This window comes from Cupriavidus sp. USMAA2-4, from assembly GCF_001854305.1.
GTDB classification, from domain to species: domain Bacteria; phylum Pseudomonadota; class Gammaproteobacteria; order Burkholderiales; family Burkholderiaceae; genus Cupriavidus; species Cupriavidus malaysiensis.
This window is the reverse complement of sequence record NZ_CP017748.1, coordinates 4,172,949-4,228,404: the sequence shown is the minus strand read 5'-3', so window position 1 is coordinate 4,228,404 and position 55,456 is coordinate 4,172,949. Positions and strand designations below refer to the sequence as shown.

The following is a 55,456-nucleotide window of genomic DNA, read 5'->3' as shown; positions in this document are numbered from 1 at the left end:
CAGCCCGTGTCCGGGCTCGGGGAGCAGCGCCGCCGCCGCAGCGTGAACGCAATGTACGCCCGGCGCCGCGGCGGCGGAAGATGCGTGCGACGAATGGGCCTGGCGAGGCGCCAACGGCCCGGCAGGATGCGCGAGCGGGCGGCGGTGGCTGCCTGTGCGGCCTGATCGACCGCACAGGCCCCGGCGCCGGCAGGACGCCGGGCTCAGGCGGCCAGCGCCTGCCGCCCCGCCGTCTCGGTCAGCACCGTGCTGACGGTCTCGCGCGACAGGTGGGGGGCGAACATATTGATGAAAGCATGGGCATAGCCGCGCAGGTAGGCACCACGCCGCACCGCCACGCTGGTGGTGTTGGCCTCGAACAGATGGTCGGCCGAGATGCGCACCAGGCCGGCATCCTTGCGCTCGTCGTAGGCCATCGACGCGATGATGCCCACGCCGAGCTCCAGCTCCGCATAGGTCTTGATCACGTCGGCGTCCATCGCTGTCAGGACGATCTCCGGCTGGAGGCCGGCGGCGGCGAAGGCGCCGTCGATCTTGCGGCGTCCGGTGAAACCGGCGTCGTAGGTAATGATGGGGAAGCTGGCGATATCTTCCAGCGTCGGCTCGGGCAGGTGCGTCAGCGGGTGATCCGGCGAAACCACCAGCACGTGCTGCCAGTGGTAGGCCTCGAAGGAGGTCAGCCCGGCTTCGCTGGCCACCGCCTCGGTGGCGATACCGATGTCGGCCTGCCCGGTCAGCAACAGTTCGACGATATGGGCAGGCGAAGCTTCCTGCAACGCCAGCGTCACATGCGGGTAGGCGCGACGGAAGCTCTGCACCACCTTGGGCAAGGCGTAGCGCGCCTGTGTATGGGTGGTGGCCACCGTCAGCCGGCCAGTGTGGCGCCCGGCGAACTCGTCGCCGGCCTGGCGCAGGTTCTCGGCCTCGAGCAGCAGGCGCTCGACGATGCGCACGATCTCGCGGCCCGGCTCGGTCAGGCCGGTCAGCCGCTTGCCGTAGCGCTCGAAGATCTCCACGCCCAGTTCTTCCTCGAGTTCGCGGATCTGGCGCGACACGCCTGGCTGGGAGGTGTAGAGGGCGTTGGCGACCTCGGTCAGGTTGAACTGGCGGCGCACCGCCTCGCGGATCGATCGTAGTTGCTGGAAATTCATTGTGTGGCTCCCTGCTTGGCGGCATGCGCGCCTCGTGCGCGCGCCGCGTTCTTGTCTTGTCCTTCGCCGCGCTGCACGAACACGCGCAACTGGCGCGGGCGTACCGCGAGCAGTTCGCCTTCGCGGAAGCCCGCGTGGCGGAAGCGCTCCAGCGGCAAGGCCGCCTCGATCACGCCCAGCTTGTCTTCGCGCTCCAGTTCGAGCTGCGCCACCGGCCCCAGCGCCAGCGCGCGGCGCAGCGTCACGGCGATGCCTTCGGCACCCGGCGCATAGCGCTCCAGGTCGAGTTCGTGCGGGCGCGCGTAGGCCACGGCTTCGCTGCCGTCCTCGTGGTCGGCTTCGTAGCTGCCGGCCACCACCGGCAGCGAGGCCTCTCCGGTATGCAGCACCCCGCCGCCGGCGCCCAGCTCGAGGCGGCCGTGGAACAGGTTCACGTTGCCGAGGAAGCCGAACACGAACGGTGTGGCCGGATGGTTGTAGACCGCTTCCGGCGTGCCCGCCTGCTCTACCTGGCCGCGGTTCATCAGCACCACCTGGTCAGCCACTTCGAGGGCCTCTTCCTGGTCATGCGTGACGAACACGCTGGTCACGTGCAGTTCATCGTGCAGGCTGCGCAGCCAGCGGCGCAGCTCCTTGCGTACCTTGGCGTCGAGCGCGCCGAACGGCTCGTCCAGCAGCAGCACGCGCGGCTCCACCGCCAGCGCGCGGGCCAGCGCGATACGCTGGCGCTGGCCGCCGGAAAGCTGGGTGGGATAGCGGTCGGCCAGCCAGTCGAGCTGCACCAGTTCCAGCAGCGAGCGCACCTTGTCGCGGATCTGCGCCTCGCCGGGCCGCTCGCCGCGCGGCTTCACGCGCAGGCCGAAGGCCACATTCTCGAACACCGTCATGTGCTTGAACAGCGCGTAGTGCTGGAACACGAAGCCGACGTTGCGCTGGCGCACATGCTGCTGCGAGGCATCGCTGCCCGACAGCAGGACCTGGCCGGCGTCTGCCCGCTCCAATCCGGCGATGATGCGCAGCAGCGTGGTCTTGCCGCAGCCCGACGGTCCCAGCAGCGCCGTCAGCTCGCCCTCGGCGAAATCCAGCGAGACCTTGTCGAGCGCGACGAAATCCCCGAAGCGCTTCTCCACGTTCCTGACCTGAATGCTCATGATGCCTGTCCTTGTTGCCTGTCGTGGGGGCTTGCCCCTGTCCTGCCTCACCTGCCCTGCTTCACGCCGGCGCGCCCTGCGCGCCGGCCTTGCTTTCCCTGGCGGCGCGCATCTCGACCAAGGTCTTGATGCCCAGCGTGACCAGTGCCAGCAGCGTCAGCAGCGAAGCCACCGCGAATGCCGCCGCGAAGTTGTATTCGTTGTAGAGGATCTCCACGTGCAGCGGCATGGTATTGGTCAGCCCGCGGATATGGCCCGACACCACCGAGACCGCGCCGAACTCGCCCATGGCCCGCGCATTGCACAGGATCACGCCGTACAGCAGGCCCCAACGGATATTGGGCAACGTGATGTGGCGGAAGGTCTGCCAGCCCGAAGCGCCGAGCACGATGGCGGCCTCCTCTTCTTCGCTGCCCTGCGCCTGCATCAGCGGAATCAGTTCGCGCGCGACGAAGGGGAAGGTCACGAAGATGGTCGCCAGCACAATACCCGGCACGGCGAACATGATCTTGATGTCGTGCGCTTCCAGCCACGGGCCCAGCCAGCCCTGCGCGCCGAACAGCAGCACGTAGATCAGGCCGGAGATCACCGGCGACACCGAGAACGGCAGGTCGATCAGCGTGATCAGCAGGCTCTTGCCGCGGAACTCGAACTTGGCGATGGCCCAGGCCGCCGCCACGCCGAACACCAGGTTCAGCGGCACCGCGATGGCGGCCACCGTCAACGTCAACTGGATCGCCGACAGGGCGTCGGGCTCGACCAGTGCCTCCCAATAGGTCTGCACGCCTTTGCGCAGGGCCTCGTAGAAGACCGAGGCCAGCGGCACGAACAGGAACAGGGCCAGGAACAGCACCGCCACCGCGATCAGGGCGCGGCGCACCCAGGGCGCCTCGCCGGTAGCGTCGTGGAAAGTGCCGGCGGGCTGCCTTGCGTTCAGGCGCCCTGCCAACGAGCTCGCTGCGGTTCCGGCCATCTCAGTGCTCCTCCGCCGCAGCGGCGTCATGCGCGGCTGCCCGCACACCCGACTGGTGGCGCCGGGTCCAGGCCTGCAGCAGGTTGATCAACAGCAGCAGCACGAACGAGATCACCAGCATCACCACCGCCACGGCGGTCGCACCGGCATAGTCGTACTGCTCCAGCTTGGAATAGATCATCAGCGGCGCGATCTCGGAGACCATCGGCATGTTGCCGGAGATGAACACCACCGAGCCGTACTCGCCGGTGCCGCGCGCGAAGGCCATGGCGAAGCCGGTCAGCAGGGCCGGCAGGATGGTCGGCAGGATCACGCGCCGGAAGGTCTGCAGCCGGGTCGCGCCCAGGCTGGCGGCGGCCTCCTCCAGTTCCTGCTCCACGTCCTCGAGCACCGGCTGCACCGTGCGTACCACGAAGGGCAGCCCGACGAAGGTCAGTGCCACCACCACGCCCAGCGGCGTGAAGGCAACCTTGATGCCGAGCGGCTCCAGCCAGCGGCCGAGCCATCCGTTACCGGCGAACAGCGCAGTCAGTGCAATGCCGGCCACCGCGGTCGGCAGCGCGAATGGCAGGTCCACCAGGGCATCGATCAGGCGCTTGCCGGGGAAGCGGTAGCGCACCAGCACCCACGCCACCACCAGGCCGAACACGGTGTTGACCACCGCCGCCACCAGCGAGGCACCGAACGAAAGCTGCAGGGAAGCCACCACGCGCGGCGCGCTGACCGTGTTCCAGAAGACCTGCCAGCTCATGGTGAAGGTCTTCAGGAAGGTCGCGGACAATGGGATCAGGACGATCAGCGCGAGATAGAACAGTGTGAAGCCCAGCGACAGTCCGAAGCCCGGCAGCACGGTGAAACGCTGGCTGATGCGCTGGCTGCTGCCGCGCCGCGCGGTGTTCGGCGCATCCGGCCGGGCCGGTGGCGGATTGTCCGCCAGGGAAAGGGAGGAAGGCATCTCGTCTCGTTTGCTGAAGCCCGGTGGGCCGCTTGCGCGGCGCTCCCGGGACGGGGGCTCTCTTCTTTATGCCGCCAACGCATATCGCGCCAGCCTACGAGACAGATTCTGCAGATCGCCCCTTATAAACAGAACGAATATTTGCGCATTTCTTTAATCGATTTAGATATAAGGAACCGTCGGCACGACTTCCACCCCCGATTCCCAGGGCCCGGCCCGCTCCTCGGTCGAAAGCGCGCCCGCCTCCGTCGCGTCGATCCGTTGCAGCAGCGTCGCGAGCAAGCCCAGCCCGGCGGGCCACTCTTCGAGTCCGGATTCGGCATTGATGTGCCCGAGGAGGCCCACGTCGACCAGTTCGCTGCCCCACAGCGTGCCCCAGCTGAAGGCGGTGCGCTGCGGCATCCAGGGGTCGTCGCGGCTGGCGACGAGCAGAGACGGGAAGGGCAGGTGCGAGGTGGGCAGCAAGCCACCGACGCCGAATTTCTCGGGATCGGCTGGCGCCACCAGCAGCGCGCCGGCGATGCCCGAGGGATCGAGCGCGGCCTGCCGCAGCACGGCCAGGCAGCCGAAGCTGTGCGCCACCAGCACCGCGCCGCGCGGCGCCACGCGCTGCGCGCGCATGACGCCCTCGGAGACGCGCTCGGTCCATAGCGCCAGGCTGGGCCGCGACCAGTCGTGCTGTTCGATGCGCTGCCAGCCGGCGAAGCGGCGTTCCCAGCGGCTCTGCCAATGCGCCGGGCCGCTGCCATGCAGGCCCGGAACGGTCAGCACCTGCAGCCCTTTTGGTACATCCAGGCGGGCCTCGTCGACGGCCGCTCGGGCAACCGCCCTGCCCGCCCCCTGCGTGATGATCCGGTTCATGCCAGTTTCCTTTCGGTTTCCGCTTTCGATGTTCAGCGTTGCACCAGGGGCGCGGCCGCGCGCAGGCTGCGCACGGTCACCGCCTCGCCGGTGTAGCTTCCCTGCCCCAGTGCGATACCGGCCGCCTGCAGGCGCTCCACCGACAAGGCGTCCTGCAGCCGCCGCCCCACCAGCGTCACCCCCGCATTGCTGGCGCTGGCATGCAGGCCGGCCAGTTGGCGGTCGGTCCAGGTACGGCGCATGTCCAGCTTGAGCCAGTCAGGCTGAGCATGCGCCATCAGCGCGCCGGCCTCGGCCGGATCGGCGGCCTGCAGGCTGACCGCGAAGCCGTTGCGGCGGTAGTTGCCCACCACGTGCAGCAGCAGCGGCAGGTCCTCGTTGGCGCTCGCCGGCACCTGGATCACGAAGCGATCCAGCGGCAGGCCCAGCGAATACAGCGCGCGCCGGAAAGCCGCGCCATGGTCGTCGGCCACTGCGGCCAGCAGGCGGTTGTGCACGTTGAGCACCAGCCTGCCGCTGCCGTCGGCGGCGAAATAGTTGATCGCATGCACCAGGCGCGACAGCCGGTCGAGCGAGACCAGGGAATCGTCGTCGGCAGCCATGGCGAACAACTTCCAGGCCGCCAGACCGGGATCGTCGCCGCCGGCCTGCGCGCCGGAGTAGGTCCGGATCGAGCCTTCGTGCGCCACCACGGTCCGGTCGGCGAGGTTGACCAGCGGCTCGAAGGCGCTGGTCAGGGAACAGTGGAAAAACTGCCCCTGCACCTGCCCGCGCGCGTCGCGCCAGAGCGTGCGCCCGGACTCGGGCTGGCGCGGCAGGGTGTCGATGTAGCGGGCGAGCGCGCTTGCCAGCGCGCCGGATTCGATCTCGCTTGCCATTGCGGTTTCCTCGCGCAAATCTCCGCCGGGCATGGCGACCGTCGCCGCCGAGTCCGTCGTCTGCGTCACAGCTTCGCCACGGAAACCTCGGTGGCCTTGACCAGCGCGACGACATCGCTGCCGATGGTCAGGCCGAGATCCTTGACCGAGCGCGTGGTGATGACCGAGGTCACGATGCCCGCCGGCGTCTGCACGTCCACCTCGGAGACCACGGGTCCCTCGATGATGGCGGCGACCTTGCCGCGGAACTGGTTGCGAACGTTGATGGCCTGAATGCTCATGATAGAAGCTCCTGCGGTTGAGGGAGTAAAAGTTGAATCCGGGCGGAAGCCCGGCAAGGTTGATCAGGGGAAGCGGCGCTGGCACCACGCCAGGCATGCACCATCCGGCACGCGGCCTAGACCGCCCAGCGCACCGATTCGACGCTGCGCACCAGCGACCAGTCGGCGCTCGCCTCGCACCCGTGCGGCGCCGGCGCATCCTCGGCGCCGCGCTGCGCCTGGCGCATCACGCGGCGCAGCACCGCGTCCTCCAGTTCGGCGAAGGCGGCACTGCCGCGCTGGCGCGGCCGCGCCAGCGCGACGGCATGGTCCAGCGTGATGCGGCCGTCTTCGATCAGCACCACGCGGTCGGCCAGGGCGATCGCCTCCGAAACGTCGTGCGTCACCAGCAGCGCGGTGAAACCGAGCCGCCGCCACAGGGATTCGATCAGGGCCTGCATCTCGATGCGGGTCAGCGCGTCCAGCGCACCCAGCGGCTCGTCCAGCAGCAGCAGGCGCGGGTGGTGCACCAGCGCGCGCGCCAGCGCCACCCGCTGGCGCTGGCCGCCGGACAGGCGCGCCGGCCATTCGCCGGCCCGTTCGGCCAGGCCGACCTGATCCAGCACGCGCGCGGCTTCCCCGCGGCGCTCGCGCGGCAGGCCGAGCGCGACGTTGTCCAGCACGCGCTTCCACGGCAGCAGGCGCGAGTCCTGGAACATCACGCGGATGTCACCCGGGAGCCCGCCGGCCGTTTCGCCTTCCCGGCCATCGAGCGCGATCTCGCCCGCGTCGGCGGCCTCCAGCCCGGCCACCAGGCGCAGCAAGGTACTCTTGCCGCAGCCGCTGCGGCCGACGATCGCGACGAACTCCCCCGGCGCGGCCTGCAGGTCCACGCCATGCAGGACTTCGCGGCCGTCGTAGCGCTTGACGACCTGCTGGATGCGCAGGGCCATACCGCCGGCAGCTGCCAGTTCGCGGGGCCGCTCCTGCGCCGCCCGCTCTTTCGTGCGTGCTTCCATCGTGCGCGCTTCCAGCAGGGCCAGCGCGGCCTGTTCGATCGGATTGCTCTGCATGCTTGCTCCTTGCCTCGTCCTTGCCGGTGCCCGCTCAGGCCGATTGATAGCCTGGATGCCAGCGCAGCCAGAAGCGTTCCAGCCCGCGCGACAGCACATCGGCCAGCTTGCCTAGCAGCGCGTACAGCAGGATGCCGACCAGCACCACGTCGGTCTGCAGGAATTCACGCGCGTTCATCGTCATGTAGCCGATGCCCGACTGCGCGGAAATAGTCTCGGCCACGATCAGGATGACCCACATCAGCCCCAGTGAGAAACGCACGCCCACCAGGATGCTGGGCAGAGCGCCGGGCAGGATCACCTCGCGGTACAGCCGCCAGCCCGACAGGCCGTAGCTGCGCGCCATCTCCACCAGGCCCGCGTCGACTGAGCGGATCCCGTGGTAGGTATTCAGGTAGACGGGGAAAAACACCCCGAGCGAGACCAGGAACAGCTTGGCGGTCTCGTCGATGCCGAACCACAGGATCACCAGCGGGATGAGCGCCAGCGGCGGGATGTTGCGCACCATCTGCAGCGTGCTGTCGAGCAAGGTCGCGGCCGGGCGGAAAGTGCCGGTCAGCAGGCCCAGCGCCAGGCCGAGGCCGCCACCGACGGCGAAACCGGCCAGCGCGCGCCAGGTGCTGACCCAGACGTGTTTCCACAATTCGCCCGACACGGCCAGGCCCCAGGCGGCCTCGGCCACCGCCAGCGGCGCCGGCAGCACGCGGTTGGACAGCCAGCCGGCCTGCGAGGCCGCCTGCCACACCACCACCAGCAGCACCGGCACCACCCAGGGTGCGATGGCCTGTCCGAGGGCACGCACCCGGGCCGTTCGCGGGCCGCGCTGCGACGCCGTCACCAAGGGAGCGGACATGGCGGTCTCCTCAGCTCTGCGCCGCGCGCGGCACGATGCCGGTGGCCATGACTTCGCCGAAGGGGCCCGACAGGACCTGGCCCGGCAGCTTCTCGCGCACCGCGCGCGGCAGCAGCGGGAACACCAGCTCGGCGAAACGGTAGGCCTCTTCCAGGTGCGGGTAGCCTGACAGCACGAAGGTGTCGATGCCCAGCTCGGCATACTCGGCCATGCGCGCCGCCACGGTCTTGGCGTCGCCGACCAGGGCGGTGCCGGCCCCGCCGCGCACCAGGCCTACGCCGGCCCACAGGTTCGGGCTGATCTCCAGCGCCTCGCGCGAACGCTTGGCACCGCCGGCATGCAGCGCGGCCATGCGGCGCTGGCCTTCCGAATCCATCTTGGCGAAGACCGCCTGCGCGCGCGCCACGGCGTCGTCGTCGAGCTTGCTGATCAGGTCGTCGGCCGCCGCCCAGGCCGCCGCCTCGGTCTCGCGCACGATCACGTGCAGGCGGATGCCGAAGCTGACGGTGCGGCCATGGCGCGCGGCGCGCGCGCGCACGTCGGCGATCTTCTCTGCCACCGCCGCGGGGGGCTCGCCCCAGGTCAGGTAGGTCTCCACCTGTTCGCCGGCGAGCTCATGGGCAGCTTCCGAAGAACCTCCGAAGTAGATCGGCGGATGCGGGCGCTGCAAGGGCGGATAGATGACCTTGGCCCCCTTCACCTGCAGGTGCTTGCCGGCGAAGCTGACCTGGCCGCCTTCGTGGCTGGCGGCCAGGACCTCGCGCCAGATGCGCAGGAACTCGCTCGAGGCCTCGTAGCGCTCGGCATGGTCGAGAAAGAGGCCGTCACCCTCCAGTTCGGCGACGTCGCCGCCCGTCACCAGGTTGACCAGCAGGCGTCCACCCGAGATGCGGTCGAAGGTGGCGGCCATGCGGGCGGCCAACGTCGGCGTCATCAGGCCCGGACGCAATGCCACCAGGAAGCGCAGCTTGCGCGTCACCGCGGCCAGCGCCGAGGCGGCCACCCAGGGATCCTCGCAGGAGCGCCCGGTGGGAATCAGCACGCCGTCGTATCCCAGCGAATCCGCCGCCACGGCGACCTGCTTGAGATAGTCGAAATCCACCATGCGCGCGCCCTGCGAGGTGCCGAGGTAGCGGCTGTCGCCGTGGGTGGGGATGAACCAGAAAACCTGCATGTCCTTGCCTCGTTTGTCTTCGCTAAGTCTTCGCTAAGCCGTCGTTGCGGGCGCCATCAGCGCGGCACCTGGCGCCAGCTGGCGTCAGCGACCTGGATCGCCTTGGGAATCAGCTTGAGTCCGTGGAACACATCGGCGATACGCTGCTGCTCGGCCAGCACCTCGGGCGTGACCGGCTTCGCGCCATAGGCGAAGCGCGCCACGGCCAGGTCCACCACCGCGGGTTCGAGACCGAGTTCGGTGGTCAGCACCGAAGACGCGGCCTTGGGGTTCTTTTCCGCCCAGGCGCCGAGGGCGGCCAGTTCGTCCAGGATCAGCTTGACCACATCGGGCCGCGCTTGCGCATAGGCCCGCGATGCCAGGTAGAACTGGTGGTTGCTGACCACGTTGCGGCCGTCGGCGAGCACGCGGGCATTGAGCTGGACCTGCGCGGCGGCCAGGAACGGATCCCAGATCACCCAGGCATCGACCGCGCCGCGCTCGAACGCGGCGCGCGCATCGGCCGGCGCCAGGTAGACCGGCTGGATTTCGCTGTAGGGCACGCCCGCCTTCTCCAGCAGGCGCACCAGCAGGTAGTGGACGTTGGAACCCTTGTTCAGCGCCACGCGCTTGCCGCGCAGGTCGGCCACCCGCTGGATGGCGGAATTGCGCGAGACCACGATGGCCTCCGCGGCCGGGGCCGGCGGCTCGTTGCCGATATAGGCAAGCTGGGCGCCGGCCGCCTGGGCGAAGATGGGCGGCGCCTCGCCCACGGTGCCGAAGTCGATCGAGCCGACGTTGAGGCCCTCTAGCAACTGCGGACCGGCCGGGAACTCCGTCCACTTGACGCCGATGCCGAGCGGCGCGAGGCGTTGCTCCAGCGTGCCGCGGGCCTTCAGCAGCGTCAGGGTGCCGTACTTCTGGTAGCCGATGCGGAGCTGCTTGGGATTGATGGACTGCGCGCCGGCCGGCGTGGCGAGCAGTGCGTAGAAAAGGCCGACCGCCGCCACCAGCGCGACCTGAAGCAGTCTGCGGGCACGGTTCGGCAGGGTCGGCAGGGAATTCTGGCTGGCGTTCATCGGTAGCGCTTCCTGGTTCGGTCTGCAGCATTCCATCGTCGGCACGGCCGCATGGCGCAACAGGCGCGCACGACCGCCCTCCTGCAGCCCGCCGCGCGGGCCGCATGCCTGCGGCGGGACCGGGGCTCGCTACGCGCGTGGCGCACCGGCCCTTGCCTGCCGTCCTTCAGTTCAAGCGGGACATCGTTCGCGGGGGGCGACCGCCTGCCTCGCCTTCGTTACGCGGGCCGGGGCTCCGTTCGCACGCCTCAGCCCCCCGGGGTTCAGCGCTTGCCTGGCTGGTAGATCTGGTCGAACGAGCCGCCGTCGGCAAAGTGGGCCTTCTGCGCCTTCTGCCAGCCGCCGAACACTTCGTCGATGGTGAACAGCTTCACTTTGGGAAAGTTGGCCGCGTACTTGGCCGCCACCTTCTCCGAAATCGGGCGGTAGTAGTTCTTGGCGGCGATCTCCTGGCCCTCTTCGCTGTAGAGGAACTGCAGGTAGGCTTCGGCCACCTTGCGCGTGCCCTTCTTGTCGACCACCTTGTCGACCACCGCCACGGGCGGCTCGGCCAGGATGGAGACCGACGGCGCGACGATGTCGAACTTGTCCGGACCGAGCTCCTTGACGGCGAGGATCGCTTCGTTCTCCCAGGCAATCAGCACATCGCCCAGGCCACGCTCGACGAAGGTGGTGGTGGCGCCGCGCGCTCCCGAGTCCAGCACCGGCACATGCTTGAGCAGCTCGCCCACGAATTCCTTCGCCTTCTGTTCATTGCCGCCCGGCTGGCGCAGTGCATAGCCCCAGGCTGCCAGGTAGTTCCAGCGCGCCCCGCCGGAGGTCTTCGGGTTCGGCGTGATCACCTGCACGCCCGGCTTGACCAGGTCGCCCCAGTCCTTGATGCCCTTCGGGTTGCCCTTGCGCACCAGGAACACGATGGTCGAGGTGTAGGGCGAGGCATTGTGCGGCAGGCGCTTCTGCCAGTCCGGCTTGAGCAGGCCCTTCTCCGCGATCGCATCGATGTCGTAGCCCAGCGCCAGCGTCACCACGTCCGCATCGAGGCCGTCGATCACCGAGCGCGCCTGCTTGCCCGAGCCACCGTGCGACTGGCGGATGGTCACGGCGTCGCCGCCCTTGGCCTTCCACTCCTTGGCAAAGGCCGCGTTCACGTCGACATACAGCTCACGGGTCGGATCGTAGGAAACGTTCAGCAGGTTGGTGTTGGCCGAGGCGCCTTGCGCCGCGCCGAGCAGTGCGACTGCCGCGAGTCCGATGGCCAGCTTGCGAATCATCTTGTCTTGCTCCCTTCTTCGTGTCGTGAAGCGCCCATCGGCGCCGGCTTTATGGCCTTCCGCGCTGGGAAAGCTTGCTTGTGTCAGGGGAGAAGACTACCGAGCGGCCTATCTGAACGGAACGAATGGTTTCGCCGATCCTTGCGCGCTTTGCGCATAAGATCCGGCCGCTATATGCACATGCCGCACAACGGCAGCGGACCGGCCGGGAGCACGGTGACAGCCGCCGCCACGATGGCGCGGCCCAAAGAAAAAACCCGCCCGCCTTGCGGCGCGCGGGTCAAGTTTCCTGGCGGAAACGGGTAGACAAGTCATGAAGAGCGCCCCCGCATCTCCATGACCGAACTCATGATAGCGAGGGCGTCCCGCGCGTGGCTTGACGCACGTCAAAGGCCATGCACGCTGGTACGAGTGGCGCCGGCAGCATGCCCGATAGACGCGCGCAGGAGCGGCCCTCGTGCCGTTCGTGACACGCGGCGGCTCGGCATGGCCGCGCTCGACCTGCACTTGGACACGTCCGGTTGAGGATGTAAAGGAGCCGTTACAAAGCCGGCCAACTGTAATGTAGGCCTGGGGCTAGAGTAGAGTCATCGACGTCCCCGGAGAAGAAAATCATGAAGCGCCCCTTGCTGGTCGTCGCGGCCTGCGGTGCCCTGGCCCTGGTCGCCGCGCAGTCCGCACTGGCTCGCGTCGACGTCGACTTGAACATCGGTGTCCCGGCCCCGGTCTATGCCCCGCCGCCGGTCTATGTGGCGCCCCCCGCGCCGGTCTATGCACCGCCCCCGGTGGTCTATCCGGCCTATCCGGCGGCACCGGTGATGGTTGCGCCGCCGGGCATCGTGATCGGCTGGCACGGCGACCGCTACTGGGACGGCCGCCGCTGGTGGGGCCGCGAGGAATGGCGTGGGCGTGGCCACGATGAGTGGCGCGGGCGTGGGCACGAGGAGTGGCGCGAACGTGGCCATGAGGAGTGGCGCGAACATCACCGATGAACGTGCGGTGAACGTGACCGCGCTTGACCCAGTGCTCGGGGCATGGTCCCCATCCACCCTCTCATTTCACCGCGTCGCAAACAAAAACCGCCCCGGATGGGGCGGTCTTCATGGCAGCGCATCGGCCGCCCGGCGAGCGGCCGATGCCGCTCAGTGGACGTTGCGGCCGAAGGTGAACTCGCCGTCGCGGTAGTCCACCGGTACCACATCCTTGGCGGCGAACCTGCCCTCGAGGATGGCACGCGCGACCGGGTTCTCGATCTGCTGCTGGATCGCCCGCTTGAGCGGCCGCGCCCCGAACACCGGATCGTAGCCCGCCGTGGCGATCTTGCGCAGCGCCTCGTCGGTGACCTCCAGCGTCATGTCCATGCGGGCCAGGCGAGCCTGCAGGCGTTGCAGCTGGATGCGCGCGATCGACTCGATATTGCGCTGGTCGAGCGCGTGGAACACCACCACTTCATCGATGCGGTTGAGGAACTCGGGGCGGAAATGTGTGCGCACTTCCTGCCATACCGCGCCCTTCACCGCCTCCTGCGGCTCGCCAGCCATCGACTGGATCAACTGCGAACCCAGGTTCGACGTCATTACGATCACGGTGTTCTTGAAGTCCACCGTGCGGCCCTGGCCATCGGTCAGGCGGCCGTCGTCGAGCACCTGCAGCAGCACGTTGAAAACGTCCGGGTGGGCCTTCTCGACTTCATCCAGCAGTACCACGCTGTAAGGCTTGCGGCGCACCGCCTCGGTCAGGTAGCCGCCTTCCTCATAGCCGACATAGCCCGGAGGCGCACCGATCAGGCGGCTCACGCTGTGCTTCTCCATGAACTCGCTCATGTCGATGCGGATCAGGTGCTCCTCGGAGTCGAACAGGAACTCGGCCAGCGCTTTGCACAGCTCGGTCTTGCCCACGCCGGTCGGCCCCAGGAACAGGAAGGAACCGTAGGGCTTGTTCTCGTCCGAGATGCCGGCGCGCGAACGGCGGATGGCGTCGGACACCAGCCGCACGGCCTCGTCCTGCCCAACCACGCGCTGGTGCAGCCTGTCCTCCATCTTGAGCAGTTTCTCGCGCTCGCCCTGCATCATCTTCGACACCGGGATGCCGGTCGCACGGCTCACCACCTCGGCGATCTCCTCGGCGCCCACCTGCGTGCGCAGCAGCTTGTTGGGCTGCTTCTGCTCGCTGGCCTCGGCCGCCGTCGCCGCCTTCAGCTTGCCTTCCAATTCGGGCAGCCTGCCATATTGCAGCTCCGCCACCTTGTCGAGCTTGCCTTCCCGCTGCAGCTTGGCGATCTCGAGCTTGATCTTGTCGATCTCTTCCTTCAGCGCGGCGGCCCCTTGGGCTGCGCCCTTCTCGGCCTTCCAGATCTCATCGAGGTCCGCATACTCCTTCTGCAGGCGCTCGATCTCCTGCTCGATCAGTTCCAGGCGCTTCTGCGAAGCCTCGTCGGTCTCCTTCTTGACCGCCTCGCGCTCGATCTTCAGCTGGATCAGCCGGCGGTCGAGCTTGTCCATCGCCTCCGGCTTGGAGTCGATCTCCATCTTGATGCGCGCCGCCGCCTCGTCGATCAGGTCAATGGCCTTGTCCGGCAGGAAGCGGTCGGTGATATAGCGGTGCGACAGCTCCGCCGCTGCGACGATGGCCGGGTCGGTGATCTCGACGCCGTGGTGCAGCTCGTACTTCTCCTGCAACCCGCGCAGGATGGCGATGGTGGCTTCCACCGTGGGCTCGTCCACCAGCACCTTCTGGAAACGGCGCTCGAGCGCGGCATCCTTCTCGATGTACTTGCGGTACTCGTCGAGCGTGGTGGCACCGATGCAGTGCAGCTCGCCGCGCGCCAGCGCGGGCTTGAGCATATTGCCCGCATCGATCGCGCCCTCGGCCTTGCCGGCGCCCACCATGGTGTGGATCTCGTCGATGAAGACGATGGTCTGTCCTTCGTCCTTGGCCACGTCGTTGAGCACCGCCTTCAGGCGCTCCTCGAACTCGCCGCGGTACTTGGCGCCAGCCAGCAGGCCGGCCATGTCGAGCACCAGCACGCGCTTGTTCTTCAGGCTCTCGGGCACCTCGCCATTGACGATGCGCTGGGCCAGGCCCTCTACGATGGCGGTCTTGCCCACGCCCGGCTCGCCGATCAGCACCGGGTTGTTCTTGGTGCGGCGCTGCAGGATCTGGATGGCGCGGCGGATCTCGTCGTCACGGCCGATCACGGGATCGAGCTTGCCGAGGCGCGCGCGCTCAGTCAGGTCGATGGTGTACTTCTTGAGCGCCTCGCGCTGGGTCTCGGCATCGGCACTGTTGACGTTGTCACCGCCCCGCACGGCCTGGATGGCTGCCTCCAGCGACTTGCGGCTGAGGCCGTTCTCGCGCGCGATGCGGCCCGCCTCCCCCTTGTCGTCGGACAGGGCCAGCAGGAACAATTCGCTGGCGATGAACTGGTCGCCGCGCTTGATCGCTTCCTTCTCGGTGGCATTGAGCAGCGCGCCCAGGTCGCGCCCGACCTGCACCTCGCTGCTGCCCTGCACCTGCGGCAAACGCTTGATGGCAGCATCCAGAGCCGGCTGCAGGCCGTTCACGTTGACGCCGGCGCGGGCCAGCAGGCTGCGCGCCCCGCCGTCCTGCTGCGTCAGCAGCGCGCGCAGCACGTGCTGCGGCTCGATGTATTGATTGTCGTGTCCGATCGCCAGGCTCTGTGCATCAGCCAGCGCTTCCTGGAACCGGGTCGTCAGTTTGTCCAAACGCATGTGGAATCCCTCTCTCGGTGTGTGTCCTGATGAGGAGGAGGCGATGGTCCCGATGCCGGCGCTTGCCACGCCAGGCAACCATCGTGGAGCGCTTCCCGCGCCCGTTTCCCCATGTCGGACAGCCAATGTCTAACGGGAAGATAGGGCTTGCGCGAGACATTTCAAGGCTGCCGTGCATGACTTCTGATGCGCATCAAAAAGCACATGATGGAGTGCTTCAGACTGCTCCGCGCGCGCCCTTGTTTTCCAGGTTGCGCACCAGCACCAGGGCCTCGCCCTGCAGCACCACACGCCCGTCGCCGCCCGACACCACCGTGGCCAGATTGACCAGCTCCTTGTCGGCGCGCAGCCGCGTAACCCGCACCGAAGCGGTCAGCGGCTCGCCCAGGCGCGCGGCCGAGCACAGCCGCAGCGACTGCTTCATCCAACCGGTGCCCCGGCCGGGCAGGCGGGTCCCGAGCAGGTCGGAGAACATGCCGGCCAGCAATGGCAGCGGCACGATGGCGCCATCGAAGCCGCGGCTGCGGGCGAATACCGGATCGGTGTAGAAGGGATTGCTGTCGTCGGTCAGCGACACGTACTCGTCGGTATCGTCGACACCGAAGGTACGTGCGGCAGACGCCTCCTGCCCGATCGATAGATGATAGAGCGAGGCGTCGACCGCCGGCACGCGCGCCATGCCATCCTGGTCGAGTGGCGCCGGCCGCATCATCGCCAGCAGGTCGGCGGTGGCATCGGCCAGCAGCATTGCCGCGCCGTGCGCCGTGACCTGGTCCTCGGCATTCGTGATGCGCTCGCGGCCGCGCTGCACGCAACGGATCGATGTGTCGAGCGCGATGCGCCCCGGGCCGGGCGCATCCTGCAGCACCAGCGCGGCTGTCACACCATCGCCGACGAAGGTCGGGCGCGGAAACATCAGCGTCTGCGCGATCGGCAGCACAGGACGCGGTATGCTGCGCCGTATCTGCGCGCACAGCAGGGAGAACAGCAGCATCCCGTGCGCAACCGTGGCACCGAAATGCGTTGCGCGCGCGAAGGCCGGGTCGCAGTGGATGGGATTGTCGTCGCGCGACAATACGGCAAAGCGGTCGAAGTCCTCTTGCGCCAGCACGCGCGGACGGGATGCGTTCATGGTCGGGTTCCGGTGGGGGCGACGGAAGGCGCGGCGCCCCGGGGATCGGTTCAGGATGGGTACAGGCCGCGCAGCTTGTGCTTCTCGACCTTGCCCGAGGGCGTGCGCGGCAGTGCGTCGACGAAGCGCACATGGCGTGGAACCTTGAACGCTGCCAGCCGCGCGCGGCAATGCGCGAGCACCGCCGGCTCGTCCAGCGAGGCGCCTGGCTTGCGCACCACCAGCGCCAGGCCGACCTCGCCCCAGCGGGCGTCGGCGGTGCCGATCACGGCGGCTTCGGCCACCTGCGGCAGCTGGAACAGCACGTTCTCGACTTCCGCCGGATAGACGTTCTCGCCGCCGGAGATGAACATGTCCTTGGCACGGTCGACGATGTAGTAGTCGCCCTCGTCATCCATGTAGGCGATGTCCCCCGAATGCAGCCAGCCGTCGCGGATGGCCGCCGCCGTGGCTTCCGGCAGGTTCCAGTAGCCGGGCGTGACGCCCGGCCCCTTGATCAGCAGTTCGCCACGCTCGCCCGGACGCACGTCGCGGCCGTCGGCGTCGACCACGCGCGTCAGCATGGAGCCGACCGGTTTGCCAATGGTGCCGATCTTGCGCCGCGCGGTCTGCTCCTCGCAGACGAACACCGTGGGGCCGGTCTCGGTCATGCCGAAGCCGAAGCAGATCGTCACGCCCTTGGCCAGATAGGCCTCCAGCAGCGGCTGCGGCACCGGCGAACCGCCCGCCGCCGCGCTGCGCAGGCCGGACAGGTCGGCCGCGGCGAAGCCGGGATGCTGGCTGAGGAACAGGTAGACCGACGGCACCGCGAAGAACATGGTGATGCCGGCGCCGTGGCGGGCATCGAGGCGGTCCAGCGTGGCCGCGGCGTCGAACTGGCGCATGATGTGCACCGTGCCACCGGCGTGCAGCACAGGGTTGGCGTACAGGTTCAGCCCGCCGGTATGGAAGAAAGGCAGCACGTTCAGGAACACGTCGTCGCGCGTGATCTTGTTGGCCAGCATGGCGTTGACGGCGTTGAAGTACACCATGCCGTAGGTCTGCTTGACCCCCTTGGGGCGGCCGGTGGTGCCGGAGGTATAGAGCAGGTGCCAGACCTCGTGCTCGTCGCGGCAAGGCATCTCGACGATGCGCCCGGAGGCCGAGGCCAGGGCCGCCTCGTACTCGGTCCAGCCACCCGGCACGTCGGCCGCCTCGTCGTCGGCCAGGTGGAGCACGGCGCGCAGCGGGATCTCACGGGCCAGTTGCGCGGCCACGCCGAGCATGCCGTCGCCGGCCACCAGCAGATCCGGCGCGCAATCGCGCAGGATCGGCAGCAGCTCGGCCGCCGGTGCGCGCCAGTTCAGGCAGACCAGGATCATGCCCGCCTTGGCGCAGCCATACAGCATCTCGAAATAGTCGCTGCTGTTGTGCGCCAGCACGGCCACCCGTGCCCCGGGTGCCAGCCGCAGGCCGTCGGTCAGGTATTCGGCGAAGCGGCTCGCGCGTTCGTCGAACTGGCGATACGTCACGCTGCGGCCGCTCTCCACGTCCACCAGCGCCACTTTGTCCGGATGATGCTGGGCGTTCTTGTGCAGCCAGTCGATCACGTACATTGCCCGGGGTCTCCATGTGTCGATGGACGCCACTCCCGGGTCTTCAGGTGGCGACGTCCCTTCCGGCTCCCTCGCCGCGCAGCCGCCCGACGATGCCTTGCGGGAAATAGTACACGCTCAGGATGAACAGCAGGCCAAGCCAGAGCAGCCAGCGGTCCGGATGCAGCAGGCCGGACAGCAGCGGCACCGCCGCCGTGGCGTCGCTGGCCAGCTTCATCACGTCCTGCAGGTAGGTCTGCGCCACCAGGAACAGCGCCGTGCCCACCACCGCGCCGTACAGCGTGCCCATGCCGCCGATCACCACGATCAGCAGGATGTCGACCATGATCTCGAAGGACAGCGAGGTATCCGGGCCGTTGTAGCGCAGCCAGAGCGCCATCAGCACACCCGCCAGCGCGGCGAAGACGGCCGACAGCACGGTCGACACCGTGCGGAACACCACGGTGCGGTAGCCGATCGCCTCGGCACGGAAGTCGTTCTCGCGGATCGCCTGCAGCACGCGGCCGAACGGCGAGTTGACGATGCGCAGCAGCAGCAGGAACAGCGCCAGCGCCGCGCAGAAAATGAAGTAGTAGGTGAAGAGCTTGCCGTTGAGCGGCACGCCGAACCACTCCGTGTCGCCCAGCGAGAAGCCCGGCGTGAACACCTCCGGCACCTTGAAGCTGATGCCGTCCTCGCCCCCGGTCCAGTCGGACAGTTGCGACACCAGCGTGGCGAAGGCGGTCGCCACCGCCAGCGTGATCATGGCGAAGAAGATGGCACGCACGCGTAGCGAGAACAGCCCGATCACCAGCGCCAGCAGGGCCGCCACCAGCAGCGCGCCGAGCGTGCCGGCGGCCAGCGCGGCCCAGCCGGGCTCCATGCGCGACATGGCGATGGCCACGCCGTAGCCGCCGATGCCGAAGAACATGGTGTGGGCGAAGGACACGATGCCGGTATAGCCGAGCAGCAGGTCGTAGCTGGCCACCAGCACCACGAAGATGCAGATCTTGGCCGCCATGTTGAGGGCGCGCGCGCCCGGGAAGAGGAAGGGTGCGCAGGCGAGCGCCAGCAGCAGCAGGAGCAGCAGCACGGACAGCGCGCGGCTGCGTGGCAGGTCGCCGGAAAGCAGTCGGGTCATGGTCGAGGATCTCCCTGGCTCAGCGCTTGGCCACCGGATACAGGCCCTGCGGACGCCACAGCAGGACCAGCATCATCAGCAGGATGTTGGAAAACAGCGCCACCTTGGGAAAGAGGAAGCCGGTGTAGTTGGCCATCAGCCCCACCAGCAGTGCGCCGACGAAGCAGCCGGTGGTCGAGCCGAGGCCGCCGATGATGATGACGATGAAGATCAGCACGTTGACCTGGGCACCGATGGACGCCGTGATGTTCTGCTGGTACAGCCCCCACAGCACCCCGCCCAGGCCCGCCAGCGCTGCACCGGCGACGAACACGCCGATGAAGAGGCGGCGGATGCGGTAGCCCAGCGACTCCACCATCTCGCGGTTCTCCACGCCTGCGCGGATCAGCAGGCCGATGCGGGTGCGGTTGAGCAGCAGCAGCATGGCGATGAAGATGACCAGGCCGAGCACCACGGCAAGCAGGCGGTACTTCTCGATCGCCGCATCGCCCAGCAGCACGGCGCCGCGCAGGCCGGCCGGCAATTGCAGCGCGATCGTCTCGGGCCCCCAGATCGCCTTGATCAATTGCTCGGCCACGATCATGCCGCCCATGGTGATCAGGATCTGCTTCAGGTGCTGGCCATAGACGGGCCGCACCACCACGCGCTCGAAGAACAGGCCGACCGCGCCGGATGCCAGCATGGCCGCGCCGATCGCCAGTGCGAACGCGCCCAGGTTGAGGGCCAGGTTGTCGGCCTCGACCCACGGCGCCAGCGGCAGAAGCACCGAAGCCGCGACGTAGGCACCCAGCGCGATGAAGGCGCCGTGGCCGAAATTGAGCACGTCCATCAGCCCGAACACCAGGGTCAGGCCGGACGACACCACGAAGATGATCATGCCCATGGCCAGCCCCGCCACGGTCAGCGTCAGCCAGGTCGAGCCGCTGCCCACCAGCGGGTAGGCCAGCAGCATCAGCAAGGGAGCCAGCGCCAGCGGGGTCCAGTCGAGCCGGACCTTGGGCAGGTCGGCCGGCGCGGAGGGAACGCCCGGTGCCTCGGGCAGGGTGCTTGAAGTCGTCATGTCTGCGGATCCTGACACGATGGAATGGTGGGCGGCGGCGCCACCGGCGCGCGCCGCGCTTTCACTGGTGCGCGGCCAGCGAGAGGCCGAGCAGGCGCTGCTGCAGTGCCTCGTCGCCGGCCAGGTCGGCCATGGTGCCGGCATGCACCACCCGGCCGTCGTCCATCACGGCCACGGTGTCGCCCACCGATCGGGCCATGTGGAAATTCTGCTCGACCAGCAGGATGGAGACCGCGGTCTGCTTCAGCTCGCAGAACACCGAGATCATGTTCTGGATGATCGAAGGCGCCAGCCCCTTGGTGGGCTCGTCCACGATCAGCAGCTGGCGCGGCTCGATGATGGCGCGCGCCACCGACAGCATCTGCTTCTGCCCGCCGGACAGCACGCCGGCGCGCTGGTGCCAGAAGATCTTCAGCGCCGGGAACATGCGGAAGACCCAGTCCAGGCGCTGCTCGTCGATGGCGCCGCTGCGGGCGGCCAGGCGCATGTTCTCCGCCACCGTCAGGTCGGAGAACACGCTCATGTTCTCCGGCACGTAGGCGATGCCGGCCTGGGCGATCGCCGGCGTGGCCAGGCGCGTGATGTCGCGGCCGTCGAAATGGACGCTGCCCTGGCCAGCCCGCCACAGGCCCATGATGGTGCGCAGCGTGGTGGTCTTGCCGGCGCCGTTGCGGCCCAGCAGCATGGTCACGCCACCGCGCGGCACGTCGAGGTCGACGCCATGCAGGATATGGTAGGGCCCGATATGGGTGTGGACGCCGCGCAGGCGCAGGATGGGATCGTCAGCCATGGCTGGCCTCCGCGTTGCCGGCGCCCGCTCCGTCCGGCGGCGCCACGCCCAGGTAGGCCTGCTGCACGATGGGCGAGGCGATCACTTCGGCCGGATCGCCATCGGCCATCAAGGTACCGTTGTGCAGCACGATGATGCGGTCCGCCAGCGAACGCACCACATCCATCTTGTGTTCCACCAGCAGCACGGTCTTGCTGCGGTCCTGCTTGATCTCGTGGATCAGGTCCAGGATCACCGGCACCTCGTCCACGCTCATGCCCGCGGTCGGCTCATCGAACATGAACACGCGCGGCTGCAATGCCAGCAGGATGCCCACTTCCAGCTTGCGCTGGTCGCCGTGCGGCAGCGCTGCCACCGGCTGGTGCCGCTTGTCGGCCAGCGCCACGCGCTCCAGGCAGGCCTCCGCCTGCTCGCGCACCTTGCGGTGGTGGCTCCATACGCTGAACAGGTCGAGGCCGAGATGCAGACGCGCCTGCACCGCCAGCCGCACGTTCTCGAACACGGTCAGGTTGGGGAACAGGCTGGTGAGCTGGAAGGCACGCCCGATGCCGCGCCGGGTCTTTTCCGGCACCGGCAACCGCGTCACGTCCTCGCCGCCGAGCAGGATCTGCCCCGCACTGGCCGGAAGCTGGCCGGAGATCAGGTTGAAGTAGGTGGTCTTGCCGGCGCCGTTGGGCCCGACGATGCAGGTCAGCTCGCCGGCGCGGAAGGCGCAGGACACCGCGTTGACGGCGACGTGCCCGCCGAAGCGGATGGTGAGCCCGCGCGTCTCCAGCGCGGGCGCGCCGCCCGCGCCGGCGGCGCGCTGGACGGCCTCGGCGGCCGCGGAAGAAGTGGCGCCCACGGTGGTCAACGCTTGTTGCGGATCGGTACGTTCATTTCCTCGGGCTTGATCTCACGGACCAGCTCGGGAACGCCCCAGGCGAAGGCCGGATCGACCTTGATCTTGAAGTGGTACATCGACTGCATCGCCTGGTGGTCTTCCTTGCGGAAGATCATCTTGCCCTTGGGCGTGTCGAAGGACATGCCTTCCATGGCGCCGATCAGCTTCTCGGTATTGGTATCGCCGCCGGTCTTCTTGAGCGCCTCGACCACCGCGATGCCGGCCGACATGCCGCCGGCGGTGAAGAAATCGGGCGGGGTCTTGTACTTGCTGTAGTGGTTGGACACCAGCCACTCGTTGACCTTGTTCTTCGGGATGCCGAAGTAGTAGTAGGTCGCGCCCTCCATGCCCGGCAGGTTCTTGTAGGCAGTCATGGCCGGCAGGATGTTGCCGCCGCTGGCGATCTCGATGCCGTAGCGCTTGGGATCGAGATCGGCGATCTTGAACGGGTTGCCGGCGCCGGCCCAGATGATGAAGATGACCTTGCGTCCCGGCTTGTCCTTGAGCGAATCGAACAGCCGCTGCGCCCCTGCGGTGAAGTCGGTGGTATTGGTCGGCAGGTACTCTTCGTGCACGATCTTGGCGTTCTTCAGCGCGCCCTTGAAGGCCTTGACGCCGTCGCGCCCGAAGGCATAGTCCTGCGCCAGCATGGCGATCTGCGTGCCCGGCTTGTCGAGCGCCACGGCGTTGGCGATGGCATCCTGCGAGGAGTTGCGGCCGGTGCGGAAGATGTAGCGGTTCCACTTCTCGCCGGTGATGGAGTCGGCCACCGCCGGCTCGACCAGCAGGATCTTCTTGTACTCCTCCGCGACCGGCAGCATCGCCAGCGCGGTGCCCGACGAGGTCGGGCCGACCGCGATGTCGGCGCGGTCGTCGCTGTAGGCCGCGGCCAGCTGGGCCTTGGCCACGTCTGGCTTGCCCTGGGTGTCCTTCTCGATCACCACCAGCTTGTTGCCGTTGACGGTCATGGTGCCATTGGTGGCGTACTCCAGCCCCATCATCAGCCCGACCTGGGTCTGCTTGGCATAGGCTTCGAGCGCCCCGGTCTTGTCGTAGACGTGGGCGATCTTGATGTCCTTGGCGTGGACCGCGCCTGCCGCCAGCAGGCAGGCGGCCAGCGCCAGCGTGCTCAGTTGCTTGCCCTGCATCGTTGTCTCCTCTCTCGTTTCGTTGTGTCTTGTTGCGTCTCGTTGCGCGTTCTTGTGCGTTCTTGCGGCTTGTGGATCCTGCGCGTTTCGCAGCGCGCTCCCGGCGGCCGCCTAGCGCACAGCCAGCCCGTGCTCGATCAGATCGAAGGCCGAGTCCACCACCTTGTCCATCGACGCCGGCCGCTTCCACAGCGCGTAGCGCATGCCGAGGAAGTTGCTGATGCCGATCAGGCACCAGGCGCGCACTTCGGCGTCGCCCGGCAGGATCTCGCCCTGCTCTTCGGCCTTGGCCAGGCGGCGGCTGTAAAGTTCGGCGAAGACCTGGAAGTAGCCGCTATAGATGGTTTCGTCGACGGAGTACGAATCCAGCACGATACGGTACAGGTTCTTGTGGCGCGACACGAAGCTGAGGAAGGCCTTGAGGCCGAGGCGCTCGGCTTCCATCTGCGTGGTGGCCGGCGCCACGTGCTTGCGCAGGTGGGCACGCAGCAACTCCAGCATATGCTGCACCAGCGCGCGGAACACATCCTCCTTGTCCTTGAAGTACAGGTAGAAGGTACCCATGGCCACGTCGGCCTCCTGGGTGATCTCCGAGATCGAGGCCGCATAGTAGCCCTTCCCGCCGAAAACCTTCTCGGATGCCCGCAGCAAGGCCTCGCGTGTCTTCTGGCCGCGCGCCGTCTTGGGACTGGCGGGGCTCGCCGCCCGGGTATCGCTTGCTGGCATCGGGTCTCCATCGTGGCGGCGCGCCGGCTCAGCCACGGCGGCGCGCTCCCTGTTTTTTCCTGGTGTCCGGACCGCTCCAGCAGAGCCGTCCGCCGCCCTCCCGGACAGGACATCCGCGCAGGCGAAAACATGATAGCTGATTCATGTTTCATGATATAAAGCTTGGAATCCGGATGTCAATAGATGCCTTTACCGACGCCCGGACTGCCATCCTGCACACGACCCGGCACACCAGGAGCGATCGCCATTGGATACATCGGCCCAGCCCCGGCGCACCGGCCCGGCCGCCGCGGAAACCCTGCCGCAGCCCGTCATGAGCCCCTTCGCCGAGTTCCCGGCGCAAGGCGTGCTGCCGGGCTGGCGCGAAGCCGGGGCAGGACGTCCCCTGCTTTGCCTGCATGGATGGTCGATACCGGGCACCGCCTTCAGCGGGCAGGCGGCGCTAGCCCGGCGCGGCTGGCGGGTGATCGCTCCCGACCATGCCGGCCACGGGCTGTCGCGCTCGCTGCCCGGCGCGGCTCGCGCGGACATCGGCAGGCTGGCGGCCGACGCTGCCGCGCTGATCGCGCACCTTGGGCTGGACGATGTGGTAGTGGTAGGCTGGTCGCTGGGCGCGACCACGGCCTGGCGCCTGATGCAGGACCACCCGGAAGTGCCGCTGGCAGCAGTGGCCGCGATCGACATGACGCCGCGCCTGCTGAGTGCGCCGGACTGGCCGCACGGCCTGCGCGGCGGCTATTCGGCGGACCAGGTGGAGCAGATGGCGGTGCGGGTGCGGCAAGACTGGCCGGGACTGGCGCCGGCGGTGGCGGCAGACCTTTGGGCGGCGGGCAGCGCCCCTTCGCCCGCTGCCGCCGAACTGGTGGCGCACGGACAACAGCATTGCGATCCACTTGCACTGTCTTCCCTGTGGCGCGACATGGCGGCGCAGGACCTGCGCCAGGCGCTACGCCACGCGCGGCTGCCGCTGCTGCTATTGCACGGTGAGCGCAGCCGGCTCTATGGCCCGGCGATGGCGGCGGCAGTCGGCACCTTGAACCCGGCCACGCTGCAATGCAGCATCGCCGCCACCGGCCACAGCCCTCACCTGGAGCGTCCGGCGGCCTTCAATGCCGCTTTGCTGGCATTGCTGGATCGGGCGGGAGTCCGATTCTCACGAGCCACTTCCGCACCTCAGGAGAGCAGGCGGTAAGTCCACAGGCCAGCGGCCGTCAACAGCAGGGAGCCGCCGAGATGGGCCAGAAGGTGGAGCAAGGCCCAGCCGAAGTCGCCTGCCATCAGGTTGCCGACCACTTCACTGGAAAAGGTGGAGAAGGTGGTGAGCCCGCCGAGGAAGCCGGTGATGGCGAACAGGCGCCATTCCGGCGGCAGGCCGGCATGTGTCTCGAAGAAGCCGACGGCCAGCCCGATGAGATAGCCGCCGACCAGGTTGGCGGCCAGGGTTCCGTAGGGCAGCGCAGGATTGGCCGCATTCCACGTCACGGAGAAGAACCAGCGCAGCCAGGCCCCCAGGGCGGCCCCGACCCCGACGGCGACGAAGCCGAACGGCCCCATCAGGGCGCCTCCGCAGCCGCGTCGCTACCGGCGCCCGCCACGCCGTCACCGCTGGCGTTGATCGAGGCCACGCCCCAGCGCCGCAGCGCGGCCTCGTCGGTGACGCGGGCATCGACCCAGCGTGCGCCCTCCGGCGTGGTCTCCTTCTTCCAGAACGGCGCCTCGGACTTGAGATAGTCCATGATGAACTCGCAAGCGGCGAAAGCCTCACCGCGGTGCGCCGATGCCACGGCGACCAGCACGATCTGGTCCTGCGGCTGCAGGGGCCCGACCCGGTGCACGATGGTGACGCCGAGCAAGGGCCAGCGCTGGCGCGCGGCCTCCTCGATGGCAGCCAGCGCCTTCTCGGTCATGCCGGGATAGTGCTCCAGCTCCATCGCGCTGACGGCGGTGCCGCCGCTGGCGTCGCGCACCGTGCCGATGAAACTCGCCACCGCGCCGACCGCTGCATTGCCGCGCCGCAGCGCCGTCACTTCCGCGCCAAGATCGAAGTCCTCGCGTTGTACCCGCACGCTCATCGCCGCGCTCCGTTCAGCCGCCCGTCACCGGCGGAAAAAATGCCACTTCGCAACCGTCCGCGAGAGGTGTATCGGCACGCGCCACCGCATGGTCGACCGCCATGCGCAGCGCCCTGCCCTCGCCCAGCGCCGCTTCCCAGACCCCGCCGCGCGCGCGCAGCCATTGGCGCAGCTGGCCCACGTCGGCCACCTCGACCGGCACCTCGGCCTGCTCCCCGGCACGGCCGAGCTGCTCGCGCACGCTGGCGAAGTAGCGCAATTCGATCTTCATGGCCGCTCCTCCTTCGCGCCTCAGTACAACAGTTCGCCGAAGGGGATGAACTGCACGATGTCGCCGGCGCGGATGGCCTGCCCCGGCGGATTGTCGATCAGCCCATCGCCCCAGACGGTCGACGTCAGCACGCCCGAACTCTGGTTCGGGAACAGCTCGAGCCCGCCCTGTGCGTTGAGGCGGGCACGCAGGAATTCGTTGCGGCGGTCACCCTTCTCCAGCGTGAAGTCGGCGCGCAGCGGCAGCCGGCGCGGCGCGACGTCTGCCACCCCCTGCAAGCGCAGGATGAACGGCCGCACGAACAGCAGGAAGGTGACGAAGCTGGACACCGGGTTGCCTGGCAGGCCCAGGAAGAAGGCCGGCGGCGCCTCGCCGCGCGCCACCTGGCCGAACGCCAGCGGCTTGCCCGGCTTGATGGCGATCTGCCACAGGTCGAGCCGCCCCTCCGCCTGTACCGCCGGGCGGATATGGTCCTCGTCGCCGACCGAGACGCCGCCCGAGGTGATGATCAGGTCATGGCCGTCGGCCGCGCGCCGCAAGGTCGCACGCGTGGCCGCCAGCGAGTCGGGCACGATGCCGAAGTCGCTGACCTCGCAGCCCAGGTTCTCCAGCAGCCCGCGCAGCGTGAAACGGTTGGAGTTGTAGATGGCGCCCGGCCGCAGCGGCTCGCCCGGCATCGCCAGTTCGTCGCCGGTGAAGAAGACGGCGACGCGCACGCGCCGCACCACGTCGAGGGCGGCCTGGCCAACCGAGGCCGCCAGCCCGAGCGCCTGCGGCGTCAGGCGCGTGCCGGCTGCCAGGATACGGCTGCCGGCGCGGATGTCCTCGCCGGCGCGCCGGACCCACTCGCCGGCGCGCGGCACATGGTTGACCACCACGTCCCCGCCCTCGGCCGTACATTGCTCCTGCATCACCACCGCGTCGGCACCGGGCGGGATCAACCCGCCGGTGAAGATGCGCGCGGCGCTACCCGGCTCCAACGCCGTGCCGACATGGCCGGCCGGGATGCGCTGGGTCACGCGCAGGCGCGTGCCGGCGGCCGGCACATCGGCGGCACGCAGCGCATAGCCATCCATGGCGGTATTGTCCGCGGGCGGCACGTCGAGCGCGCTCGACACCGGGCTGGCCAGCACCCGAGCGTTGGCCAGCAGCGTGTCGACACGCTCGGTCTGCGTGATGGGGCGCGCGCCGTCGAGCAGCGTGGCGAGCGCTTGGGCAAGGGTCAGCATGGGCGGGCGCGGCGTGGCGGCAGCTTCGGGCATGGGGCGGGCAGGACGATCGGGGGACGTCTTGGAGTCGGTTGGGCGGCAGCGCCGCAAACCCCGGCGAGGCGGGGACTGACAGCCAGATTGTAGCGATTCGACGGCCGCGCGGCATGCGGCGGCGCCGCAGGCGCGGCGGCATGCCGGCGGCCAGCTGCGGCCGGAGTGGTGCGCCGGAGGCAAGGGGCGGCCGCGCCGCCCCTCTCAGGTCAGAGGCCGGTGTGGCCGGCGATGAATGCCTTCACGCGGTCGGCGTCGGCAGGCACCACTTCGAAGCGCTGCGGCAACGCCTCGATGCCCTCGAAGCTGGCGGGACGCTCGGGCTCGTGGCCGAGCGCCTCGCGGATGGTCTCCGAGAACTTGGCCGGCAGCGCGGTCTCCAGCACGACCATGGGCACGCCGGCGCTCAGGTGCTCGCGCGCCACCTTGATGCCGTCGGCCGTATGGGTATCGATGGTGATGCCATAGCGCGCCGACAGGTCGCGGATGGTCGCCAGCCGGTCCTGGTGGGTACTGCGCCCCGAGACGAAGCCGAACTCGCGGATACGGCCGAATTCAGGCGTGCCGGCCAGGTCGAAGCCGTCCTTGGTGTCGACATCGCGGAACAGCGCCGCCAGCTTGGCCGGATCGCGGCCGAGCAGGTCGAAGACGAAGCGCTCGAAGTTCGAGGCCTTCGAGATATCCATGCTCGGGCTCGAGGTATGGAAGGTCTCGGACGACTTGCGCACGCGGTAGGCACCGGTGCGGAAGAACTCGTCGAGCACATCGTTCTCGTTGGTCGCCACCACCAGCTTGTCGATGGGCAGGCCCATCATGCGCGCGATATGGCCGGCGCAGACGTTGCCGAAGTTGCCGGAGGGCACGCAGAACGAGACCTTCTGGCCAGGGCCGCTGGTCGCCAGCAGCCAGCCCTTGAAGTAATAGACCACCTGGGCCACCACGCGCGCCCAGTTGATCGAGTTGACGGTGCCGATCTTCTGGCGCGCCTTGAAGCCGTGGTCGTTGGAGACCGCCTTGACGATGTCCTGGCAGTCGTCGAACACCCCTTCCACCGCCAGGTTGAAGATGTTCGGGTCCTGCAGGCTGAACATCTGCGCGGTCTGAAACGCGCTCATCTTGCGGTGCGGGCTCAGCATGAAGACGCGGATGCCGCGCTTGCCGCGCATCGCGTATTCCGCCGCGCTGCCGGTGTCGCCCGAGGTGGCGCCGAGGATGTTCAGCTCCTGGCCGGCGCGCGCGAGCGCGTACTCGAACAGGTTGCCGAGCAACTGCATGGCCATGTCCTTGAAGGCCAGCGTCGGACCATTGGACAGGCCCAGCAGCTGCAGCGGCGCGCCGCCTTCCTCGCCCAGCGTGCGCAGCGGCGTGATGTCGGCGATATTGTCGCCGGCACGCGCATTGCAGTAGACCTCGGCGGTATAGGTCTTGCGCGTCAGCGCGCGCAGGTCCTCGGCCGGGATGTCGTCGCAGAACTTGGACAGGATCTCGAACGCCAGGTCGGCGTAGGAAAGCTTGCGCCAGGACTCGAGCTCCTCGGCGCTGACCTGCGGGTACTGATCAGGCAGGTAGAGGCCGCCGTCCGGCGCGAGGCCGCCCAGCAGGATTTCGGAAAACGATTGCGGCGCCTGGTGGCCGCGCGTCGACAGGTATTTCATGGGACCGGGCACTCGCTCAGTTCAGTTCTTCCATGCGCAGGCGCGTGACGGACGACAGCACGGTCGGCAGCGCCTCGATCTTGGCGATGGCGGCATTGACCTGCTTCTCGCGCGCCAGGTGGCTCAGCATGATGATGTCGGTCTGCGGCTCGCCCTCGCGCGATTCCTTCTGCAGCATGGCATCGATCGAGATGCCGGCGTCGGCCAGGATGCGGGTGATGTCGGCCAGCACGCCGGTTTCGTCGGACACGCGCATGCGCAGGTAGTAGGAACTGGTGACCTCCTCGATCGGCAGCACCGGCACGCTCGACAGTTCGTCGGGCTGGAAGGCCAGGTGCGGCACGCGGTGGCCGGGGTCGGCGGTATGCAGGCGGGTCACGTCGACCAGGTCGGCGATCACGGCCGAAGCGGTCGGCTCGGCGCCCGCGCCCTTGCCGTAGTACAGCGTGGCGCCAACGGCGTCGCCCTGCACCAGCACGGCATTCATCGCCCCCTCGACGTTGGCGATCAGGCGCGAGGCCGGCACCAGGGTCGGATGCACGCGCAGTTCGACACCTTCCTCGCGGCGGCGCGTGATGCCCAGCAGCTTGATGCGGTAGCCCAGCTCCTCGGCGTACTTGATATCCACCGCCGACAGCTTGGTGATGCCTTCCACATGCGCGCGGTCGAACTGCACCGGCATACCGAAGGCGATCGCGCTCATCAGCGTGACCTTGTGCGCCGCATCGATGCCTTCGATGTCGAAGGTCGGGTCGGCCTCGGCATAGCCCAGCGCCTGCGCCTCCTTAAGGACCGTGTCGAAGTCCAGGCCCTTGTCGCGCATCTCCGACAGGATGAAGTTGGTGGTGCCGTTGATGATGCCGGCGATCCACTGGATGCGGTTGGCGGTCAGGCCCTCGCGCAGCGCCTTGATGATGGGGATGCCGCCGGCCACCGCGGCCTCGAAGGCGACGATCACGCCCTTGTTGCGCGCCGCCTCGAAGATCTCGTTGCCATGCACGGCCAGCAGCGCCTTGTTGGCGGTGACCACGTGCTTGCCATTGGCGATGGCCTTGAGCACCAGCTCCTTGGCCACACCGTAGCCGCCGATCAGCTCGACCACGATGTCGATGTCGGGACGGTTCACCACCTCGTTGGCGTCGGCCACCACTTCCACCTGCCCACCGGTCAGCTCGCGGGCACGTTCGGTATTCAGGTCGGCGACCATTGCAATTTCGATGCCGCGCCCGGCGCGGCGGCGAATTTCCTCCTGGTTGCGCTTCAGCACGTTGAACGTGCCGCTACCGACGGTACCGATGCCAAGCAGGCCTACTTTGATGGGGTTCATGAACAATCTGCTTCCAGTTGACGAATGGGGGAAACGGCGCCGCGCCGGGCCTCAGGCCGCGATGGCACCGTGGCGTTTGCGGTATGCCTCGAGGAAGCGCGCGACACGGCTGATGGCCTCGCGCAGGTCCTCCTCGTGCGGCAGGAACACGATGCGGAAGTGGTCGGGCTTGCCCCAGTTGAAGCCCGATCCCTGCACCAGCAGCACCTTCGATTCCTGCAGCAGCTCGTAGATGAACTCCTGGTCGTCCTGAATCGGATACATCGACAGGTCGAGCTTGGGGAACAGGTAGAGCGCTGCCTTGGGCTTGACGCAGCTGACGCCCGGGATGGCGGTGACCAGCTCGTAGGCGAGATCGCGCTGGCGGCGCAGGCGGCCGCCCTCTGCCACCAGGTCGTTGATGCTCTGGTAGCCGCCGAGGGCGGTCTGGATGGCCCATTGCGCCGGCACGTTGGCGCACAGGCGCATCGAGGAAAGCATGTTCAGCCCCTCGATATAGTCCTGCGCCGGGCGCTTGTCGCCCGACACCACCATCCAGCCGGCGCGGTAGCCGCACGAGCGGTAGTTCTTCGACAAGCCGTTGAAAGTGACGGTCAGCACGTCGGTCGACAGCGAGGCGATCGAGGTGTGGGTACGGCCGTCGTACAGCACCTTGTCGTAGATTTCGTCGGCGTAGATGATCAAGCCATGCTCGCGCGCGATCGCCACGATGCCGAGCAGCAGCTCGTCCGAATAGAGGGCGCCGGTCGGATTGTTGGGGTTGATGACGACGATGGCCTTGGTGTTCGGCGTGATCTTGGCGCGGATGTCGTCCAGGTCGGGCATCCACTCGTTCTGCTCGTCGCAGATATAGTGCACCGGCGTACCGCCGGACAGGCTCACCGCCGCCGTCCACAGCGGGTAGTCGGGTGCCGGAACCAGCACCTCGTCGCCGCTGTTGAGCAGGGCGTTCATCGACATCACGATCAGCTCGGATGCACCGTTGCCGACGTAGATGTCTTCCAGGCCCACACCCTGGATCTTCTTTTCCTGCGTGTAGTGCATGATCGCCTTGCGCGCGGCGAAGATGCCCTTGGAGTCCGAATAGCCCGCCGAGTTGGGCAGGTTGCGCATCATGTCCTGCTGGATCTCCTCCGGCGCGTCGAAACCGAACACGGCCAGGTTGCCGATGTTCAGCTTGATGATCTTGTGCCCTTCTTCTTCCATCTGCTTGGCCTTCTCCAGCACGGGCCCGCGGATGTCGTAACAGACGTTGTTGAGTTTGTGGGATTTCTGGATCGGTTTCACGGCGTGTCGGCGAGGGCTGGGCTGCCGGTCTCCTCGGCAGCGGGCAATTCGGGAATCTGGACGGAAATCGGGAGGCGCGTCCGCTGCAATGCAACGCGAACGTGGCAGACAGGGAGGCAAAAGCTATAATTTATCGGATTATGACAGACTTCGGCGCGGATTCTTGCATTGCAGCGCAGTGCATGCCGTGCCGCCGCCGTGACCCGCCCGCCCCCGCGCTGCACGGCCGGGCCGCCCGCGGCCCGGCGCCGGCCCCGCACCGGCGGGCACCTCGAAGGTGCCCTTTGAAACTCCACGCCGACCAGCCCCAAGCGCTCAATACCGTCACCGCCTATGGTCCGGGCTATATCGAAATCAACCTGATCCGCCACACCGAGTCCGTGCTGGTGATGCCGGAGGGCGAGATCCGGCCATGGCCGGTGGAGCGTTTCGAGGACCTGCAGGCTGCCCATTTCGAGGCCTTGCTGGAACTGGGGCCGGAAGTGGTGCTGCTGGGCACCGGCGGCCGCCTGCGCTTCCCGCACCCCAGGCTGACCGCGGCGCTCGCGAACCGTCATATCGGCGTGGACGCGATGGACCTTCAGGCAGCATGCCGCACCTACAATATCCTGATGGCCGAAGGCCGGCGCGTGGCGGCCATCCTGATGCTGGACCCGGTGGCCTGAAGCCGCTCTCCGGTCCGCCCGGCGCACCCGGGAAGTTGAGCGGCCGCCACGCTTGAAGTCTGGCCGGGCGCCCCAATCTGCCTTTGCCGTAGTGGCCGCCCAGTGGGGACAACCCCGTGGTGGCAGCCCCCGTTTCCTGCCTCTCCCCCAGGAGCCTCAAGCAATGACCGTCAGCCTCGACAAGCCCGTACCGGATTTCAGCGCCCCCGCGACCGGAGGCCCCTTCAGCCTCGCCGGACAGCGCGGCAAGACGCTGGTGCTGTACTTCTATCCCAAGGACAACACGCCCGGATGCACCACCGAGGCCATGAACTTCCGCGACCAGCACGAGGACTTCGTCGCCGCGGGCGCCGTAGTGTTCGGCATCTCCCGCGACAGCCTCAAGTCCCACGAGAATTTCAAGGCCAAGCTGGAACTGCCCTTCGAACTGATCTCCGACGGCGACGAAGCGGTCTGCACGCTGTTCGATGTCATCAAGATGAAAAAACTCTATGGCAAGGAGGTGCGCGGCATCGAGCGCAGCACCTTCATCCTCGACGCCAAGGGCGTGCTGCGCCACGCCATGCGCGGCATCAAGGTGCCCAACCACGTCGACGAAGTGCTCGAGCTCGTGCGCGCGCTCTGAGTGCCGGCAAGGCCCGCGCCGGCGTGGCAGGCGCGCCACGCTGGCCACGCCGGGCGCCGATTGCCAAACACGGGGGCTTCAGATACATTGACCCGTAATGAGTTCAGAATCCGGCTGCCACACCGTTTCGTCGTTCCGACCCAGGCGCTCCCCGCCACGGGCCGGTAGCGGAGCTGCCGTGTCGCCGCCCGCGATGAAAACCGCCCTGCCCGTCTACCGGGTTCGGCGGTTTTTTTGTCTGTGCGCGCAACCAGGCCGCCGCCTGGCACCCGCCGGCCTGCGCGCGCTTCCCGCTGCGTCCCCCTGAAAGGAAAGCCAAGCATGCCGCTGCCCACCATGCCCACCAAGCCGGCTCAACTGCTCGATCCGAGCGAGTTCGCCCCGGTCACCGCGTTGCCCAAGGCCAGGACCGCGACACAGGGCAAGAAACCGGTGCCCGCGCTGGAGCGCGTGGCCTTGCTGGAAACCGGTGATGCGGAACCCGCCCCGGCAACACGAGCGCGCGCCACGACCACGCGCGCCCGCGCCAAGGACGTGCCCGCGGTTCCGGTGGCCCCGCCCGTAGCAGCCCCCGTCAGCGTCCTCAAGCCGGCCACCGCCCCGAGCCGGCGCGCGCGCAAGGACAACGGCCCGAGCAAGCTGTTCGTACTCGACACCAATGTGCTGATGCACGATCCGTCCTCCCTGTTCCGCTTCGAGGAACACGACATCTATCTGCCGATGATGACGCTGGAGGAACTGGATAACCACAAGAAGGGCATGAGCGAAGTCGCGCGCAACGCCCGTACCGTCAGCCGCACGCTCGACGCGCTGGTGGCAAACACCGACGGCGCGCTCGACGAAGGCCTGCTGCTGGCCAAGCTCGGCAACCGCGACGCGCAGGGCAAGCTGTTCTTCCAGACCCGGCTCAACGACATCAAGCTGCCCGAAGGCCTGCCGCAGGGCAAGGCCGACAACCAGATCCTCGGCGTGGTCAGCGCGCTCAAGGAGCAGCAGCCGGGCCGCCAGGTGGTGCTGGTGTCGAAAGACATCAATATGCGCATCAAGGCCCGCGCGCTGGGCCTGCCCGCCGAGGACTACTTCAACGACCAGGTCCTGGAAGACAAGGACCTGCTCTACTCGGGCGTGATGGCGCTGCCGGGCGACTTCTGGACCAAGCACGGCAAGGGCGTCGAAAGCTGGCAGGATCCGAAGTCGGGCGCGATGTTCTACCGCCTGACCGGCCCGCTGGTGCCGTCCTTCCTGGTCAACCAGTTCGTCTACCTGGAGCCCTCCGACGGCAGTCTGCCGCTCTATGCGCAAGTCAAGGAGATCAACGGCAAGACCGCGCTGCTGCAGACACTGAAGGACTTCACCCACAACAAGAACAATGTCTGGAGCGTGACCGCGCGCAACCGCGAGCAGAACTTCGCGCTGAACCTGCTGATGAACCCGGAGGTGGACTTCGTCACCCTGCTGGGCCAGGCCGGCACCGGCAAGACGCTGCTGGCGCTGGCCTCGGGCCTGGAGCAGGTGCTCGACCAGAAGCTGTACAACGAGATCATCGTCACCCGCGCCACGGTGCCGGTCGGCGAGGACATAGGCTTCCTGCCGGGCACCGAGGAAGAAAAGATGCAGCCCTGGATGGGCGCTTTCGACGACAACCTCGAGGTGCTGCAGAAGAGCGACGACAGCGCCGGCGACTGGGGCCGCGCCGCCACGCAGGAGCTGATCCGTTCCCGCATCAAGGTCAAGAGCATGAACTTCATGCGCGGGCGCACCTTCGTCAACAAGTTCGTCATCATCGACGAGGCGCAGAACCTGACGCCCAAGCAGATGAAGACGCTGGTGACGCGGGCCGGCCCAGGCACCAAGATCGTGTGCCTCGGCAATATCGCGCAGATCGACACGCCTTACCTGACCGAAGGGTCGTCCGGCCTGACCTATGTGGTGGACCGCTTCAAGGGCTGGAGCCACAGTGGCCATGTCACGCTGGCGCGCGGCGAGCGCTCGCGCCTGGCTGACCACGCCGCCGACGTGCTCTGAGGCAATTGACCGCCGTCCCGGCGGGCCCAGGACGGGGCCCGCCGGCGTGTGCCCGCCACGCCCGAGGCGGCGTGGCGGGCGTTCGCGCTTCCAGCGGGCGTTGCTTTCCGTTGTTTCAACCTGGCAGGAGGAGTCATCGATGCAGGACTGCCCGACGCAACTCTCCAGGCAGCGGCCACGTGCCGCCCGCGCACCCGCGACCGCTTCCCGTACCGGCTGGCTGCCGCTGCTGCCTCTGCTCGCCGGCCTGTCCGCCGTCGTAGCCTGGCACCCCGCCTGCGCCGCGGACGGGCTGGTGATCCGCACCATGGGGCCGGTCAGCTACGTCTGCGGCGGCGTCGCCGAGGACGAGCGCCAGGCGCTGGCCGCGCAGGAGCAGAACTTCAATATGGGGGTGCTGTTCACGCGCGGCGAAAACGGCGAGTACCTGGCCGACGTGTCGGTGCGCCTGGTCTACGACGGCCAGGAGGTCGCCCGTTTCCGAGCGAACGGTCCGCGCTGCCTGATACGTGCGCCGGAAGGCAGCTACAATATTGAAGCAAGCTACAAGGGGCAGCCGCGCTCTCTCACGGTGAACACCGGCACCCGTAACGCGCAATTGCGCTGGTAGCCGCGCTGGCAGCCAGGCAGCAGCCTGCTGGCAGCCGGATGGAAGAGACCCAGAGGATGCCCGCAAGCCGACACCCCGCAGCCGTCGCAGCGCCCACCGGACCTGCCCGCCAGGTCGGCTGCGGCCGCCCGCGCCTCGCGCTGGCCTGCCTGGCGGCCCTGCTGCTGGCCGCCTGCGCCTCGTCGCCGCCAGCCCGCTATGCTGGCTCCGCGCGCGCGCCTCGCCCCGTGATCGCCGACCCGTCTGCCGGCACCGAGGAAATCTCCATCCAGGCTATGTCGCTGGTCGGCACGCCTTATCGCTATGGCGGCAATACACCCGATTCCGGCTTCGATTGCAGCGGGCTGGTGCGCTACGTGGTGGCGCGTGCCGCCAATGTGAACCTGCCGCGCACCACCGAAGCCATGGGCGTGCGCGGCGCTCCGCTCGAGCGCAGCCAGGTGGCGGCGGGCGATCTGGTCTTCTTCAATACCACGGGCCGGCCGAATTCCCATGTCGGCATCTACGTCGGCCAGAACCGTTTCGTGCATGCACCGTCCACAGGAGGCACGGTGCGCCTCGAGGACATGAGCAAATCCTACTGGGCTTCGCGCTACAACGGCGCGCGCCGGGTCTCGGGCCCGCTGGATCCCGGCGACTCGCCGGTCATGGTGGTGCAATCGACCCCGGCGCCCGCCTCCTCCTCCACGCCCGTCCGCGCGGCCACGGCCCAGCCGGCCGACGACGACGATCCGATCGCGGCCTTCGCCAACCGCTGAAGCCGAAATCAAAAGGCCGGGCATCGCCCGGCCTTTTCTGTCATCCGATGCCGGTCGCCCCGGCACCCGCGGCATGCGGGGTCAGAGCACGTGCTTGCCCACCCACCAGGCGATCGCCGCCATGAAGGCCGAGGCCGGAATGGTCAGCACCCAGGCCCAGACGATATTGCCCGCCACGCCCCAGCGCACGGCGGACATCTTCTGCACCGAGCCCACGCCGACGATGGCGCCGGTGATGGTATGGGTGGTGGACACGGGCACGCCCAGCGCGGAAGCGATGAACAAGGTCAGCGCACCGCCGGTCTCCGCGCAGAAGCCGCCGACCGGCTTGAGCTTGGTGATCTTCTGCCCCATGGTGCGCACGATGCGCCAGCCGCCGAACAGCGTGCCCATACCGATCGCCACGTAGCAGCAGACGATGACCCACACCGGGGGCTCGGCGCCACCGGCGGCCACGTGGCCGCTGGCGATCAGCAGCATCCAGATGATGCCGATGGTCTTCTGCGCGTCGTTGCCGCCGTGGCCCAGGCTGTACATCGAGGCGGACAGCAGCTGCAGCCGGCGGAACCAGCGGTCGACGCGCGACGGCGGCGTGCGGAAAAAGGTCCAGCCGACGATCACCATCATCAGCGAACCGAGCACCATGCCGAGCAGCGGCGAGATCAGGATGAAGGCCACCGTCTTCAGCAGGCCGCCGCCCACCAGTGCGCCGGTGCCCGACTTGGCCACCGCCGCACCGACCAGGCCGCCGATCAACGCATGCGACGACGATGACGGAATGCCGTAGTACCAGGTGATCAGGTTCCAGGCGATCGCCCCCATCAGCGCGCCGAACACCACATAGTGGTCGACGATCGCCACGTCGATGGTGCCGGTGCCCACGGTGGCGGCGACCTTGAGGTGGAAGATGAAGATCGCGACCACATTGCACATGGCCGCCATCGCCACCGCATGGTGGGGCTTGAGCACCCCGGTGGAGACCACGGTCGCGATGGAGTTTGCCGCGTCATGGAAGCCGTTCATGAAATCGAACAGCAAGGCGAGCGCCACCAGCAGGGCGATCACCCACAGGCTCATTTGTACGGTCTGCATGCGGGTACGCGCCTCAGGCGTTCTCGAGGACGATGCCCTCGATGATGTTCGCCACGTCCTCGCACTTGTCGGTGATGGTCTCGAGCTGCTCGTAGATGGCCTTCAGCTTGATCAGACGCTTGACGTCGGTCTCGTCGCGGAACAGCTTGGACATGGCGGCACGCATCACGCGGTCGGCTTCCGACTCGAGCTGGTCGATCTGCTGGGCAGTCTTCAGGATGGTGCTGGCATTGCTCATGTCCTCGAGCAGGCCCACGGCGATCTTGACCTGGTCGCAGCACTGCACGCAGATGGCGGCCAGGCGGCGTGCCTCCTCGGTCAGGCTGGTCACGTCGTACAGCGAGATGGTTTCCGCCACGTCCTCCATCAGGTCGAGGATGTCGTCCATGGTGGTGATCAGCTTGTGGATCTCGTCACGGTCCAGCGGCGTGATGAAGGTCTTGTGCAGCAGGTCGATGGTGTCGTGCGTGATGCGGTCGGCCTTCTTCTCGGTGGCCTGCACGCGGCGCGCATGCGCTTCGGCATTCGGCAGGTCGTTCACCAAGACCTCGAGTTCGCGCGCGGCGGTGGTCGCGCATTCCGCGTGCTGGTTGAAATATTCGAAGAACTTGCCCTCGGTGGGCATGAATCGGCCGAACATGAAATGTTCCTTGTCGTAGCGCCGGGGGGCGCCGCTGGGATTGTTGCGGGGGGTGGATGCGGCGGACACAGGTCCGCATGACACGACAGCCGCGCGAAGGCGGCTGTCATCAAGTCGCAATATTTTACAGGGTTGCCGGCGCCGCGCCGCGACAATCGACGCAATTTGCGTCTGCTTCCCGCGAAGCCGCGCCGGTGCTGGCGTCAGGTGTCGTTGTCGAAGAAGGCCGGACCGCCGCTGAAGTTGTCGAACTTGGTGAACTGGCCCAGGAAGGTCAGGCGCACCGTGCCGATCGGACCGTTACGCTGCTTGCCGATGATGATCTCGGCCGTGCCCTTGTCCTGCGAATCCGGGTTGTAGACTTCGTCGCGGTAGATGAACAGGATCACGTCGGCATCCTGCTCGATGGCGCCGGATTCGCGTAAGTCTGACATCACCGGCCGCTTGTTCGGCCGCTGTTCCAGGCTGCGGTTGAGCTGCGACAGCGCGATCACCGGGCAGTTCAGCTCTTTGGCCAGGCCCTTGAGCGAACGCGAGATCTCGGAAATCTCGGTGGCGCGGTTCTCGCCGCCGCCCGAGCCCGACATCAGCTGCAGGTAATCGATGATGATCAGGCCGAGCTGGCCGCACTGGCGCGCCAGCCGGCGCGAGCGCGCGCGCAGCTCCATCGGGTTCAGCGCGGGCGTCTCGTCGATGAAGAGCTGGGCATCGTTCATGCGCTGGATCGCATGGGTCAGCCGCGGCCAGTCCTCGTCGAGCAGGCGCCCCGTGCGCAGCCGGTGCTGGTCGAGCCGGCCGACCGAACCGAGCATACGCATGGCGAGCTGGGTACCCGCCATTTCCATCGAGAAGACCGCGACCGGCAGCCCCTGCTCGACAGCGACGTGCTCGCCGATATTGAGCGAGAACGCCGTCTTACCCATCGACGGACGCCCGGCGACGATGACCAGGTCGCCCGGCTGCATGCCGCTGGTCATCCGGTCCAGGTCGATGAAGCCGGTAGGCACGCCCGTCACGTCGGACGTCGAATCGCGGTGGTACAGCTCGTCGATGCGCTCCACCACCTGGGTCAGCAGCGGCTGGATCTCCTGGAAGCCGGCCTGCCCGCGCGCGCCTTCCTCGGCGATGGCGAAGACCTTGGATTCGGCTTCGTCGAGCAGCTCGCGCACCTCGCGGCCCTTGGGCGCGAAAGCGGCGGTGGCGATATCGTCGGCCACCGTCACCAGCTTGCGCAGCACCGAGCGCTCGCGCACGATTTCCGCATAGCGGCGGATATTGGCCGCACTCGGCGTGTTCTGCGCCAGCGAATTGAGATAGGCCAGGCCGCCGACTTCCTCCGCCTTGCCTGCCACCTGCAGCATCTCGTAGACGGTGATGACGTCGGCGGGCTTGGTGGCCGAGATCAGGCGGGCGATGCTCTGGAAGATCAGCCGATGGTCGAAGCGGTAGAAGTCCGCCTCCGACAGGAAATCCGCGATGCGGTCCCAGGCGGCGTTGTCCAGCAGCAGGCCGCCGAGCACCGATTGCTCGGCCTCGATGGAGTGCGGCGGGACCTTGAGGTTGTCTAGTTGGGGGTCGGCGACGGGCGCATTCATGGGGGGCAATTATAGCGGCGACGGGGCCCGGCCCGCGCGGAGAATTCGGCAGTGGCGAACCACTGTGGCGTCGGCGGCGTCACGCGACGGACAAGAAAAAAGGCAGAAGCCCAAGCTTCTGCCTTTTCTCGTGATCCGAACCGGCCGGTGCGTGCCGCTGCGGGCACCGCTCCAGCCTGGCGCCGGAATCTCAGACCTGCTCGCCCAGCACCGAGACGGTCACGTCGACCACCACGTCGGTGTGCAGCGCCACGCTGACCGGATGGTCGCCGACCATCTTCAGCGGACCGTTCGGCAGGCGGACCTGCGCCTTCTCGACGACGAAGCCTTGCGGAGCCAGGGCTTCGGCGATGTCGGCGTTGGTCACCGAGCCGAACAGGCGGCCATCCACACCCGACTTCTGGGTGATCTGGATGGTCAGGCCGTTCAGCTTCTCGCCTTCCGCCTGGGCGGCGGCCAGCTTCTCGGCGGCAGCCTTTTCCAGGTCGGCACGCTTGGCTTCGAATTCTTCGATGGCGGACTGGGTCGCGCGGCGGGCCTTCTTGCTCGGGATCAGGAAGTTACGGGCGTAACCGTCCTTCACGCGAACGATGTCACCCAGGTTGCCCAGGTTGACGACTTTTTCAAGCAGAATGACTTGCATCGTATATCTCTCCTTTACCTAGGGCCTGACAATCAGTTCTTGTGCAGGTCGGTGTACGGCAGCAGCGCGAGGAAACGCGCACGCTTGATAGCCGTATCGAGCTGACGCTGATAGTGCGCCTTGGTACCGGTCAGGCGTGCCGGCGTGATCTTGCCGTTGTCGCCGATGAAGTCCTTCAGGGTGTCCAGATCCTTGTAGTCGATCTGTTCCACGCCAGCCACGGTGAAGCGGCAGAAGCGCTTGCGCTTGAACAGCGGGTTCTGCTGCTGGAAGCGCTTCTTGTTCTTGTTGTCACGTTTGACGAATGCCATGATTCAATCCTTTTCGAATGCTTTACATCCAGTGATGTGAAAGACGAGAGCCTTGCTGTTGCGATGCTTGCGGGCCAGGAAGCCTTCGCAGTCGAGCAGCGTGCCCAGCGGCATGCGCTCCAGGCGCTGGCCGACCGGGCCGATGCCCATCGCCGCGATGGCGAACTCGATCTGCCGGGGAATCTGCGCCTCGACCACCTCGCCAGCGTGCTGCAGCAAGCAGTTCACGACAGGCACGCCGGCCGGCGTGTAGCGCAGGGCTTCGCGTTCGACTAGGGTCGCGGACAGCCGCAACTGGTTCAACGCGCGCCTCCTTGCTGGTCCCGGGCCACCCTGCCGATCCGGCCGGGCAGCGCTCTAGCGCACCGCACCGCCGATCAGGCGGCCTGGCTCTCGCTGCTTTGTTGCGCGGCCTTGCGGGCTTCTTCGCGCTGCACTTCCTTCATCATCGGCGAGGGAGCGGTTTCGGCCTTCTTGGTCTGGACGATCAGGTGACGCAGCACCGCATCGTTGAACTTGAACGCGTGTTCGAGTTCGGCCAGGGTTTCCTTGCCGCATTCGATGTTCAGGCAAACGTAGTGAGCCTTGGCCAGCTTCTGGATCATGTAGGCCAGTTGGCGACGACCCCAGTCTTCCACGCGGTGAACCTGGCCATTCTGCGAGGTGACCAGCGACTTGTAACGCTCGATCATCGCGGGCACTTGTTCGCTCTGGTCCGGATGGACGATAAAGACGATTTCGTAATGACGCATTGACGCTCCTTTTGGGATGAGCCACCCGGGCGTCACGTCCGGTGCGGCAAGGTTGGATAGCCTGCCATTATAGCCCGCAGCAAGCTGGCACGGCAAGCAGACTGCCCGCTCAGCACTGCGCGAAGCACTGCTGCAGCCGGCCAGGGTCCGCCGCCAGCCGAGGATCCCGAGCCAGAGCGAGCAACAGCAGCGCGCGCGCCTTGTAGGGATTCAGGTCACCCGCGGAGACGAACAGGCCGGCGCCAGGATTCGGCAGTGCCGGAATCGATACATGGCCCGCACCGGTGCGAGAACTGCGCACCACCGCGACACCTGCGCGCGCCGCGTCGGCCAGCGCGGCAGCCAGCGCCTCGTGAATCGAACCGTTCCCCGCCGCCGCCACCACCAGGCCCGCCGCGCCGGCAGCCACCAGCGCGTCGACGACGATACGGGAGGGCTGCGCATAGCTCGGCACAATTTCCACCAGCGGCCACTCCCCGGCTGGCAGCGGCCAGGACCGCTCGACCCGGCGCAATGGCGCGCGCATGAAGCTCACCAGCTCATCCTGGACGAAACCGAGCGGGCCGCCCACCGGCGACACGAAGGCATCGACCGCCGAGGTATGTGCCTTGACGACATCCCGCGCAGCATGGATCTGCTGGTTCAGCACCACCAGCACGCCACGGCCGCACGCCTCCGGATGGGCCGCCACACGCACGGCATCGAGAAGATTGAGCGGGCCATCCGCCGACAGGGAGGTCGAAGGCCGCATGGCCGCGGTCATCACTACGGGAACCGGTACCGCACAGGACAGGTGCAGCAGCATGGCCGTCTCTTCCAGGGTATCGGTACCGTGAGTCACCACCACACCCGCCACATCGGGCTGGGCGCACCAGAATGCCACGCGCGCCTGCAGTCTGGCCCACAGCGCAAAGCCCATGTCCTTGCTGTCGACCTGGGCCACCTGCTCGGCCTCCAGGCGCGCCACCGACTTCAACGCCGGCACGGCATCCAGCAGCGCCGTCACCGGCACCGTGGCTGCCTGGTAATGCGCACTGCTGGCCGCGCTGGCGGCGGAACCGGCGATGGTGCCGCCGGTGGCAAGCACGACGATGCGGGGAAGCTTGGACATATCAGGGCGGGAACACGGGTGAGCCGCGATTGTAACCGTACGCCCAACCACCATCACTCCGCCGCACCGGCCACAGGTCGCGCAAATTCCACTTGCACTTCGTCACATACTGTATAAAATCACAGCATACTGTTTAAACATACAGTACCCCTGACACCAAGAACAAAGCGGCGACTCCATGGCAACCCTGACTCCGCGGCAACAACAGATCTTCGACCTGATCCGCAACACGATCCGCCGCACCGGCTTTCCGCCTACGCGCGCAGAAATCGCCGCGGAGTTCGGCTTCTCCTCCCCGAATGCCGCCGAGGAACATCTGCGGGCACTGGCGCGCAAGGGCGTGATCGAGTTGACCCCGGGCGCCTCGCGCGGCATCCGCCTCAAGGTCTCGCGCAGCGATTCGGAAACACCGGACCAGTTCACATTGCCGATGGCCGGCGTGATGCAACTGACCCTGCCGCTGGTCGGCCGCGTCGCGGCAGGCAGCCCCATCCTCGCCGCCGAGCACATCGACCGGCAGTATCAGGTGGATGCCTCGGTCTTCGACGAACAGCCCGACTATCTGCTGCGCGTGCGCGGCCTCAGCATGCGCGATGCCGGCATCCTCGACGGCGACCTGCTCGCAGTCAAGCGCGCCAGCGAGGCCAGCAACGGCAAGATCGTGGTAGCACGCCTTGGCGAGGACGTCACTGTCAAACGCTTCAAGCGACGAGGCGACAGCATCGAGCTGATTGCCGAGAACCCCGACTACCCCAACATCCTCGTGAAACCGGGAGAAGAAGAGTTCTCTCTCGAGGGTATCGCGGTCGGACTGATCCGTCCGGCCGGCTTCTAGCGCAGCCGGCCCGACCCCTCGCCGCCGCCAGGTCTGCAGCGTGGCGGCACCTGCCTCACCGTTCCGAAGGCGCCCGCCGACGCTGGCGCCATCCCCCGACTATTGTCAATCGACAGGTGCAACCATGCCGCAAGCCAATACCATCTCCGCCCGCCGCCCGGTCAAGCCAGTGCCTTTCCGCCAATGCAAGGGCGTGCGCATCTACCAAGGCGCGCAGCGCCGCACCATGGTCGGCAGCATGGCCGCCATCTGCCGCATGCTGGAGTTGGCCGAGCCGGCCAAGCTGCACGTCTGAGCCTGCGCGGCACCCGAGTACGCACGGGTACGTGACAGGCGCGGCTCGCCGTGCCGTGCCTGTCACGCCGGGCATTCGCTTTGCCGCATTCGCTTTGCCGCGCATCTGCTTTGCATGATGCACGACGGCGCCCGAGCAATCGCATGCCCGAGCGGTCGTCGCGCACCAACGATTCCGCGATGTTCCAGGCGCCTTCAATCCGCGTCCAACCCTCTGCCTATGCCAGGCAATGCGTAGGGTGCCCCTCCCTTGATGCACACTCCGCCCCTCGTTCGAAGGGGGCATTTCCGTATCTTTACCGTTGTTTGCAATTGCAGCGGCGCGCAGCACGTCAGTGCCGGCGAGATTCGCGTGCCGGCTCGCTAGAATGGCCGCTGACATCGGATTAGCGCCGCACCGGCAGCAGCTCCATCTGCGGGGTCGCCGGCAAGACTGACAGGCGCTCGTACGCGCCGCGCTGCTGCATTGCCGAGGCATACCACGCTGCCTGCCTCGGCACACCGACCACCCTCCGGACAGCGCTCCCGGCCACCACAACGACTACAGATCGGGGACCTCGCTTGCCGCTTCAAACTGTCCAGGTTCTGGCCTTGGGCAATCCCGCCATCGCCACGCTGCTATCCCTGTGCTTCCTGCTGGCCTGGAGCTACGAGCGCGCGCAGCGTCACCTGCTGATGTTCTGCGCATCGTTCCTGATCTATGCCTTGGCCGCGTCAGCGCAGATCCTGCAACTGCCGCGCGACGCTGGCGTGAACCTGCTGCTGTCCTGCGCGCTCTACCTGGGTAGCACCCTGTTGCTGTTGCGCGGCGTCGTAGCACGCGCCGACGCGCAGTTCGATGCCGTGCCGCTGACCACGCTGGCCTGTCTGCAGTTGATCGCGCTGGCGTACTTCCACTATGCCGACGACCAGATCGCGGCACGCATCTACATACTCCACGGCGGCATCGCAGTGATGCTGCTGACCGGCGTCGCGCGGCTTGGCAAACTGCGCCTGGGCGCCGCCGTCGACCGCGCGCTGTATTGGATCCTGCTGGCGTTTGCGCTGAGCTTCGTGCCACGCTCGGCACTGACCATCACATCCGCCGCGTCCGGCAACGCCGACTCACTAGCGCACTCGCCCTTCTGGATCGCACTGCAGCTCAGCCTGGTACTGTTCGGCATCGTGCTCGGCCTGGCCCTGCTCGCAGGCGCCATGTCCGACGTGATCGACAAGCTGCGCGAGGAACGCGACACCGATCCCCTGACCCGCCTCCACAACCGCCGTAGCTTCGAGGTGCTGGCTGAGCGCGAGATTCCGCCCCGCCAAGACCAGCCGCTCAGCGTGCTGCTCTGCGATATCGATCACTTCAAGCACATCAACGACACCCACGGCCACGTCGCAGGCGACACGGTCCTGTCGGAATTCGGCCACCTGGTCCTCGCAAGCATCCGCCATCGGGACATTGCAGGCCGCATCGGCGGCGAAGAGTTCGCCATCCTTCTGCCCGGCACCGACGTTGCGAGCGCGCTGCACCTGGCCGAACGCCTGCGCCACACGCTCGAGACGACGGCATTCGAAGCCCTGCCCGGCACATGTACCGTGACCGCCAGCTTCGGCGTCACCGCGCTCGCCGCCGGGGAATCGCTAGATGACCTGCTGACCCGGGCCGACATGCTGCTTTACACCGCCAAGCGCGAGGGAAGGAATTGCGTGGCATTCGAGCACAATCCGCCACCGGCACAACTGGCGAACTCCCGCCAGGCGGCCTAGGCAGGATCCGCAGCGCGACGAGGAGCAAGGACGACTATCAGCCGACCCTGCCTGAAAACCGGTGCGACCTCAGTCCTTACCAGCCACCTGCGCGCCGGCAGCTCCGCCTGACGCCGCAGGCCAGGGCTCCGCATGCTCGATCGGTGCGGCCTTGCCGTTGCCCAGGATAGCTCCATCCACAGCGTACTTGGCAGCGACCCGCGCCTGCACTGCATCCATGACGGCACGCACCGCCGGCCCCGCACCTTCTGAGGCCGCCACCCCGGTGGCCGCCCGGGCCTTGGCGCCAAGCGGATAGAACACAAACTCGACACCCTCCGGCACCCCCGCCTCCTTGGCCAGGCGCCGGTTAAGCTTGCGCAGGTATTGCTTCTTCGAGACCGTCGTTTTCGCCATCGCCATCTCCTGGAGAGTCGAGCAATGCTAGCATGGCAGGACGAGGCACCGTATCGAATGGTCTACGCCATCCATTGGCCGCAACCGCAACTGGCCCGGGAACGGCTGCCGAGAAAGCATCGGCACATCGAAGTCAAAGCGTGCAGTCGGAGCTATGCCAACCGCATCGTTGGACAAGCCCGCATCCCTAACTTAACGACTGGGATTTCCCCGTGAAAACAGCACACTACCGCGCGGCGAGCCCAAAGCAAAACGGCCGCTTCTGCAAGCGGCCGTTCTACAAGAAATTCCTGGGGTGGCTGATGGGACTCGAACCCACGACGACAGGAATCACAATCCTGGACTCTACCAACTGAGCTACAGCCACCGTCGTTTTGCTGCTTTCGATTCGTTGCGAACCGTCGATCAGCGAAAACCAAGATTATACGGAGAAGTTTCCGTCATGGCTAGTACTCAACACAAAATTTTTCAGCACCCACCGAGAGCCGCTGACGCATGCCCGAGAAACGGCATGCGCCGTCCACCAGCTCAACGACGGCTCAGGTCCCACTTCGACTCGAGCAGGACCGCCTCCTTGATCGCTTCGATCGTGTCGGACTCCGTGTCGAACAGGCCCAGCAGGCGGCGAGACCTGCCGTTCAGCACGTCGGCCTGCAAGGCTTTGCTGGCCTCTCCATCGATGCCGAAGCGCCAGCAATAGCGCGCCGTCCACTTGCCGTCCTGCAGCCGCTCGGCTACCCACACGACGCGGAAGCCTTCGAATTCCACGCCAAACAACTCGTCCAATGTCCTGCCCTCCAAGCTCAGATGCTCCCCCGCATCCCGGCCGGCCTGCCGACGGCGGCCGCACTCTCTCTTTCTCTGCTAGCTCTATTGTCTCGCTGTTGCCTCTCTGCTCGCGCGCCGCAAGGGAACCAATCGAGCGAGGTGCGGGACTGAACCGTATTGCCAACCCGATCCCGACACCCTTCCTCATGACCTCCCTGCTACGCCTCGCCATCGTCCTGCTGGCCAGCGCATTGGCCGCATGCGCCGCCACGGGCAGTGAGACCGCCGGTACCGGCATCTCGACCTACGGCACCATCGACGTCGGGATCAGCCACACCCGCTGACCCACTTCCCTGTCGACCCAAGCAGTGCCGTCTTTGAACATGATAGACGCGCGAGCAGGGGCCTAGGGAATGTCGGCAAGCAAGCGGAACTTTTGAGAGATATCCCACCCTAAAGACTTTACGCCCGCGACCACATGTGGCGCAAGCTGCATAATATCGATTCGGGCCGCAAGAAGCTCGACGAACCACAGGCAAGACGCAGCATGCCGGTTCGGCGCAGGCATCTGTCATGCAGCTGCCACCTCGAATGGCCATCATGCGGCCAAGCCGATGACAGGATCCACCGGCAACGATGCCCGCGACAAAAAAAACAGCCCGCACAAGGCGGGCTGAATAATCAGTTGAAGAAAGCCCTGTATTCGAGGGCAGGGCCAGTGTATGGAGTCCGCCGTCACTCTGCATTTAGGGGAATCCCTTTGCCGGCGCGACTTTCCCGGTAGCACACTGCGACGACCGCGGCGCATGTGTCGCAATCTCAACGTCCGGCCAGCACCGCACAAAAAGACAATTCGGAGTTAGAGCTTTTCTTCGGACCGGCACGCCACCCTGAACGGAGGGGCGACGACAGGCGCTGTCAGACTGCCTCGGCTACCGGCTCCGCTTCGCGACGCAGATGGCTGCGCGCCTCTTCGAACAAGGCATCCACCTCAGCAGAAGAACGTGCCGCGGCCATTCGCCGGGCATCCGACAGGATGCGCCGCCAGCCTCGTCCGCCATGGATCCCCCGATGCAGGCCCAACATATGGCGCGTGACCGCCCCCATATACCCGCCTGCCTCGACATGGCGCCCGATATAGGCCTGCATGGCCAGTTCCACCTCCAGCCTCGACGCGATCGGCGTAGCAGCCCCGTAGAAGCGCGCATCGACCTCGGCCAGCAGATAAGGATGGTGATAGGCCTCGCGCCCGATCATGACACCATCGACGTGCTCGAGATGCGCGTCCATCTGCTGATAGTCCACGATGCCGCCATTGATCAGGATCTCAAGCTGCGGAAACTCGCGCTTCAACTGGTAAGCCACCTCGTAGCGCAGCGGCGGGATCTCGCGGTTCTCCTTGGGGCTGAGCCCCTTGAGGATGGCATTGCGCGCATGCACGATGAAGGTCTCGCAACCGGCTTGCGCAATGGTGCCGACGAAATCACGCACGAAATCGTAGTGTTCGATAGTGTCGATGCCGATGCGGTGCTTGACCGTTACTGGCACCGAAACCGCATCGCGCATCGCCTTGACGCAGTCCGCGACCAGCGCCGGCTCCGCCATCAGGCAGGCACCGAAGGCCCCGCGCTGCACCCGTTCGGAGGGGCAACCGCAGTTCAGGTTGATTTCCGCATAGCCCCACCGCTCGCCCAATCGTGCAGCATGAGCCAGGTCGGCTGGTTCGCTGCCACCGAGCTGGAGCGCTACCGGCTGTTCCACCTCGTCATAGTCGAGATGGCGCGCCACATCGCCATGCAACAGGGCACCGGTCGTCACCATCTCCGTGTACAGCCAGGTATGGCGGCTCAATTGGCGGTGAAACATGCGGCAATGGCGGTCGGTCCAATCCATCATCGGCGCGACCGAGACGCGGCGGGGGGTGGTTGTCATGGAAAACGGCTTCAAAACGGATTGAGCAGGCAGGCGGCCCTGCCTTGGTGGAACGGCCGCCGCGCAGCGGCCCGCGCGCCTTGCGGCGAGCACATCTGCCTTGCACAAGGCATTTCACGGCACTTCATGCCCGCGCGGCAAAGCGCCGGCACACTGTGTGGCGCGAGGACGAGAGTATAGGCTACCGTGCGCGGCAGCGCTGGTGGCCCGGCGCTTGGCATCCGCGGCACACCGCATGCTCGCCACTTGCCACAGCCCACCCCAGTGGCTATACCAAAAGCGGCAAACTCTTTTTTGCCAGACTCGTTTTGACAGAGGCCCTCCGCTGCACGGCAAGGGCCTCTCTTTTGCATGCCGCCAATGAATGCCGGCGATGCCCTGCCCGCGGATGCATGGAACCGGTCCGGCCGGCTTCCCACGCCAATCCGAGTCACCCCTCTCCAGTGTGATGCCGACGCAACGATGCTGCGTGCATACTCACGGTTCACCGAGCCGAAGAGCCGGCGTGTGCACAAATGGAATGGGTCAATCGATATGAGCGCTACGCTTACCGTCAGTGGCTATGTCCTGATCAGCCTGCTCGTTCCCATGGTCGGGGCGCGCTGGCTCATCAAACACCACCCCGCGATGCGGGAGGATGTCCCCTCCGAGTCCGAGGCCTGGCCCGCTTCGGACGCCAACCGCCAAGGAGACGAATAACCGGCCACGGCCGCCGCCAGCCGGGCCCGCAAGGTCCTGCCGGCCGACGCCGACCAGGGCCCATCGGGCGGCGCCCGCCCTGGCCCTGGATCGGTCGCCTCAGCGCGCGGCGTTACGCTCCAGCCAGGCCGTATAGGCATCCATATACTTCTGCAGGAAGCCTCGCGTCGACTCGTTGGCAATACCGCCCTGCGCATCGAAGAGCTTGTCGACGCCGCTGAGATAGGCCTCCGGCTGCTGCAGCACCGGTACATTGAGGAAGACCAGCGACTGCCGCAGATGGTGGTTGGCGCCGAAGCCGCCGATGGCACCGGGCGAGGCGCTGACCACGCCGCCCGGCTTGCCGTCCCACGCGCTCTGGCCGTACGGCCGGGACCCGACGTCGATAGCATTCTTCATCGCGGCGGGCACCGAGCGATTGTATTCCGGGGTGACGAAGAGCACGCCGTCGGCACGGCGGATGCGGTCGCGGAATGCCGTCCACGCGGCAGGCGGATCGGCATCCAGATCCTGGTTATAGAGCGGCAGGTGCCCGATTTCGACCAGCTCCAGCTTCACGCTGGCCGGCGCCAGCGCTACCAGCGCCTGCGCCAGCTTCCGGTTCAGGGAGTCTTTGCGCAGGCTGCCCACCAGCACGGCGACATCACGAGGGTTGCTCATTGGGGTTCCTTTGACGAAGTGATCCGAATCCCGCCGGCCAGCCCTGCGGCGACAGCCGGGCCCGGCGCGCAAGCTGCCGCGCCAATCGGCACTCTACCCCATCTGGATGCCATCTGAGCGCGCGCCCGCGCCCAAGCCGCGCCCAAGCCGCACTCAGCCTGCGCTGAGGCCGGCGAGCGGGTGTTGCGCGCCGCGCCACGGGCTGTCGAAGAACGACAGCACGCGCTCACGCGCAACCTCGTCGAGCCGGGCGGGCTGCCACCTGGGCCGATGGTCCTTGTCCACCGCCAACGCCCGGATGCCTTCGATGCCATCGCCGCCACGGAATACGTAGTGCATCATGTCCAGCTCCATGCGCAGTTCGTTCTCGAGCGACATGTCGCGGGCACGGCGCACTTGCTCCAGCGTCACCTTGAGCATCAGCGGCGAGCGCGATCGCAGCGCCGCGGCGGTCTGCGCGGCCCAGTCGCCGGCGGCATCGCTGACCGCCGCCAGGATCGACTCGACGTCCGGCTGCGCGAAGAAACCATCGATGGCCGGGCGCTCGCGCGCCAGCATGCCCTGCTCCGGCGCGACGCCCGCACGGTGCGCCGCCGCGGCCGCGTCGAGCAGGGCGAGCACTTCCTCGCCGCTGGCGAAGCTGCGCCCGCGCAACGCGGCCAGCGCCTCAGCCATCGCATTGGACGGCAGGTAAAGGTCGGCCAGTCCTGCATAGAGCGCATCCGCCGCGCCCAGGACGGCGCCGGTCAGGCCCAGGTATTCGCCGAGATGGCCCGGCGTGCGCGCCAGGAACCAGCCGCCACCGACGTCGGGAAAGAGGCCGATATTCGTTTCCGGCATGGCCATCCTGGTCCGTTCGGTGACGATGCGCCGGCGCGCACCCTGCGAGATGCCCATGCCGCCGCCCATCACCACGCCGTCCATCAGTGCAATATAGGGCTTGCCGTAGCGATGGATCTGATGGTTGAGCGCGTACTCTTCGGCGAAGAACTGGTCCAGCAGCGGATCCTTGGCCAGCGCTGCCTGGTGGAAGAAGCGGATATCGCCGCCGGCGCAGAAGGCCTTGCCGCCGGCACCGGCCACCACCACCGCCACCACGCCGGGCGCCTCGGCCCACGCGGTCAGCGCGTGCGTGATGGCCCGGATCATGTCGAGGGAAAGCGCGTTCAGCGCTTGCGGGCGGTTCAGCGTCAGGTAGCCGATGCCACCCACTACTTCGGTCGTCACGAAGTCCGTCATCTGTCTCGTCTCCACTTCTCAGCAAAAATTCAAGCCGGCATTCTACGCCAGCCATCGGCGCGCACGGCCCCGGGCATCGGCGCCTCAGGCGAGGCGAAAGGTGGCCATCAGCCGCGTCAGCCGCTGCGCCTGGTCATCCAGCGCGGTGGCGGCTGCCGCCGCCTGTTCGACCAGCGCGGCATTCTGCTGCGTCATCGCATCCATGTGCGACACCGCCTGGTTGACCTGCTCGATGCCACGCGACTGCTCGTCGGACGCCGTGCTGATGCCCCCGATGATGGCGCTGACCCGCTGCACAGCGTCGACGATATCCTGCATCGCTGCACGGGCCTGGTCGACCAGGCCCGTGCCGTCGCGGACATCGGCCACCGAGGCGCCGATCAGCGAGCGGATCTCCTTGGACGCCGCGGCGCATCGCTGGGCCAGGTCGCGCACATCGCCGGCGACCACGGCGAAGCCCCGGCCGTGCTCGCCGGCACGCGCCGCCTCGACCGCCGCGTTCAGGGCGAGGATATTGGTCTGGAACGCGATCTTCTCGATCACCTCGATGATGTCGACGATCTTGCCCGAGCTGGCATCGATCGACTGCATGGTGCGCACCACGCGCGACACCGCCCCGCTGCCCCGCTCGGCCAGGTCGGTGGCGGCGATCGCGAGCGCCCTGGCCTCGCGCGCGCTTTCCGCGTTCTGGCGCACGGTGCCGGTCAGCTCCTCCATGCTCGAGGCGGTTTCCTCCAGCGAGGCTGCTTGTTGCTCCGTGCGCTGCGAAAGGTCGGTGTTGCCCGAGGCGATCTGCTGGCTGGCGCTGGCAATCGCATCGGCGCCGCCACGTACCTCGCTCACCATGGCGACCAGGCTGGACTGCATGCGGCCAAGCATGCCCAGCATGCGGCTGGTTTCGTTGCGTGCATGCTCATTGGCGCCGTGCACCTCCGCGCGGACTTCGCGCAGGTCGCCCGAGGCGATCTGCGCGAAGCGGCCGATGGCGATATCGAGCGGCCGCACGATCGATTGCCGCAGGCGCCAGGCCACCACGGTGCTGAAGGCCAGCCCGAGCAACAGCACGCCGCCGGCCAGCGCCAGCAGACGGTCGTAGCGCTGCTGCGAGTGCTCGTACACCGCGGCTGCGCTCGCTACCTGCAGCCGATTCAGGTCGCTGTTGACCGCGGTGAAAGCAATATCGAGCTTGGGGATGGTATCCAGCACGTAGCGCATCACCGTGTCGCGGTCGCCCGCATGCAGCGCCGCGATCATGGGCGCCACGCCTTGTGTGAACAGCGCCTCGCGCCGGGCGGAAACCTCGGCGGTGGCGCGCTCCGCCTCGGGCGAGCGCGGCAGCGCCAGATAGGCTTTCCAGGCGGCCTCCGACTGGCGCGCGAAGCCTTGCGCGCCCTCCGCGCGGGCGCGCGCGTCGGCGGGGTCGGTGGCAAAGGTGGCCTGGTCCAGCAGCACGCGTACCAGCAACTGGTTGGAGCGCGCCTCCGCCAGGTCGACCGCAGCCTTCAGCTGCTGCTGGTAGATCTGCCGCGTGGCCTCATTGCTGCGTGACATGCCCAGCCAGCCGACTGCGCCGACAATCAGCAGCAAGCTGTTGGTGACGACAGTCAGGAACCACAATCTGGCTCCGATCGTAGTGTTGCGAAACATCCTGGCTCCTCCGGAAACGGCTGCCCATGCAGCGATCAGCTGGTCTACGGCGCGCGCATTCGAAGCTTGACCGTTTGCCAAGGACGGACTGAATTGCATTTTTGTCAGGGATGGCGGCAGGTGGAGCCGATGCCACCCGCGCCATGCTGCACTGGCGTTGGCGCAACACGGCTCGGCGTATGGAGGAATCCCTCAAGCCAAACCCGGAACGAAGCGCGCACACTGCCCGCATGACCGCATCCGCGTCCGCTTCCGCCAGCCAGGCCGCCTTCGATCCCGGCCTGATCCTGCTGGCCTTCGCCCCCGCCTTCGTGCTGACGATCGCAGCCGAGGCCTGGTACTGGTCGCGCCGCGACGGCTCGGTCTACAGCCTGCGCGACACCGTCTCCAACGCCACCCTGGCGCTGATGCACCAGGCCTCCGACGCGGTCTTCCTCTGGCTGATGGTGCGCACCGCCTACACCTGGTGCTACCAGCACGGGCTGCGCGCCATGCCCGAGACCGCCTGGTCCTTCGTGCTGCTGCTTGTGCTGCAAGATCTGCTCTACTACGGCTTCCACCGCGCCAGTCATCGTGTGCGCTGGCTTTGGGCCTCGCACGTGACCCACCACTCGTCGGAGGGCATGAATTTCTCCACCGCCTTCCGGCAGAGCCTGACCTATCCGCTGTCGGGCATGTGGGTGTTCTGGCTGCCGCTGGCCTGGATCGGTTTCACGCCGGACTGGGTCATCCTGGCGGTGGGCTTGAGCCTGGCCTTCCAGTTCTTCGTCCACACCCGCCTCGGGCGGCGCTGGCCGCGGCTTGAGCGCGTCATCAACACGCCTTCCGTGCATCGTGTGCACCACGCGCGCAATCCGCGCTACATCGACCGCAACTACGCCGGCGTGCTGACCGTCTGGGACCACCTGTTCGGCACCTTCGTGCCAGAGGAAGAGGCGCCGCACTACGGCATCACCCGCCGCATCGCCACCCACAACCCGCTGACGCTGACCTTCCACGAATGGCGTGACATGTTCGCCGATACGTGGCGCAACCGCGACCTGCGCCACCTTTGGAAGCCACCGGAGTGGCAGCATCCGCGCGACGCCCAACGCGCGCACGCCGGCCGGCCCGGCTGATCCGCGACCGGTGGCGCAAGCAACAAAAAACCGCGCACAGGCGCGGTTTCTTGTCAGACCACCGGCATCGCGCCGGTGCGGTCAGTGCGGGCTTACGCGCCTTCGCGCGAGGCACGCTTGCGCTCGTGCTCCTTCAGGTGGCGCTTGCGCAGGCGGATGCTCTTGGGCGTGATCTCCACCAGTTCATCATCATCGATGAATTCCACCGCGTACTCCAGCGACATCTGGATCGGCGGCACCAGGCGCACGGCCTCGTCGGTACCCGAGGCGCGCACGTTGGTGAGCTGCTTGCCCTTGATCGGGTTGACCACGAGGTCGTTGTCGCGGCTGTGGATGCCGATGATCATGCCTTCGTACAGCGCGTCGCCCGGCTTGACGAACATGCGGCCGCGGTCCTGCAGCTTCCACAGGGCATAGGCCACCGCATCGCCGTCGTCCTGCGAGATCAGCACGCCGTTGTGGCGCTCGCCCAGGCCGCCTTCGCGCACCGGCGCGTAGTCGTCGAAGATATGGCTGATCAGGCCGGTACCACGTGTCAGCGTGAGGAATTCACCTTGGAAGCCGATCAGGCCACGCGCGGGAATCCGATACTCGAGGCGGGTGCGGCCCTTGCCGTCCGATGCCATGTCGAGCAGCTCGCCCTTGCGGCGGCCCAGCTCTTCCATGATGGAGCCCTGGTGGCCGTCTTCCACGTCCACGGTCAGCAGTTCGAACGGCTCGTGCTTGACGCCGTCGATTTCCTTGAACACCACGCGCGGGCGCGACACGGCCAGCTCGTAGCCTTCGCGGCGCATGTTTTCCAGCAGGATGGTCAGGTGCAGTTCGCCGCGACCCGACACTTCGAAGATGGTGTCGTCACCGGTGTCGGCCACGCGCAGCGCCACGTTCGACTTCAGCTCGCGGTCCAGCCGCTCGCGCAGCTGGCGGCTGGTCACGAACTTGCCTTCGCGGCCGGCCAGCGGCGAGGTGTTGACGCAGAAGTTCATGGTCAGCGTAGGCTCGTCCACCTTCAGCATCGGCAAGGCGTCCTGGGCCTCCGGCGCGCATACGGTGCAGCCGATGCCCAGTTCCTCGATGCCGTTGATCAGCACGATGTCGCCGGCCTCGGCTTCGGGCACGATCTCGCGCTCGAGGCCCTGGAACTTCAGCACCTGATTGATGCGGCCCTTGATCGGGCTGCCCTCGGGACCGAACTTGACGACTACGTCCTGCAGCGGACGGGCGCGGCCGCGCGAGATGCGGCCCACGCCGATCTTGCCGACATAGCTGGAGTAGTCCAGCGAGATGATCTGCAGCTGCAGCGGGCCGTCCGGATCGTCGTTACGCACCGGCACCTTGTCCAGCACGGTCTCGAACAGCGGCTTCATGTCGCCGCCGCGCACATCGTCGGTCAGGCCGGCGTAGCCGTTCAGGCCCGAGGCGTAGATCACCGGGAAGTCGAGCTGCTCGTCGTTGGCGCCCAGCTTGTCGAAGAGATCGAAGGTCTGGTTGATCACCCAGTCCGGGCGCGCCCCCGGACGGTCGATCTTGTTGATCACGACGATCGGCTTCAGGCCCAGCGCGAGCGCCTTG

At 67.3% G+C, this 55,456-nt stretch carries 55 protein-coding genes and 1 tRNA gene (1 of these 56 running past the window's edge); 12 read left to right on the top strand and 44 right to left on the bottom strand.

Going from position 1 to position 55,456, the window contains the following annotated elements:
- Positions 1–203: 203 nt before the first annotated feature.
- From BKK79_RS18840 to BKK79_RS18785, 12 genes are all read right to left on the bottom strand, one after another.
- On the bottom strand, positions 204–1,151 hold the full coding sequence (locus tag BKK79_RS18840; protein ID WP_071013663.1) for a CysB family HTH-type transcriptional regulator: 948 nt from the start codon (positions 1,149–1,151) through the stop codon (positions 204–206).
- Positions 1,148–2,302: a sulfate/molybdate ABC transporter ATP-binding protein gene (locus BKK79_RS18835; RefSeq protein WP_071013665.1), complete on the bottom strand. Its 1,155-nt coding sequence runs from the start codon at positions 2,300–2,302 to the stop codon at positions 1,148–1,150. The genes BKK79_RS18840 and BKK79_RS18835 overlap by 4 nt, the downstream gene beginning before the upstream one ends.
- Positions 2,303–2,363: 61 nt before the next feature.
- Positions 2,364–3,275: a sulfate ABC transporter permease subunit CysW gene (gene cysW / locus BKK79_RS18830; RefSeq protein ID WP_071038227.1), complete on the bottom strand. Its 912-nt coding sequence runs from the start codon at positions 3,273–3,275 to the stop codon at positions 2,364–2,366.
- A 1-nt stretch (position 3,276) separates the two neighbouring features.
- Positions 3,277–4,230 carry a sulfate ABC transporter permease subunit CysT gene (gene cysT / locus BKK79_RS18825; protein ID WP_071013671.1) on the bottom strand — a complete coding sequence of 318 codons (954 nt, stop codon included), beginning with the start codon at positions 4,228–4,230 and terminating at the stop codon, positions 3,277–3,279.
- A 162-nt stretch (positions 4,231–4,392) separates the two neighbouring features.
- The gene (locus BKK79_RS18820; RefSeq protein WP_071013674.1) at positions 4,393–5,091 is read right to left on the bottom strand and encodes an RBBP9/YdeN family alpha/beta hydrolase; all 699 of its coding nucleotides are present in this window, start codon (positions 5,089–5,091) and stop codon (positions 4,393–4,395) included.
- 32 nt (positions 5,092–5,123) lie between these two features.
- Positions 5,124–5,969, bottom strand: coding sequence for an EAL domain-containing protein (locus BKK79_RS18815; RefSeq protein ID WP_071013676.1), 846 nt, complete (start codon positions 5,967–5,969; stop codon positions 5,124–5,126).
- A gap of 65 nt (positions 5,970–6,034) precedes the next feature.
- A complete protein-coding gene (locus BKK79_RS18810; RefSeq protein ID WP_071013679.1) occupies positions 6,035–6,250 on the bottom strand; it encodes a TOBE domain-containing protein in 216 nt (71 codons plus the stop codon).
- 116 nt (positions 6,251–6,366) lie between these two features.
- Complete coding sequence (locus BKK79_RS18805; protein WP_084084924.1) at positions 6,367–7,248, bottom strand: ATP-binding cassette domain-containing protein; 882 nt, start codon at positions 7,246–7,248, stop codon at positions 6,367–6,369.
- Between the two features lie 88 nt (positions 7,249–7,336).
- A complete protein-coding gene (gene ssuC / locus BKK79_RS18800; protein WP_071013683.1) occupies positions 7,337–8,155 on the bottom strand; it encodes an aliphatic sulfonate ABC transporter permease SsuC in 819 nt (272 codons plus the stop codon).
- A 10-nt stretch (positions 8,156–8,165) separates the two neighbouring features.
- On the bottom strand, positions 8,166–9,329 hold the full coding sequence (ssuD, locus tag BKK79_RS18795; RefSeq protein WP_071038225.1) for an FMNH2-dependent alkanesulfonate monooxygenase: 1,164 nt from the start codon (positions 9,327–9,329) through the stop codon (positions 8,166–8,168).
- 56 nt (positions 9,330–9,385) lie between these two features.
- The gene (locus BKK79_RS18790; protein ID WP_071038224.1) at positions 9,386–10,387 is read right to left on the bottom strand and encodes a sulfonate ABC transporter substrate-binding protein; all 1,002 of its coding nucleotides are present in this window, start codon (positions 10,385–10,387) and stop codon (positions 9,386–9,388) included.
- A gap of 263 nt (positions 10,388–10,650) precedes the next feature.
- Positions 10,651–11,658 carry a sulfate ABC transporter substrate-binding protein gene (locus tag BKK79_RS18785; protein ID WP_071013691.1) on the bottom strand — a complete coding sequence of 336 codons (1,008 nt, stop codon included), beginning with the start codon at positions 11,656–11,658 and terminating at the stop codon, positions 10,651–10,653.
- Between the two features lie 614 nt (positions 11,659–12,272).
- On the opposite strand from BKK79_RS18785, the gene BKK79_RS18780 reads away from it, so the two are divergent.
- Complete coding sequence (locus BKK79_RS18780; protein ID WP_071013693.1) at positions 12,273–12,650, top strand: hypothetical protein; 378 nt, start codon at positions 12,273–12,275, stop codon at positions 12,648–12,650.
- Between the two features lie 150 nt (positions 12,651–12,800).
- Here the strand turns inward: BKK79_RS18780 and clpB are convergent, their stop codons facing one another.
- The 9 genes from clpB to BKK79_RS18735 all read right to left on the bottom strand — a co-directional run bounded on the left by clpB (position 12,801) and on the right by BKK79_RS18735 (position 23,843).
- Positions 12,801–15,389, bottom strand: a complete 2,589-nt coding sequence (gene clpB, locus BKK79_RS18775; protein WP_071038223.1) for an ATP-dependent chaperone ClpB — start codon at positions 15,387–15,389, stop codon at positions 12,801–12,803.
- A gap of 217 nt (positions 15,390–15,606) precedes the next feature.
- Positions 15,607–16,521 (bottom strand): MaoC/PaaZ C-terminal domain-containing protein, encoded by a 915-nt coding sequence (locus BKK79_RS18770; protein ID WP_071038222.1) that lies wholly within the window; start codon positions 16,519–16,521, stop codon positions 15,607–15,609.
- 50 nt (positions 16,522–16,571) lie between these two features.
- Complete coding sequence (locus tag BKK79_RS18765) at positions 16,572–18,116, bottom strand: acyl-CoA synthetase (RefSeq protein WP_071038221.1); 1,545 nt, start codon at positions 18,114–18,116, stop codon at positions 16,572–16,574.
- A 43-nt stretch (positions 18,117–18,159) separates the two neighbouring features.
- Positions 18,160–19,236, bottom strand: coding sequence for a branched-chain amino acid ABC transporter permease (locus BKK79_RS18760; RefSeq protein WP_071013702.1), 1,077 nt, complete (start codon positions 19,234–19,236; stop codon positions 18,160–18,162).
- Between the two features lie 19 nt (positions 19,237–19,255).
- On the bottom strand, positions 19,256–20,296 hold the full coding sequence (locus tag BKK79_RS18755; RefSeq protein WP_071013704.1) for a branched-chain amino acid ABC transporter permease: 1,041 nt from the start codon (positions 20,294–20,296) through the stop codon (positions 19,256–19,258).
- Between the two features lie 61 nt (positions 20,297–20,357).
- Complete coding sequence (locus BKK79_RS18750; RefSeq protein ID WP_071013707.1) at positions 20,358–21,086, bottom strand: ABC transporter ATP-binding protein; 729 nt, start codon at positions 21,084–21,086, stop codon at positions 20,358–20,360.
- Positions 21,079–21,861 (bottom strand): ABC transporter ATP-binding protein, encoded by a 783-nt coding sequence (locus BKK79_RS18745; RefSeq protein ID WP_071016454.1) that lies wholly within the window; start codon positions 21,859–21,861, stop codon positions 21,079–21,081. The genes BKK79_RS18750 and BKK79_RS18745 overlap by 8 nt, the downstream gene beginning before the upstream one ends.
- A 74-nt stretch (positions 21,862–21,935) precedes the next feature.
- Complete coding sequence (locus BKK79_RS18740; RefSeq protein ID WP_071038220.1) at positions 21,936–23,117, bottom strand: substrate-binding domain-containing protein; 1,182 nt, start codon at positions 23,115–23,117, stop codon at positions 21,936–21,938.
- Between the two features lie 111 nt (positions 23,118–23,228).
- Positions 23,229–23,843, bottom strand: a complete 615-nt coding sequence (locus BKK79_RS18735) for a TetR/AcrR family transcriptional regulator (RefSeq protein WP_071013712.1) — start codon at positions 23,841–23,843, stop codon at positions 23,229–23,231.
- A 247-nt stretch (positions 23,844–24,090) separates the two neighbouring features.
- Between BKK79_RS18735 and BKK79_RS18730 the strand changes: the two genes are divergently transcribed.
- Positions 24,091–25,035, top strand: a complete 945-nt coding sequence (locus BKK79_RS18730; RefSeq protein ID WP_232346233.1) for an alpha/beta fold hydrolase — start codon at positions 24,091–24,093, stop codon at positions 25,033–25,035.
- On the opposite strand, the gene crcB is transcribed toward BKK79_RS18730, so the two are convergent.
- The 7 genes from crcB to BKK79_RS18695 all read right to left on the bottom strand — a co-directional run bounded on the left by crcB (position 25,017) and on the right by BKK79_RS18695 (position 31,717).
- Positions 25,017–25,397 (bottom strand): fluoride efflux transporter CrcB, encoded by a 381-nt coding sequence (gene crcB / locus BKK79_RS18725; protein ID WP_071013715.1) that lies wholly within the window; start codon positions 25,395–25,397, stop codon positions 25,017–25,019. The genes BKK79_RS18730 and crcB overlap by 19 nt on opposite strands.
- Positions 25,397–25,915: a molybdopterin synthase catalytic subunit MoaE gene (moaE, locus tag BKK79_RS18720; protein WP_071038219.1), complete on the bottom strand. Its 519-nt coding sequence runs from the start codon at positions 25,913–25,915 to the stop codon at positions 25,397–25,399. The genes crcB and moaE overlap by 1 nt, the downstream gene beginning before the upstream one ends.
- A gap of 13 nt (positions 25,916–25,928) precedes the next feature.
- Entirely contained in the window at positions 25,929–26,186 is a 258-nt protein-coding gene (gene moaD, locus BKK79_RS18715) for a molybdopterin converting factor subunit 1 (protein ID WP_071013720.1), read from the bottom strand.
- 20 nt (positions 26,187–26,206) lie between these two features.
- Positions 26,207–27,415, bottom strand: coding sequence for a molybdopterin molybdotransferase MoeA (locus BKK79_RS18710; protein WP_197523926.1), 1,209 nt, complete (start codon positions 27,413–27,415; stop codon positions 26,207–26,209).
- A gap of 242 nt (positions 27,416–27,657) precedes the next feature.
- Entirely contained in the window at positions 27,658–29,103 is a 1,446-nt protein-coding gene (gene thrC, locus BKK79_RS18705; RefSeq protein ID WP_071038218.1) for a threonine synthase, read from the bottom strand.
- Positions 29,104–29,119: 16 nt separating this feature from the next.
- Complete coding sequence (locus BKK79_RS18700) at positions 29,120–30,430, bottom strand: homoserine dehydrogenase (protein WP_071013728.1); 1,311 nt, start codon at positions 30,428–30,430, stop codon at positions 29,120–29,122.
- 51 nt (positions 30,431–30,481) lie between these two features.
- Positions 30,482–31,717 carry a pyridoxal phosphate-dependent aminotransferase gene (locus BKK79_RS18695; RefSeq protein ID WP_071013730.1) on the bottom strand — a complete coding sequence of 412 codons (1,236 nt, stop codon included), beginning with the start codon at positions 31,715–31,717 and terminating at the stop codon, positions 30,482–30,484.
- A 284-nt stretch (positions 31,718–32,001) separates the two neighbouring features.
- Here BKK79_RS18695 and BKK79_RS18690 point away from each other — a divergent pair, with 284 nt between their 5' ends.
- The 5 genes from BKK79_RS18690 to BKK79_RS18670 all read left to right on the top strand — a co-directional run bounded on the left by BKK79_RS18690 (position 32,002) and on the right by BKK79_RS18670 (position 36,400).
- Entirely contained in the window at positions 32,002–32,382 is a 381-nt protein-coding gene (locus BKK79_RS18690; RefSeq protein ID WP_071038217.1) for an Mth938-like domain-containing protein, read from the top strand.
- A gap of 163 nt (positions 32,383–32,545) precedes the next feature.
- On the top strand, positions 32,546–33,007 hold the full coding sequence (locus BKK79_RS18685; protein ID WP_071038216.1) for a peroxiredoxin: 462 nt from the start codon (positions 32,546–32,548) through the stop codon (positions 33,005–33,007).
- 321 nt (positions 33,008–33,328) lie between these two features.
- Positions 33,329–35,032, top strand: coding sequence for a PhoH family protein (locus BKK79_RS18680; protein WP_071013738.1), 1,704 nt, complete (start codon positions 33,329–33,331; stop codon positions 35,030–35,032).
- A 139-nt stretch (positions 35,033–35,171) separates the two neighbouring features.
- Positions 35,172–35,642 carry a hypothetical protein gene (locus BKK79_RS18675; RefSeq protein ID WP_232346232.1) on the top strand — a complete coding sequence of 157 codons (471 nt, stop codon included), beginning with the start codon at positions 35,172–35,174 and terminating at the stop codon, positions 35,640–35,642.
- A 56-nt stretch (positions 35,643–35,698) separates the two neighbouring features.
- A complete protein-coding gene (locus tag BKK79_RS18670; protein WP_071016460.1) occupies positions 35,699–36,400 on the top strand; it encodes a C40 family peptidase in 702 nt (233 codons plus the stop codon).
- A gap of 81 nt (positions 36,401–36,481) precedes the next feature.
- On the opposite strand, the gene BKK79_RS18665 is transcribed toward BKK79_RS18670, so the two are convergent.
- From BKK79_RS18665 to BKK79_RS18630, 8 genes are all read right to left on the bottom strand, one after another.
- Positions 36,482–37,492, bottom strand: a complete 1,011-nt coding sequence (locus BKK79_RS18665) for an inorganic phosphate transporter (protein ID WP_071013741.1) — start codon at positions 37,490–37,492, stop codon at positions 36,482–36,484.
- A 13-nt stretch (positions 37,493–37,505) separates the two neighbouring features.
- Positions 37,506–38,132 carry a DUF47 domain-containing protein gene (locus BKK79_RS18660; RefSeq protein ID WP_071013743.1) on the bottom strand — a complete coding sequence of 209 codons (627 nt, stop codon included), beginning with the start codon at positions 38,130–38,132 and terminating at the stop codon, positions 37,506–37,508.
- 203 nt (positions 38,133–38,335) lie between these two features.
- Positions 38,336–39,727, bottom strand: coding sequence for a replicative DNA helicase (locus BKK79_RS18655; protein ID WP_071013745.1), 1,392 nt, complete (start codon positions 39,725–39,727; stop codon positions 38,336–38,338).
- A 190-nt stretch (positions 39,728–39,917) separates the two neighbouring features.
- The gene (rplI, locus tag BKK79_RS18650; protein WP_071013748.1) at positions 39,918–40,370 is read right to left on the bottom strand and encodes a 50S ribosomal protein L9; all 453 of its coding nucleotides are present in this window, start codon (positions 40,368–40,370) and stop codon (positions 39,918–39,920) included.
- 32 nt (positions 40,371–40,402) lie between these two features.
- The gene (rpsR, locus tag BKK79_RS18645; RefSeq protein WP_006575387.1) at positions 40,403–40,681 is read right to left on the bottom strand and encodes a 30S ribosomal protein S18; all 279 of its coding nucleotides are present in this window, start codon (positions 40,679–40,681) and stop codon (positions 40,403–40,405) included.
- Between the two features lie 3 nt (positions 40,682–40,684).
- Positions 40,685–40,984: a primosomal replication protein N gene (gene priB / locus BKK79_RS18640; protein ID WP_071013750.1), complete on the bottom strand. Its 300-nt coding sequence runs from the start codon at positions 40,982–40,984 to the stop codon at positions 40,685–40,687.
- Between the two features lie 74 nt (positions 40,985–41,058).
- Entirely contained in the window at positions 41,059–41,433 is a 375-nt protein-coding gene (gene rpsF / locus BKK79_RS18635; RefSeq protein WP_071013753.1) for a 30S ribosomal protein S6, read from the bottom strand.
- 109 nt (positions 41,434–41,542) lie between these two features.
- Positions 41,543–42,544, bottom strand: coding sequence for an asparaginase (locus BKK79_RS18630; RefSeq protein ID WP_071038215.1), 1,002 nt, complete (start codon positions 42,542–42,544; stop codon positions 41,543–41,545).
- 178 nt (positions 42,545–42,722) lie between these two features.
- Between BKK79_RS18630 and lexA the strand changes: the two genes are divergently transcribed.
- The 3 genes from lexA to BKK79_RS18620 all read left to right on the top strand — a co-directional run bounded on the left by lexA (position 42,723) and on the right by BKK79_RS18620 (position 45,425).
- Complete coding sequence (gene lexA / locus BKK79_RS18625; protein ID WP_071013758.1) at positions 42,723–43,379, top strand: transcriptional repressor LexA; 657 nt, start codon at positions 42,723–42,725, stop codon at positions 43,377–43,379.
- Between the two features lie 124 nt (positions 43,380–43,503).
- The gene (locus tag BKK79_RS41135) at positions 43,504–43,674 is read left to right on the top strand and encodes a hypothetical protein (RefSeq protein ID WP_167366676.1); all 171 of its coding nucleotides are present in this window, start codon (positions 43,504–43,506) and stop codon (positions 43,672–43,674) included.
- A 590-nt stretch (positions 43,675–44,264) separates the two neighbouring features.
- Positions 44,265–45,425, top strand: a complete 1,161-nt coding sequence (locus tag BKK79_RS18620) for a GGDEF domain-containing protein (protein ID WP_232346231.1) — start codon at positions 44,265–44,267, stop codon at positions 45,423–45,425.
- Between the two features lie 69 nt (positions 45,426–45,494).
- Here the strand turns inward: BKK79_RS18620 and BKK79_RS18615 are convergent, their stop codons facing one another.
- From BKK79_RS18615 to BKK79_RS18605, 3 genes are all read right to left on the bottom strand, one after another.
- A complete protein-coding gene (locus BKK79_RS18615) occupies positions 45,495–45,821 on the bottom strand; it encodes a hypothetical protein (protein ID WP_071013763.1) in 327 nt (108 codons plus the stop codon).
- A gap of 291 nt (positions 45,822–46,112) precedes the next feature.
- Positions 46,113–46,188 (bottom strand) — tRNA-His (locus BKK79_RS18610).
- A gap of 161 nt (positions 46,189–46,349) precedes the next feature.
- Complete coding sequence (locus BKK79_RS18605) at positions 46,350–46,607, bottom strand: hypothetical protein (RefSeq protein WP_156811288.1); 258 nt, start codon at positions 46,605–46,607, stop codon at positions 46,350–46,352.
- Between the two features lie 188 nt (positions 46,608–46,795).
- Between BKK79_RS18605 and BKK79_RS41130 the strand changes: the two genes are divergently transcribed.
- Positions 46,796–46,933, top strand: coding sequence for a hypothetical protein (locus BKK79_RS41130; protein ID WP_167366677.1), 138 nt, complete (start codon positions 46,796–46,798; stop codon positions 46,931–46,933).
- Between the two features lie 574 nt (positions 46,934–47,507).
- Here BKK79_RS41130 and dusA read toward each other — a convergent pair.
- From dusA to BKK79_RS18585, 4 genes are all read right to left on the bottom strand, one after another.
- Positions 47,508–48,521: a tRNA dihydrouridine(20/20a) synthase DusA gene (dusA, locus tag BKK79_RS18600; protein ID WP_071013769.1), complete on the bottom strand. Its 1,014-nt coding sequence runs from the start codon at positions 48,519–48,521 to the stop codon at positions 47,508–47,510.
- Between the two features lie 798 nt (positions 48,522–49,319).
- Positions 49,320–49,880, bottom strand: coding sequence for an NADPH-dependent FMN reductase (locus BKK79_RS18595; protein ID WP_071013771.1), 561 nt, complete (start codon positions 49,878–49,880; stop codon positions 49,320–49,322).
- A gap of 153 nt (positions 49,881–50,033) precedes the next feature.
- On the bottom strand, positions 50,034–51,119 hold the full coding sequence (locus BKK79_RS18590) for an enoyl-CoA hydratase/isomerase family protein (protein WP_071038213.1): 1,086 nt from the start codon (positions 51,117–51,119) through the stop codon (positions 50,034–50,036).
- A gap of 84 nt (positions 51,120–51,203) precedes the next feature.
- Complete coding sequence (locus BKK79_RS18585) at positions 51,204–52,766, bottom strand: methyl-accepting chemotaxis protein (protein ID WP_071038212.1); 1,563 nt, start codon at positions 52,764–52,766, stop codon at positions 51,204–51,206.
- 230 nt (positions 52,767–52,996) lie between these two features.
- Here BKK79_RS18585 and BKK79_RS18580 point away from each other — a divergent pair, with 230 nt between their 5' ends.
- On the top strand, positions 52,997–53,884 hold the full coding sequence (locus BKK79_RS18580; protein ID WP_071038211.1) for a sterol desaturase family protein: 888 nt from the start codon (positions 52,997–52,999) through the stop codon (positions 53,882–53,884).
- Positions 53,885–53,976: 92 nt separating this feature from the next.
- Here the strand turns inward: BKK79_RS18580 and typA are convergent, their stop codons facing one another.
- A protein-coding gene (gene typA, locus BKK79_RS18575; RefSeq protein WP_071013783.1) for a translational GTPase TypA crosses the window boundary here: on the bottom strand, positions 53,977–55,456 show its 3' portion. The gene runs 341 nt beyond the window's last position; the window shows 1,480 of its 1,821 coding nt (coding positions 342–1,821); the start codon falls outside the window, past its right edge; its stop codon occupies positions 53,977–53,979.

What these genes read in the sequence shown, in the direction of transcription:
- BKK79_RS18840 (WP_071013663.1), bottom strand. Translation starts at nt 1,151, where the DNA reads ATGAATTTCCAGCAACTACGATCGATCCGCGAGGCGGTGCGCCGCCAG.
- BKK79_RS18835 (WP_071013665.1), bottom strand. Translation starts at nt 2,302, where the DNA reads ATGAGCATTCAGGTCAGGAACGTGGAGAAGCGCTTCGGGGATTTCGTC.
- cysW (WP_071038227.1), bottom strand. Translation starts at nt 3,275, where the DNA reads ATGGCCGGAACCGCAGCGAGCTCGTTGGCAGGGCGCCTGAACGCAAGG.
- cysT (WP_071013671.1), bottom strand. Translation starts at nt 4,230, where the DNA reads ATGCCTTCCTCCCTTTCCCTGGCGGACAATCCGCCACCGGCCCGGCCG.
- BKK79_RS18820 (WP_071013674.1), bottom strand. Translation starts at nt 5,091, where the DNA reads ATGAACCGGATCATCACGCAGGGGGCGGGCAGGGCGGTTGCCCGAGCG.
- BKK79_RS18815 (WP_071013676.1), bottom strand. Translation starts at nt 5,969, where the DNA reads ATGGCAAGCGAGATCGAATCCGGCGCGCTGGCAAGCGCGCTCGCCCGC.
- BKK79_RS18810 (WP_071013679.1), bottom strand. Translation starts at nt 6,250, where the DNA reads ATGAGCATTCAGGCCATCAACGTTCGCAACCAGTTCCGCGGCAAGGTC.
- BKK79_RS18805 (WP_084084924.1), bottom strand. Translation starts at nt 7,248, where the DNA reads ATGGAAGCACGCACGAAAGAGCGGGCGGCGCAGGAGCGGCCCCGCGAA.
- ssuC (WP_071013683.1), bottom strand. Translation starts at nt 8,155, where the DNA reads ATGTCCGCTCCCTTGGTGACGGCGTCGCAGCGCGGCCCGCGAACGGCC.
- ssuD (WP_071038225.1), bottom strand. Translation starts at nt 9,329, where the DNA reads ATGCAGGTTTTCTGGTTCATCCCCACCCACGGCGACAGCCGCTACCTC.
- BKK79_RS18790 (WP_071038224.1), bottom strand. Translation starts at nt 10,387, where the DNA reads ATGAACGCCAGCCAGAATTCCCTGCCGACCCTGCCGAACCGTGCCCGC.
- BKK79_RS18785 (WP_071013691.1), bottom strand. Translation starts at nt 11,658, where the DNA reads ATGATTCGCAAGCTGGCCATCGGACTCGCGGCAGTCGCACTGCTCGGC.
- BKK79_RS18780 (WP_071013693.1), top strand. Translation starts at nt 12,273, where the DNA reads ATGAAGCGCCCCTTGCTGGTCGTCGCGGCCTGCGGTGCCCTGGCCCTG.
- clpB (WP_071038223.1), bottom strand. Translation starts at nt 15,389, where the DNA reads ATGCGTTTGGACAAACTGACGACCCGGTTCCAGGAAGCGCTGGCTGAT.
- BKK79_RS18770 (WP_071038222.1), bottom strand. Translation starts at nt 16,521, where the DNA reads ATGAACGCATCCCGTCCGCGCGTGCTGGCGCAAGAGGACTTCGACCGC.
- BKK79_RS18765 (WP_071038221.1), bottom strand. Translation starts at nt 18,116, where the DNA reads ATGTACGTGATCGACTGGCTGCACAAGAACGCCCAGCATCATCCGGAC.
- BKK79_RS18760 (WP_071013702.1), bottom strand. Translation starts at nt 19,236, where the DNA reads ATGACCCGACTGCTTTCCGGCGACCTGCCACGCAGCCGCGCGCTGTCC.
- BKK79_RS18755 (WP_071013704.1), bottom strand. Translation starts at nt 20,296, where the DNA reads ATGACGACTTCAAGCACCCTGCCCGAGGCACCGGGCGTTCCCTCCGCG.
- BKK79_RS18750 (WP_071013707.1), bottom strand. Translation starts at nt 21,086, where the DNA reads ATGGCTGACGATCCCATCCTGCGCCTGCGCGGCGTCCACACCCATATC.
- BKK79_RS18740 (WP_071038220.1), bottom strand. Translation starts at nt 23,117, where the DNA reads ATGCAGGGCAAGCAACTGAGCACGCTGGCGCTGGCCGCCTGCCTGCTG.
- BKK79_RS18735 (WP_071013712.1), bottom strand. Translation starts at nt 23,843, where the DNA reads ATGCCAGCAAGCGATACCCGGGCGGCGAGCCCCGCCAGTCCCAAGACG.
- crcB (WP_071013715.1), bottom strand. Translation starts at nt 25,397, where the DNA reads ATGGGGCCGTTCGGCTTCGTCGCCGTCGGGGTCGGGGCCGCCCTGGGG.
- moaE (WP_071038219.1), bottom strand. Translation starts at nt 25,915, where the DNA reads ATGAGCGTGCGGGTACAACGCGAGGACTTCGATCTTGGCGCGGAAGTG.
- moaD (WP_071013720.1), bottom strand. Translation starts at nt 26,186, where the DNA reads ATGAAGATCGAATTGCGCTACTTCGCCAGCGTGCGCGAGCAGCTCGGC.
- BKK79_RS18710 (WP_197523926.1), bottom strand. Translation starts at nt 27,415, where the DNA reads ATGCTGACCCTTGCCCAAGCGCTCGCCACGCTGCTCGACGGCGCGCGC.
- thrC (WP_071038218.1), bottom strand. Translation starts at nt 29,103, where the DNA reads ATGAAATACCTGTCGACGCGCGGCCACCAGGCGCCGCAATCGTTTTCC.
- BKK79_RS18700 (WP_071013728.1), bottom strand. Translation starts at nt 30,430, where the DNA reads ATGAACCCCATCAAAGTAGGCCTGCTTGGCATCGGTACCGTCGGTAGC.
- BKK79_RS18685 (WP_071038216.1), top strand. Translation starts at nt 32,546, where the DNA reads ATGACCGTCAGCCTCGACAAGCCCGTACCGGATTTCAGCGCCCCCGCG.
- BKK79_RS18680 (WP_071013738.1), top strand. Translation starts at nt 33,329, where the DNA reads ATGCCGCTGCCCACCATGCCCACCAAGCCGGCTCAACTGCTCGATCCG.
- BKK79_RS18675 (WP_232346232.1), top strand. Translation starts at nt 35,172, where the DNA reads ATGCAGGACTGCCCGACGCAACTCTCCAGGCAGCGGCCACGTGCCGCC.
- BKK79_RS18670 (WP_071016460.1), top strand. Translation starts at nt 35,699, where the DNA reads ATGCCCGCAAGCCGACACCCCGCAGCCGTCGCAGCGCCCACCGGACCT.
- BKK79_RS18665 (WP_071013741.1), bottom strand. Translation starts at nt 37,492, where the DNA reads ATGCAGACCGTACAAATGAGCCTGTGGGTGATCGCCCTGCTGGTGGCG.
- BKK79_RS18660 (WP_071013743.1), bottom strand. Translation starts at nt 38,132, where the DNA reads ATGTTCGGCCGATTCATGCCCACCGAGGGCAAGTTCTTCGAATATTTC.
- BKK79_RS18655 (WP_071013745.1), bottom strand. Translation starts at nt 39,727, where the DNA reads ATGAATGCGCCCGTCGCCGACCCCCAACTAGACAACCTCAAGGTCCCG.
- rplI (WP_071013748.1), bottom strand. Translation starts at nt 40,370, where the DNA reads ATGCAAGTCATTCTGCTTGAAAAAGTCGTCAACCTGGGCAACCTGGGT.
- rpsR (WP_006575387.1), bottom strand. Translation starts at nt 40,681, where the DNA reads ATGGCATTCGTCAAACGTGACAACAAGAACAAGAAGCGCTTCCAGCAG.
- rpsF (WP_071013753.1), bottom strand. Translation starts at nt 41,433, where the DNA reads ATGCGTCATTACGAAATCGTCTTTATCGTCCATCCGGACCAGAGCGAA.
- BKK79_RS18630 (WP_071038215.1), bottom strand. Translation starts at nt 42,544, where the DNA reads ATGTCCAAGCTTCCCCGCATCGTCGTGCTTGCCACCGGCGGCACCATC.
- lexA (WP_071013758.1), top strand. Translation starts at nt 42,723, where the DNA reads ATGGCAACCCTGACTCCGCGGCAACAACAGATCTTCGACCTGATCCGC.
- BKK79_RS41135 (WP_167366676.1), top strand. Translation starts at nt 43,504, where the DNA reads ATGCCGCAAGCCAATACCATCTCCGCCCGCCGCCCGGTCAAGCCAGTG.
- BKK79_RS18615 (WP_071013763.1), bottom strand. Translation starts at nt 45,821, where the DNA reads ATGGCGAAAACGACGGTCTCGAAGAAGCAATACCTGCGCAAGCTTAAC.
- BKK79_RS41130 (WP_167366677.1), top strand. Translation starts at nt 46,796, where the DNA reads ATGACCTCCCTGCTACGCCTCGCCATCGTCCTGCTGGCCAGCGCATTG.
- dusA (WP_071013769.1), bottom strand. Translation starts at nt 48,521, where the DNA reads ATGACAACCACCCCCCGCCGCGTCTCGGTCGCGCCGATGATGGATTGG.
- BKK79_RS18595 (WP_071013771.1), bottom strand. Translation starts at nt 49,880, where the DNA reads ATGAGCAACCCTCGTGATGTCGCCGTGCTGGTGGGCAGCCTGCGCAAA.
- BKK79_RS18590 (WP_071038213.1), bottom strand. Translation starts at nt 51,119, where the DNA reads ATGACGGACTTCGTGACGACCGAAGTAGTGGGTGGCATCGGCTACCTG.
- BKK79_RS18585 (WP_071038212.1), bottom strand. Translation starts at nt 52,766, where the DNA reads ATGTTTCGCAACACTACGATCGGAGCCAGATTGTGGTTCCTGACTGTC.
- BKK79_RS18580 (WP_071038211.1), top strand. Translation starts at nt 52,997, where the DNA reads ATGACCGCATCCGCGTCCGCTTCCGCCAGCCAGGCCGCCTTCGATCCC.